34 protein-coding genes and 5 pseudogenes are annotated in these 45,002 nt (G+C 72.1%); 22 read left to right on the forward strand and 17 right to left on the reverse strand.

Annotated elements, in window-relative coordinates:
• The first annotated feature begins 92 nt into the window (after positions 1-92).
• From ABZ340_RS30670 to ABZ340_RS30680, 3 genes are read left to right on the forward strand one after another with little or no spacing between them, the layout of a single operon-like run.
• Positions 93-1,157, forward strand: a complete 1,065-nt coding sequence (locus ABZ340_RS30670; RefSeq protein WP_358785122.1) for an LLM class flavin-dependent oxidoreductase — start codon at positions 93-95, stop codon at positions 1,155-1,157.
• Positions 1,150-1,536, forward strand: a complete 387-nt coding sequence (locus ABZ340_RS30675; RefSeq protein ID WP_358785123.1) for a TIGR03618 family F420-dependent PPOX class oxidoreductase — start codon at positions 1,150-1,152, stop codon at positions 1,534-1,536. The genes ABZ340_RS30670 and ABZ340_RS30675 overlap by 8 nt, the downstream gene beginning before the upstream one ends.
• 11 nt (positions 1,537-1,547) lie before the next feature.
• Positions 1,548-2,414, forward strand: coding sequence for a sulfurtransferase (locus ABZ340_RS30680; protein ID WP_358785124.1), 867 nt, complete (start codon positions 1,548-1,550; stop codon positions 2,412-2,414).
• A 21-nt stretch (positions 2,415-2,435) separates the two neighbouring features.
• Here the strand turns inward: ABZ340_RS30680 and ABZ340_RS30685 are convergent, their stop codons facing one another.
• A complete protein-coding gene (locus tag ABZ340_RS30685) occupies positions 2,436-4,034 on the reverse strand; it encodes an LLM class flavin-dependent oxidoreductase (protein WP_358785125.1) in 1,599 nt (532 codons plus the stop codon).
• Between the two features lie 12 nt (positions 4,035-4,046).
• Positions 4,047-5,516: an MFS transporter gene (locus ABZ340_RS30690; RefSeq protein WP_358785126.1), complete on the reverse strand. Its 1,470-nt coding sequence runs from the start codon at positions 5,514-5,516 to the stop codon at positions 4,047-4,049.
• A gap of 134 nt (positions 5,517-5,650) precedes the next feature.
• Here ABZ340_RS30690 and ABZ340_RS30695 point away from each other — a divergent pair, with 134 nt between their 5' ends.
• The 3 genes from ABZ340_RS30695 to ABZ340_RS30705 all read left to right on the forward strand — a co-directional run bounded on the left by ABZ340_RS30695 (position 5,651) and on the right by ABZ340_RS30705 (position 8,720).
• A complete protein-coding gene (locus ABZ340_RS30695; protein WP_358785127.1) occupies positions 5,651-6,166 on the forward strand; it encodes a MarR family transcriptional regulator in 516 nt (171 codons plus the stop codon).
• A 231-nt stretch (positions 6,167-6,397) separates the two neighbouring features.
• Complete coding sequence (locus ABZ340_RS30700) at positions 6,398-7,213, forward strand: response regulator transcription factor (protein ID WP_358785128.1); 816 nt, start codon at positions 6,398-6,400, stop codon at positions 7,211-7,213.
• Positions 7,214-7,538: 325 nt separating this feature from the next.
• Positions 7,539-8,720: a cytochrome P450 gene (locus ABZ340_RS30705; RefSeq protein ID WP_358785129.1), complete on the forward strand. Its 1,182-nt coding sequence runs from the start codon at positions 7,539-7,541 to the stop codon at positions 8,718-8,720.
• Positions 8,721-8,798: 78 nt separating this feature from the next.
• Here ABZ340_RS30705 and ABZ340_RS30710 read toward each other — a convergent pair whose 3' ends face one another.
• Entirely contained in the window at positions 8,799-9,821 is a 1,023-nt protein-coding gene (locus ABZ340_RS30710) for a Gfo/Idh/MocA family oxidoreductase (RefSeq protein WP_358785130.1), read from the reverse strand.
• 130 nt (positions 9,822-9,951) lie between these two features.
• On the opposite strand from ABZ340_RS30710, the gene ABZ340_RS30715 reads away from it, so the two are divergent.
• The 8 genes from ABZ340_RS30715 to ABZ340_RS30750 all read left to right on the forward strand — a co-directional run bounded on the left by ABZ340_RS30715 (position 9,952) and on the right by ABZ340_RS30750 (position 21,478).
• Entirely contained in the window at positions 9,952-10,689 is a 738-nt protein-coding gene (locus tag ABZ340_RS30715) for a GntR family transcriptional regulator (RefSeq protein WP_358785154.1), read from the forward strand.
• 366 nt (positions 10,690-11,055) lie between these two features.
• Complete coding sequence (locus ABZ340_RS30720; RefSeq protein ID WP_358785131.1) at positions 11,056-12,060, forward strand: sugar ABC transporter substrate-binding protein; 1,005 nt, start codon at positions 11,056-11,058, stop codon at positions 12,058-12,060.
• Complete coding sequence (locus ABZ340_RS30725) at positions 12,057-13,109, forward strand: ABC transporter permease (RefSeq protein ID WP_358785132.1); 1,053 nt, start codon at positions 12,057-12,059, stop codon at positions 13,107-13,109. Before ABZ340_RS30720 ends, ABZ340_RS30725 begins: the two co-directional genes overlap by 4 nt.
• Positions 13,106-13,897, forward strand: a complete 792-nt coding sequence (locus ABZ340_RS30730) for an ATP-binding cassette domain-containing protein (RefSeq protein WP_358785133.1) — start codon at positions 13,106-13,108, stop codon at positions 13,895-13,897. Before ABZ340_RS30725 ends, ABZ340_RS30730 begins: the two co-directional genes overlap by 4 nt.
• 135 nt (positions 13,898-14,032) lie before the next feature.
• Positions 14,033-15,181 (forward strand): ROK family glucokinase, encoded by a 1,149-nt coding sequence (locus ABZ340_RS30735; protein WP_358785134.1) that lies wholly within the window; start codon positions 14,033-14,035, stop codon positions 15,179-15,181.
• Positions 15,178-15,777: a sugar kinase gene (locus ABZ340_RS30740; protein ID WP_358785135.1), complete on the forward strand. Its 600-nt coding sequence runs from the start codon at positions 15,178-15,180 to the stop codon at positions 15,775-15,777. Before ABZ340_RS30735 ends, ABZ340_RS30740 begins: the two co-directional genes overlap by 4 nt.
• Positions 15,778-16,037: 260 nt before the next feature.
• A complete protein-coding gene (locus ABZ340_RS30745; protein WP_358785136.1) occupies positions 16,038-18,899 on the forward strand; it encodes a DEAD/DEAH box helicase in 2,862 nt (953 codons plus the stop codon).
• 299 nt (positions 18,900-19,198) lie between these two features.
• A complete protein-coding gene (locus tag ABZ340_RS30750) occupies positions 19,199-21,478 on the forward strand; it encodes an SWIM zinc finger family protein (RefSeq protein ID WP_358785155.1) in 2,280 nt (759 codons plus the stop codon).
• Between the two features lie 99 nt (positions 21,479-21,577).
• Here ABZ340_RS30750 and ABZ340_RS30755 read toward each other — a convergent pair whose 3' ends face one another.
• Complete coding sequence (locus ABZ340_RS30755; RefSeq protein ID WP_358785137.1) at positions 21,578-23,032, reverse strand: amino acid permease; 1,455 nt, start codon at positions 23,030-23,032, stop codon at positions 21,578-21,580.
• A gap of 147 nt (positions 23,033-23,179) precedes the next feature.
• Here ABZ340_RS30755 and ABZ340_RS30760 point away from each other — a divergent pair, with 147 nt between their 5' ends.
• Entirely contained in the window at positions 23,180-24,034 is an 855-nt protein-coding gene (locus ABZ340_RS30760) for an IclR family transcriptional regulator (protein WP_358785138.1), read from the forward strand.
• A gap of 7 nt (positions 24,035-24,041) precedes the next feature.
• On the opposite strand, the gene hutC is transcribed toward ABZ340_RS30760, so the two are convergent.
• Positions 24,042-24,791, reverse strand: a complete 750-nt coding sequence (hutC, locus tag ABZ340_RS30765) for a histidine utilization repressor (RefSeq protein WP_358785139.1) — start codon at positions 24,789-24,791, stop codon at positions 24,042-24,044.
• 236 nt (positions 24,792-25,027) lie between these two features.
• On the opposite strand from hutC, the gene hutU reads away from it, so the two are divergent.
• Together hutU and hutG are read left to right on the forward strand one after the other, a co-directional pair.
• A complete protein-coding gene (gene hutU, locus ABZ340_RS30770; protein ID WP_358785140.1) occupies positions 25,028-26,713 on the forward strand; it encodes a urocanate hydratase in 1,686 nt (561 codons plus the stop codon).
• Positions 26,710-27,696: a formimidoylglutamase gene (gene hutG, locus ABZ340_RS30775; protein WP_358785141.1), complete on the forward strand. Its 987-nt coding sequence runs from the start codon at positions 26,710-26,712 to the stop codon at positions 27,694-27,696. Before hutU ends, hutG begins: the two co-directional genes overlap by 4 nt.
• Before the next feature lie 255 nt (positions 27,697-27,951).
• Here the strand turns inward: hutG and hutI are convergent, their stop codons facing one another.
• Positions 27,952-29,154, reverse strand: a complete 1,203-nt coding sequence (gene hutI, locus ABZ340_RS30780; RefSeq protein WP_358785142.1) for an imidazolonepropionase — start codon at positions 29,152-29,154, stop codon at positions 27,952-27,954.
• A 160-nt stretch (positions 29,155-29,314) separates the two neighbouring features.
• A complete protein-coding gene (hutH, locus tag ABZ340_RS30785) occupies positions 29,315-30,850 on the reverse strand; it encodes a histidine ammonia-lyase (protein ID WP_358785143.1) in 1,536 nt (511 codons plus the stop codon).
• A 138-nt stretch (positions 30,851-30,988) separates the two neighbouring features.
• Between hutH and ABZ340_RS30790 the strand changes: the two genes are divergently transcribed.
• A complete protein-coding gene (locus ABZ340_RS30790; protein WP_358785144.1) occupies positions 30,989-31,756 on the forward strand; it encodes an IclR family transcriptional regulator in 768 nt (255 codons plus the stop codon).
• A 187-nt stretch (positions 31,757-31,943) separates the two neighbouring features.
• Positions 31,944-32,282: a hypothetical protein gene (locus ABZ340_RS30795; protein WP_358785145.1), complete on the forward strand. Its 339-nt coding sequence runs from the start codon at positions 31,944-31,946 to the stop codon at positions 32,280-32,282.
• Between the two features lie 98 nt (positions 32,283-32,380).
• Here the strand turns inward: ABZ340_RS30795 and ABZ340_RS30800 are convergent, their stop codons facing one another.
• From ABZ340_RS30800 to ABZ340_RS30830, 7 genes and pseudogenes are all read right to left on the reverse strand, one after another.
• Positions 32,381-33,079, reverse strand: coding sequence for a hypothetical protein (locus ABZ340_RS30800; protein ID WP_358785146.1), 699 nt, complete (start codon positions 33,077-33,079; stop codon positions 32,381-32,383).
• Positions 33,079-36,078 carry a hypothetical protein gene (locus tag ABZ340_RS30805; RefSeq protein WP_358785147.1) on the reverse strand — a complete coding sequence of 1,000 codons (3,000 nt, stop codon included), beginning with the start codon at positions 36,076-36,078 and terminating at the stop codon, positions 33,079-33,081. The genes ABZ340_RS30800 and ABZ340_RS30805 overlap by 1 nt, the downstream gene beginning before the upstream one ends.
• Positions 36,079-36,086: 8 nt before the next feature.
• Positions 36,087-36,659, reverse strand: coding sequence for a DUF2690 domain-containing protein (locus tag ABZ340_RS30810; RefSeq protein WP_358785148.1), 573 nt, complete (start codon positions 36,657-36,659; stop codon positions 36,087-36,089).
• A 478-nt stretch (positions 36,660-37,137) separates the two neighbouring features.
• A complete protein-coding gene (locus ABZ340_RS30815; protein ID WP_358785149.1) occupies positions 37,138-38,097 on the reverse strand; it encodes a GMC oxidoreductase in 960 nt (319 codons plus the stop codon).
• A gap of 21 nt (positions 38,098-38,118) precedes the next feature.
• Positions 38,119-38,412: a hypothetical protein gene (locus ABZ340_RS30820; protein ID WP_358785150.1), complete on the reverse strand. Its 294-nt coding sequence runs from the start codon at positions 38,410-38,412 to the stop codon at positions 38,119-38,121.
• A 115-nt stretch (positions 38,413-38,527) separates the two neighbouring features.
• Positions 38,528-39,400: pseudogene (locus tag ABZ340_RS30825) on the reverse strand (sugar phosphate isomerase/epimerase); the annotation flags it as partial.
• Positions 39,380-39,520: pseudogene (locus ABZ340_RS30830) on the reverse strand (IS701 family transposase); the annotation flags it as partial. The pseudogenes ABZ340_RS30825 and ABZ340_RS30830, both read right to left, overlap by 21 nt.
• A gap of 167 nt (positions 39,521-39,687) precedes the next feature.
• Here ABZ340_RS30830 and ABZ340_RS30835 point away from each other — a divergent pair.
• Positions 39,688-39,872: pseudogene (locus ABZ340_RS30835) on the forward strand (IS5/IS1182 family transposase); the annotation flags it as partial.
• Positions 39,873-39,881: 9 nt separating this feature from the next.
• Here the strand turns inward: ABZ340_RS30835 and ABZ340_RS30840 are convergent.
• Positions 39,882-40,019: pseudogene (locus ABZ340_RS30840) on the reverse strand (e9imm peptide); the annotation flags it as partial.
• Positions 40,020-40,459: 440 nt separating this feature from the next.
• On the opposite strand from ABZ340_RS30840, the gene ABZ340_RS30845 reads away from it, so the two are divergent.
• Both ABZ340_RS30845 and ABZ340_RS30850 read left to right on the forward strand, forming a co-directional pair.
• A complete protein-coding gene (locus tag ABZ340_RS30845) occupies positions 40,460-42,406 on the forward strand; it encodes a hypothetical protein (RefSeq protein WP_358785151.1) in 1,947 nt (648 codons plus the stop codon).
• A gap of 79 nt (positions 42,407-42,485) precedes the next feature.
• The gene (locus ABZ340_RS30850) at positions 42,486-43,136 is read left to right on the forward strand and encodes a hypothetical protein (RefSeq protein WP_358785152.1); all 651 of its coding nucleotides are present in this window, start codon (positions 42,486-42,488) and stop codon (positions 43,134-43,136) included.
• 14 nt (positions 43,137-43,150) lie between these two features.
• Here the strand turns inward: ABZ340_RS30850 and ABZ340_RS30855 are convergent.
• Both ABZ340_RS30855 and ABZ340_RS30860 read right to left on the reverse strand, forming a co-directional pair.
• Positions 43,151-44,070, reverse strand: a pseudogene (locus tag ABZ340_RS30855) (IS5 family transposase).
• A gap of 455 nt (positions 44,071-44,525) precedes the next feature.
• Positions 44,526-45,002 (reverse strand): arylamine N-acetyltransferase (locus tag ABZ340_RS30860; RefSeq protein WP_358785153.1); only part of this gene is annotated, 477 nt, incomplete at its 5' end.

Raw genomic sequence — 45,002 nt, forward strand, 5'->3', positions numbered from 1 at the left:
CGGGCGGCCATTCTCCGGGAGCCATCAACGGCAAACACCTCATCAGCCACACCCGGTCCTCCCGGACCGCCCAACATTCTTAAGGACACCTCATGGAGTTAGGTCTCATCACCTTCGGCAGTCTGCTCCCGGACCCGCTCACCGGCACCCGCCTGACACAGCGCCGGCGGCTGCGGGACGTCGTGCGGGCGGCCGCCGAGGCCGAGCGGCTCGGTTTCGCCTGGTACGCCATCGGCGAGCACCACTTCGGGGAACGCGACGTCATCCCGTCGCCGCCGCCGGTGCTGGCCGCGATCGCCGAGCACACCTCCACCATCCGGCTGGCCACCGGCGCCACCCTGCTCGCCAACCGGGACCCGGTGCTGGTCGCCGAGGACTACGCGCTGGTCGACCTGCTCTGTGACGGACGGCTGGAGATGATCCTCGGCGGCTCCTTCTTCCCCGAGCCGTACGCCGTCTTCGGGCAGGCCCCCGAGAGCAAGGCCGCCCGCAAACGCGAGGGCACCGAACTGCTGCTGAAGCTGTGGACGGAGGAACGGGTCAGCTGGCGGGGCGAGTTCCGGCCGCCGCTGGAGAACGTGCTCGTGCAGCCGCGGCCGGTGCAGGCCCGGCCGCCGTTCTGGATCAGCGGCGGCACCGGGCTGGACTCGGTACGGCTCGCCGTCGACCACGGGCTGCCGATGGTCGTGGGCACGACGGCGCGCCGGCCGGCCGAGTTCGTCCCGGTCTTCGACGCCTACCGCCGGCTGTGGAGGGAACACGGGCACCCCGGCCCGCCCGGCCGCCAGGGCGCGGCCAGCCACGTCTTCGTCGCCAGGACCTCGCAGCAGGCGCGGTCCCACTGGTCCGCCTACATCAACGCCTACCTCGACGTGCAGAAGCCGGGCACCACCGGCCCCGCGGTGCCCTTGGACTTCGACGGCTACACCGGCGACGACGGCCCGGCGATCTGCGGCAGCCCCGCCGAGGCCGTCGACCGGCTCGGACGGCTGCGGGAAGCCTGGGGCCACGACCTGCACCTGCTCGCCATCGACGTGGGCGGCATCCCGTACGCGGACGTGCAGGCCGCCACGGAACTGGTGGCGGCCGAGGTGCTGCCCCAGGTACGGGAGTGGGGGCCGGCCGGCGCCGGGAGGGAGGCGGTCGCGGATGCTTGACGACGACGTCCGCGTCCTCGCCACCGCCCGCACCCTGGGCGTCTTCACCACGCTGATGCCCGACGGCCGCCCCCAGACCAGCCTGGTGTGGCCGCACGCCGACGAGGAGCACCTGCTCGTCGGCACCCACACCGCCCGGCAGAAGTACCGCAACGTGATGGCCGACCCGCGCGTCAACCTGCTCCTGCTCGACTCCGCCGACAGCCGCCGCTACATCGAGGTGCGCGCCCGGGTCGTCGGCGTCGAGCGGGGCGAGGCCGCGCTGCGGCTGGCCCGGACCACCTTCGGCAAGTGGACGGGCAGCGAGCGGGTGCGGCGGGCGGAGGGCGAACGCGTGCTGCTGCGGCTGGCCGCCGAGCACATCCACCGCAAGGAGTGACAGGAGCCGACGTGAACGCATCCCCCCTTCCGCTCGCCCCCGTCGTCGACGCCGGGTGGCTCGGCGAACACCGCGCGGAGACCGTCCTGGCCGACGTCCGCTGGTACCCGGACGGCCGCAGCGGCCACGACGCCCATCTCGCCGGCCATCTGCCCGGTGCCGTCTGGGTCGACGTGGACACCGTGCTGTCCGCGCCGCCGGACGGCACCGGCGGACGGCACCCGCTGCCCGGCCCCGCCGCCTTCGCCCGGGCGCTCGGCGCCCTCGGCATCGGCCACGACACCACCGTCGTCGCCTACGACGACAACGGCGGCGCCTACGCGGCCCGCCTGGTCTGGCTGCTGCGCCGGACCGGGCAGCCGGCGGCCCTGCTCGACGGCGGACTCGCCGCCTGGCCGGGAGCCCTGGAGACCGGGCCGGTCACCCGTGACCCCGTGGAGCGCACCCCGGTCGACTGGCCGCGGGACCTGCTGCGGTCGGCCGACGAGGTGGCACGGGCCGCGGCGGGCACCGCCGTCGTCCTGGACGCCCGGGCGCCCGGCCGGTACTCCGGGGCCGACGTCCTGCCCACCGACGTGCGGTCCGGCCACATCCCCGGCGCCCGCAGCGCCCCCTGGTCCGCCAACCTGTCCGCCGACGGCACCTTCGCCCCGCCCGAACAGCTGGCCGCGCACTACGCGGCGCTCGGCGCGCGCCCCGGGACCGAGGTGATCGTCTACTGCGGCAGCGGGGTCACCGCCTGCCACGACCTGCTGGCGCTGGAACTGGCCGGGATGGACACCGCGGCCCTCTACCCGGGGTCCTGGTCCGCCTGGTCGGCGGAGCCCGCACGCCCCGTGGCGACGGGCCCGGACGACGGCCCGCCGCCGGGGCGGTGACCCGGCGGCGGGCCGGCCGGGCTACCAGCCCGTGCCGAACCGGGCCATCGGCTCGATCAGCTCCCGCTCCTCGTAGGACAGGTGGGACAGCAGCGCGTCGGTCAGCAGGTCCACCGCCTCCCGCAGGCCCCGCATCCGTTCGGGGCCGAGGTCCTCACTGCCGACGGAGGCCACCAGTTCCCGGTCGATCCGCTCGATGACCCCGTGGATGGCGTGGTGCTCCTCGGCGAGCCGGTCCAGGACCGGCCCCAGTTCCGGCTGCGCTCTGCGCAGATGCGGGAACAGGTCGTCGTCCTCCCGCAGGTGGTGGAGCGTGGTCACCCGGCAGTACGACGCGCAGTACGCGCCGAGCGTCCAGGAGTTCTGCCGCATGCTCAGCTTCTGCAGCTCCGAGCGCGCCTGCCCCGCGTCCAGGGTCTCGGCCAGCACCTGGCCGACGATCTCCCGCAGCCGGGCCAGGTCCTCGCGGAGCTGGTCGTGCGCGGCGATCAGGTTCCTGGCCGGCTCCTCCTGCCGGGGCGTGTAGCGCCGCCCCGGGTCCGAGGGCGGACCGGTGGGCCGGGACGCCTCGTCCCACAGGCGTACGGCACTGTGCCGCAGCCCGGGGTCCGGCGTGGGCCGTACGGTCAACGGCCGTCCGGCCTCGCGGGCGGCCCCGGCCGCGCCCCGGGACACCGCGTTCCCGGACACCGCGTCCGGCGACGGGGCGCCGGCGGCCGGGACCCGGTCCGTCCGCGCCCCGTCACGCCGGGCCCGGGCCGCGGCGACCAGCTCCCGGGTGGCGGGCGCCACCTCCTGGCCGAAGATCTGGACGAGCTCCGGATGGTGGGCGGGCAGCAGATACGCGCTGGTGCCCGTCTCCAGGGTCAGTTCGGCCAGTTGCTCGGGCCAGTCGGCCGGCCCGCCGCGCGGGAAGCCGCCGTCGCCGGGGGAGAGGTTGTACAGCCGGCGCACCGCCTGCGGCGAGCGGCCCGCCTCGACGGCCGCCTCGTCGACGATGCGCTGGCCCGCGGCGAGCCGGCCCGGCGGCACATGCGGCACGCTGGGCAGCCAGCCGTCCGCGACCGCGCCGGTCAGCCGCAGCATCCGCGGCCCCACCGCCCCGATCCAGACCGAGATGCCGTGCGCCGGCTCGGGACCCGGTGCCGCCCCGTACAGGCCGTAGTGCTTGCCGTCCACATGCGCCCGCCCGCCCCGGGACCACAGGGCCCGGATGACCTCCACGGCCTCGCGGGTGGCGGTGACGGCCTCCCCGGGAGTGCGGTGCGGGCCGCCCTCGGCGGTGATGCGGTCCCAGTAGGCACCGGCGCCCAGGCCGAGTTCGACGCGTCCGCCGCTGAGCCGGTCCAGGCTCGCCGCGGTGCGGGCCAGGGCCGCGGGCGGACGCAGCGGCAGGTTGGCCACGTTGGGGAAGACCCGGACCCGGGAGGTGACGGCGGCGGCCACCGCCAGCACCGTCCAGGCGTCCAGGAAACCCGGCTGGTAGGGGTGGTCGGGGACGCTCAGCAGGTCCAGCCCGGCCCGGTCCGTCGACCGGGCCAGGGCGACGGCGTCCTGCGCCTGCCCGGCGGCGGGCAGCAGGACGGTGCCGAAGAGAACGTCGTGACCGTAGTCGGGCATGGACGGCGCTCCTCAGGCGGTGGTGGAACGGCTCGGCCGGGCCGGGGTCTTGGCCGGGGCCGGAGCCTTGCGCAGCCGGCCGGGACCGGCGAGCGCGGCCAGGGTCGCCACACCCAGCGCGATCGCCGACATCGTGAACGCCGTGGTGTATCCGGACTCGGCCGGGATCGAGGTGCCCGGAACGGTGTCGGACGCGACCAGGGAGGCGGCGATCTGGGCGCCCAGGGAACCGCCGATGGTCCGCATGATCGTGTTGATGCCGGTCGCCTCGCCCGTCTGGCTCGGCTCCACGGCGCTCACCACGAGGTTGGCCAGGGCGGCGAAGGCGAAGCCGACACCGATGCCGAGCACCGCCGAGCCGGTGTACATCGTCCACTTCTCGTCGTGCGCGCCGGCGTAGACCACGAAGCCGAGCACACCGATCAGGCAGGCCAGCACGAGCGGCAGCTTGAAGCCCACGGCGGCACCGATCCGGCCGGCGAGCGGACTGGCGAACAGCATGGTGACGGCCATGGGCACCATGAACAGGCCGGCCTCGGTGACCGAGGCGCCGAAGCCGTAGCCCGCCTGCGGCGGGGTCTGGGCGAGCAGCGGCACCAGGGTGAACGCGCCGTACATGCCGAACCCGATGATGAGCGCGGTCACGTGTGAGGTCGCGACCGCGGGCCGGCGCAGCAGCCGGATGTCGACGAGCGGTTCCCGCAGCCGGCTCTCCACCGCCACGAACACCGCGAGCAGCACCACGGCCGCGACGAACAGGCCGATCACACCGCCCGAGCCCCAGCCCCAGGACTTGCCCTGGCTGATGGCGATGAGCAGCGCCACCACGCCCGCGCTCAGCAGCACCACGCCGGTCCAGTCGATCCGGCCCGGCGAACGGACGGGGGACTCCTTGATGAACGCGGCGACCGCCAGGATGCCCAGCACGATCACGACCAGGCCGGCCCAGAAGATCCAGTGCCAGCCGAGGGCGTCGACGAGGGGGCCGGGGATGACGAGCCCGACGCCGAAGCCGATGCCGAAGGTGGAGCTGATCAAGCCGATGGCGACCGGGACGCGTTCGCGCGGGAACTGGTCGCGGACGATGCCGAAGGCGAGGGGGAAGGCGGCCGATCCGACGCCCTGCACGGCACGTGCGGCGATCAGCATGCCGATCGAGTTCGACACCGCGGCGAGCAGCGTGCCGAGGGCGAAGACCGTCAGGCTGGCGATGAGGACGCGCCGCTTGCCGAACATGTCGCCGACCCGGCCGAGCAGGGCGGTGGCCACGGAGGAGGTCAGCAGGAACGCGCTGAGCACCCAGGAGACCACGGTCGTACTGGTGTCGAACTCCCGCTGCAGGTCGGGCAGGGCGGGCACGACCATCGTCTGCATCAGGGAGAACGAGAGCACCGCGATCAGCAGGGCGGTGAACGGCGCCGCGACACCCGGCGCGGCCGGCGCGGCCGGCGGTGAGCCCTGGGTGGTCTTCGAGTCGGTCATGGTGTGGTCCTTCGAGGTGCGGGCAGCGCGACGCGACGACGGGCGCCGGCTGCACGGCGAATTAATGTCATCACGTAATGGTTGCACGACGTAATCCTTACGTCCAGGTCCACTTTCGGGTTATGCTCCGAGGCATGAAGGAAGCCGACGCCTGCCCTCCCGACGTGCCCGCCGGTGACGCCGGCGGCCGTCCGCCGAGCCTGCTGGCACTGCCCTCGTACCTGGTCAGCCATGTCGCGCGGCTCGGTCACGAGTCGCTCGTCGCCGCCGTCGGCGAGCACGGCCTGAGGCTTCCGCACTTCGCCGCGCTCACCGCCCTCGCCGACTTCGGGCCGCTGCCGCAGCACGAACTGGCCGCGCGGCTCGGCCTGAACCGCAGTCATCTCGTCGGCTACCTCGACACGGTCGAGCAGCGCGGTCTGGTGCAGCGCACCCGTGACCCGGCCGACCGCCGCCGGCAGGTGGTGGCGCTGACCCCGGAAGGGGAGCGGCTCCAGCGCCACCTGCTGGAGGCGGCGCGGCGGGCACAGGACGGCTTCCTGGGAGAGCTGACGACGGCCGAGCGTCATGTGCTGGCGGAGCTCCTGCGCCGGATCCTCGTCGCCGGTGACCGCGCGGACGCGTCGGAGAGTTCCGCCGCGCACGCCTGAGGCGGGGCCGGCCGGAATGAGTTCAAGCCACTCTGCGGGAATTCCGGGACGGCTTACCGGCCGACGGAGTACGCCGGTTTCGCCCCGGCTTCTCGGTATGCCGAAATCTTATGACCGGGCAACTCCGTATAGGCGCAATGCTGCTTCACGAAGGCGCAACATGGTATTCACGGCAAAATTCCTTGTATCGATTACCGTTGGCGGGGTAGGTTTGCGCCGAGTTCGACCTGCATGACGTCCTGGAAGTGGCCGGGGGAAACCATGGTTGATCGCTTACCGGAAGTGCAGTCGGAGCCTGTCATACCTGCCCAGCGCGGTGCTCGTGCCCGTTCGGCCACGGTGGAGGAGCCACCGCCGCCCACCCGTTCGGCGCCGCAGCCGACGACCAGTTGGCGCATTCTCGTCGTCGAGACCGACCCCGCCGAGGCCGAACCGCTCGTCGGTGCCCTGCGGCGGCACGGACACACGGTCGATCACGTGGCGCGGGGCTGCGCCGCGCTCAGCGCCCACGAGGGCGTCGATCTGGTCCTTTTCGATCTCGACCTGCCCGATCTCGACGGCCTGGAGGTCTGCAAGGCGATTCGCGCGGTCAGTTGTGTGCCCATGATCGCGGTCACCGGGCGGGACTCGGAGGTCGACCTGGTTCTGGGGCTGCAGGCAGGCGCCGACGACTACGTCGTCAAGCCCTACGGATTCCGGGAACTGATGGCCCGTATCGAGGCGGTCATGCGCCGGACCCGCGGTGCGTGGAGCCCCGCGGCCCGCGAGATTCAGTACGGCCCGCTGCATATTGACTTGAATTCACGGGAGGTCACCCTCGACGGCCGGGGGGTGGGGCTGACACGTAAAGAATTCGATCTGCTCTGCATTCTTGCCGCGCAACCCGGGTCCGTCATTCCGAGAAAGCGTTTGCTGCAGCAGGTCTGGGGTGATTCCTGGTCCCGTCGCACCGTGGACACCCATGTCAGCAGTTTGCGCAGCAAACTGGGGGGAAGCGACTGGATCATCACCGTACGAGGGGTGGGATTCAAGCTGGGAAACGGCTGAGCGACCTGATGGACGCGGCGTCAGGAACCGGGCCGCCCTCAGCAGTACCTCCATAGTTCCCCACGGCAGGATCCGCGCTGTGCGGCTCTGCCGCCCGCCCGGTGCACGGCGCGCGATCGTGCGGTCGGCTCCACCTGCTTCCTGCCGGTGGCCGGCATCGGCGTCGCGGGCGCGGACACCGCGCCCCAGGACCTCCGGCCGCCGCCGGCACCCGGCGCACCCGCGCGCGAGCGCCTCACGGCACGGACTGACGGGCATGTGAGGGGCGCCGACGGGCACGAACGCGCGCCGTCGTACGTTGGGCGGGACGAGAGGGGGGACCACCATGACGGATGTCATCGATCTGGGTGAGTACGGCGACGCGTTCCGCACCGACCCGCACCGGGTGTACGCCGAACTGCGTGCCCGAGGCCCGGTCCACCGCGTACTGCCGCCCGAGCCCAACCGCTTCGAGACCTGGCTCGTCGTCGGGTACGAGGAGGCACGGGCGGCGCTGGCCGATCCGCGCCTGGCCAAGGACCCCGGCGGGATCGGCGTGCGGCCGCTGGACGAGGAGCTGATAGGGAAGTACCTGCTGGTCGCCGACCCGCCCCAGCACACCCGGCTGCGCGGGCTCGTCTCCCGTGCCTTCACCATGCGCCGGGTGGAGCGGCTGGCGCCGCGGATCCAGCGGATCACCGACGACCTGCTGGACGCGATGCTGCCGCACGGCCGCGCCGACCTCGTGGAGTCCTTCGCCTACCCGCTGCCGATCAGCGTGATCTGCGAACTGCTCGGCGTGCCCGAGATGGACCGCGACGCGTTCCGGAAGATGTCGACGGAGACGGTCGCCCCCACCAGCGCGGAGAGCGAACACGACGCCATCGCGCGGCTCGCCGCCTACCTCACCGACCTGATCGAGGACAAGCGGTGCGCGGGGCCGGGCGACGACCTGCTGAGCGACCTGATCCGGATCACCACCGAGGACGGGGACCGGCTCTCCCCCGGGGAACTGCGCGGCATGGCCTACGTCCTGCTGATCGCGGGCCACGAGACGACGGTCAACCTCATCACGAACACGGTCCTGACCCTGCTGCGGCACCCGGACCGGCTCGCCGCCCTGCGCGCCGACACGAGCCTGACCGACGCGGTCGTCGAGGAAGTGCTGCGCTACGAGGGACCGGTGGAGAACGCGACGTTCCGGTACGCCGCGCAGCCGCTGGAGATAGGCGGCGTGCCCATCGCGCAGGGCGAGGCGGTGATGATCGGCCTCGCCGCCGCCGGCCGTGACCCCGGCCGCTACCCCGGCCCGGACCGCTTCGACCTCCACCGCGAGACCCGCGGCCACCTCGCCTTCGGCCACGGCATCCACTACTGCCTGGGCGCCCCGCTGGCCCGTCTGGAGGCGCGCACGGCGATCCGCACCCTGCTGGAGCGCGCCCCCGACCTGGCCCTCGACGGCCCGCCCGGCGAGTGGCTGCCGGGCATGCTGATACGGGGGGTGCGCAGCCTGCCGGTGCGCTGGTGACGCCCGTTCGGTGAAGAGGTCCCGCGTCTCGCCGCGTCCCGTACGCAGGCGGGGCGCCGACGAGGCCGGCCCGGCCGGTCACCCCGCCACCGACTCCGCCGCCCCCGGGATCTCCGCCAGATGCACCGGCCGGTGCTCCCGCCGGGACAGCTCGCACGCCTCGGCGATCCGCAGGGCCTGCAACGCCTCCCGCCCGTCACAGGGATTGGCCCGCTCACCGCGCACCACCTCGACGAACGCCGACAACTCCGCCTCGTAGGCGGGCCCGAAGCGTTCCACGAACCCCGTCCACGGCTTGTCGGCGGCCGGCGGCCCGGTCGGCTCGGTGGACGCGACCGGCGTCCGGTCGTCCAGGCCGACGACGATCTGGTCCAGCTCCCCGGCCAGCTCCATGCGGACGTCGTAGCCCGCGCCGTTGAGCCGGGTCGCGGTCACCGTGGCGAGCGTGCCGCCGGCGAGGGTCAGCAGCGCCGCGCCGGTGTCGACGTCGCCCGCCGCGCGGAACATCGGCGGACCGGCGTCGGACCCGGCCGCGTACACGTCGACGACCTCCTGCCCGGTGACCCAGCGCAGGATGTCGAAGTCGTGGACCAGCGTGTCCCGGTACAGCCCGCCGGACCCCGGCAGATACGCGGCCGGCGGCGGCTCCCGGTCGCTCGTCAGCGCCCGGACGGTGTGCAGCCGCCCGAGCCGCCCGGACCGTACCGCCTCCCGCGCCCCCGCGTAGCCCGTGTCGAAGCGGCGCTGGAAACCCATGTGCAGGACCGTCCCGGCCGCCTCGACCTCGGCGAGCGCGTGCAGCGTGCCGGGCAGGTCGAGCGCGATGGGCTTCTCGCAGAACACCGGCAGCCCCGCACGCGCCGCCCGGCCGATCAGCCCGGCGTGGGCCGGGGTCGCCGTCGCGATCACCACGGCGTCCACGCCCCACCGGAAGATCTCGTCCACCCCCGGCGCCGCCGTCTCGCCCAGCCGCTGCGCCAGCTCCTGCGCCCGTGCCGCGTCCGTGTCCGTCAGGATCAGCGAGCCGACGTCACGATGGCGGCTGAGCGTGTTCGCGTGGACGGTGCCGATCCGGCCCGTACCGATGACCCCGATGCGCATGCCCTCACGGTGGGCTCGGAGCCCGCCCGCTGTCAACGCCCATGTCCGGACAACCTGACTACACGACTTCCCGTCATCAGCGCACGGAGTTACGCTCGGGCCCGTGCCGAAACCGGAAAGGGCCCCGACCGTGCCGCTCGATCTCACCGTGGACCGCGGCAGCCCCGTGCCGCTGTACTTCCAGCTCTCGCAGCGGCTGGAGGCGGCGATCGAGCGCGGGGACCTGACACCCGGCAGCCTGCTGGGCAATGAGATCGACCTCGCCGCGCGCCTCGGCCTGTCCCGGCCCACCGTCCGCCAGGCCATCCAGTCGCTCGTCGACAAGGGCCTGCTCGTGCGCCGCCGCGGCGTCGGCACCCAGGTCGTGCACAGCAGGGTCAAGCGGCCCCTGGAGCTCAGCAGCCTCTACGACGACCTGGAGGCGGCGGGGCAGCGTCCGGCCACGAAGGTCCTGGTCAACACCGTGGTTCCCGCCGACATGGAGATCGCCGCCGCCCTCGGCGTCCCCGAGGGCGGTGACGTGCACCGGGTGGAGCGGCTGCGGCTGGCGCACGGGGAGCCGATGGCGTACCTGTGCAACTTCCTCCCGCCGGGCCTGCTCGATCTGGGCACCGAGCAGCTGGAGGCCACCGGTCTGTACCGGCTGATGCGCGCCGCCGGGATCACGCTGCACAGCGCCCGCCAGTCCATCGGCGCCCGCGCCGCCACCGCCGTCGAGGCGGAGCGGCTCGGCGAGGCCGAGGGCACCCCGCTGCTGACCATGCAGCGCACCACCTTCGACGACACCGGCCGCGCGGTCGAGTTCGGCACCCACGTCTACCGGCCGTCCCGCTACTCCTTCGAGTTCCAGCTGCTCGTGCGGTCGTGAGCGCACGCCGCTCCCGCGGCCCCGAGCGTCTCGCGCCTGCCCGTTCCGTGAGCGCCCCGTGCCTGCCCGTTCCGTGAGCGCCTCGCACCTGCCCGTTCCGCGAGGGCCTCGTGTCTGCCCGTTCCGCGAGGGCCTCGTGTCTGCCCGTTCCGCGAGGGCCTCGTGTCCGTCTGTCCCGCGAGGTTCCGTGCCTGTCCGCCCCCGAGGCCGACCGACCGACTTCTTCCTAATGTTCGGACAAAATGACTGACGTATGCTCCCCGGAGGCAGGGTGCCGGAGGCCCATGTCCGACAATGGGGCGTTTGGGGCCGGTGGGAGAACCGGCCCCCACGTACGACAGAGCACGGCAAGAAGGGCACGGCCTCGTGGCACGGTTTCGGACCTGGGTAGGCATCGCGGTGGCAGGGGCGCTGTCGCTGTCGCTCGCCGGATGCAGCAGCACCGGCGGCAAGCGCGCCGAGGACGCCCGCAAGGCCGCGGCGGCCCAGGGCAGGGCGGCGGTGGACACACCGCGCTGGACCTTCGCGATGATCACCCACTCGGGCGATGGCGACACCTTCTGGGACATCGTCCAGAGCGGCGCCGAACAGGCCGCCGTCAAGGACAACATCAACTTCCTGTACTCGCACGACGACGAGGCGCAGCAGCAGGCGCAGCTCGTGGACGCGGCCGTCGACAAGAAGGTCGACGGGATCATCGTCACGCTCGCCAAGCCCGACGCGATGAAGGCGGCCGTCGCCCGCGCGCGCAAGGCGGGCATCCCGGTGATCACCGTGAACTCCGGCTCCGCGGAGTCGAAGGAGTTCGGCGCGCTCACCCACATCGGCCAGGACGAGACGATCGCCGGCGAGGCGGTCGGCGAGCAGCTGAACGCGCGCAAGCGGAAGAAGGCGGTCTGCGTCCTGCACGAGCAGGGCAACGTCGGCCACGAGCAGCGCTGCGACGGCGTGGAGAAGACCTTCGACGGCACCGTCCAGCGGCTGTACGTCAACGGCACCAGCATGCCCGACGTGCAGTCCGCCATCGAGGCCAAGCTCCAGACGGACAGGTCCGTCGACGCCGTCGTCACGCTCGGCGCCCCGTACGCCGACACCGCCGTGAAGGCCAAGCAGGGCGCGAACAGCGACGCCGAGATCGACACCTTCGACCTCAACGCCAAGGTGGCCGCCGGCCTGAAGGACGGCACCCTCGGCTTCGCCGTCGACCAGCAGCCCTACCTCCAGGGCTACCAGGCGGTCGACCTGCTGTGGCTGTACAAGTACAACGCCGACGTCCTCGGCGGCGGCCGGCCGGTGCTCACCGGGCCGCAGATCATCACCAAGGACGACGCCGACGCGCTGGCGGACTTCACGAAGCGGGGAACGCGATGAGCGCCACCACCGGCACGAAGACCACGGACGGCGGGGACGAGAGGGTCCTGCGGACCTCGCCGCTGCGCAAGCTGCTGGGCCGCCCCGAGCTCGGCTCGGTCGTCGGCGCCCTCGCGGTCTTCGTCTTCTTCGCTCTGGCCGCCGACAGCTTCCTGCGCGTCTCCAGCCTCGGCACGGTCCTGTACGCCGCCTCCACCATCGGCATCATGGCCGTGCCCGTCGCGCTGCTGATGATCGGCGGGGAGTTCGACCTGTCCGCGGGCGTGATGGTCACCTCCTCGGCGCTGATCTCGTCGATGTTCAGCTACCAGATGACCGCCAACGTCTGGGTCGGCGTCGGCGTGTCCCTGCTGGTCACCCTGGCCATCGGCGCCTTCAACGGCTTCATGCTGACCCGCACGAGGCTGCCCAGCTTCATCATCACGCTCGGCACCTTCCTGATGCTGACCGGCATGAACCTCGGCTTCACCAAGCTGATCGACGGCACCGTCTCCACCAAGACCATCGCCGACATGGAGGGCTTCCCCTCCGCCCGCGACGTCTTCGCCTCGACGCTCACCGTCGGCGGCGCCGACATCAAGATCACCATCGTGTGGTGGCTCGCGATGGTCGCCGTCGCCAGCTGGATCCTGCTGCGCACCCGCGCGGGCAACTGGATCTTCGCGGTCGGCGGCAACCAGGACGCCGCCCGCGCCGTCGGCGTCCCCGTGAACAAGACCAAGATCGGCCTCTACATGGGCGTCGCCTTCGGCGCCTGGGTGGCCGGCCAGCACCTGCTCTTCTCCTACGACGTCGTCCAGTCCGGCGAGGGCGTCGGCAACGAGCTGATCTACATCATCGCCGCCGTCATCGGCGGCTGCCTGATCACCGGCGGCTACGGCAGCGCCATCGGCTCGGCAGTCGGCGCGCTGCTGTTCGGCATGACCAGCAAGGGCATCGTCTTCGCCGAGTGGAACCCCGACTGGTTCAAGTTCTTCCTCGGAGCCATGCTGCTCCTCGCGACCCTGCTCAACGCCTGGGTCCGCAAGCGCGCGGAGGCCACCAAGTGACGCAGACCGCACCGCGTACGGCGCTCGTCGAGCTGTCCGGCGTCGGCAAGCACTACGGAAACGTCCGCGCCCTCGAAGGGGTCTCGCTCCAGGTCCACGCCGGCGAGATCACCTGCGTGCTGGGCGACAACGGAGCCGGCAAGTCCACCCTCATCAAGATCATCGCCGGTCTGCACCAGCACGACGCCGGCACGCTGGCCATCGAGGGCGAGGAGACCCGCCTGTCCTCCCCGCGCGAGGCCCTGGACCGCGGCATCGCGACCGTCTACCAGGACCTGGCCGTCGTCGGCCTGATGCCGGTGTGGCGGAACTTCTTCCTCGGCTCCGAGCCGCGCAAGGGCACCGGCCCCTTCAAGCGCCTGGACGTCGACCTCATGCGCGAGACCACCCGCGCCGAGCTGCTCCGCATGGGCATCGACCTGCGCGACGTGGACCAGCCCATCGGCACCCTCTCCGGCGGCGAGCGCCAGTGCGTGGCGATCGCCCGCGCGGTGTACTTCGGCGCGAAGGTGCTGGTCCTGGACGAGCCCACGGCGGCGCTCGGCGTGAAGCAGTCCGGCGTGGTGCTGAAGTACGTGGCGGCGGCCCGGGACCAGGGTCTGGGCGTCGTGCTGATCACCCACAACCCGCACCACGCGTACCTGGTGGGGGACCGGTTCGTGCTCCTGAAGCGGGGCACGATGGTGGGGAATCACACACGGGAGGAGATCACCCTGGACGAGCTGACCCGTCAGATGGCGGGCGGCAACGAACTGGACGACCTCCGCCACGAGCTGCAACGCCCCTAGGAGGACGGGGAACCGCCCGGCCGGCCACGACGCGCCCACGGGCGGTGCGCACCGGGGTATACCGGGGCAGGCCGGGCGCCATTCCGTCACTCCCCGTACGACACGCAGCGTGAGCGTACGGCAGAATCGGCCCCGATGAGCACCTACCGCGACCTCACCGCCCCCATCGGCTCCCGCCGGGCCACCGTGCTGCGCACGGTGGGCACCCGGGAGCGCCGCTCGCACCTGACGGCGCCCCGCGTGCCCACCGTCGGCATCGACATCGGCGGCACGAAGGTGATGGCGGGCGTCGTCGACGCCGACGGCAACATCCTGGAGAAGCTCCGCACGGAGACCCCGGACAAGTCCAAGAGCCCCCAGGTCGTCGAGGACACCATCGTCGAACTGGTCCTGGACCTGTCCGACCGGCACGACGTGCACGCCGTCGGCATCGGCGCGGCCGGCTGGGTCGACGCCGACCGCAACCGCGTGCTGTTCGCCCCCCACCTGTCCTGGCGCAACGAACCCCTCAGGGACCGCCTCTCCGGCCGGCTCTCCGTGCCCGTCCTGGTCGACAACGACGCCAACACCGCCGCCTGGGCCGAGTGGCGCTTCGGCGCCGGCCGCGGCGAGGACCACCTCGTCATGATCACGCTCGGTACCGGCATCGGCGGCGCGATCCTGGAGGACGGCCAGGTCAAGCGCGGCAAGTACGGCGTCGCCGGCGAGTTCGGACACATGCAGGTCGTCCCCGGCGGCCACCGCTGCCCGTGCGGCAACCGCGGCTGCTGGGAGCAGTACAGCTCCGGCAACGCCCTGGTCCGGGAGGCCCGCGAGCTGGCCGCGGCCGACTCGCCGGTGGCGTACGGGATCATCGAGCACGTCAAGGGCCAGATCTCCGACATCACCGGCCCCATGATCACCGAGCTGGCGCGCGAGGGCGACGCCATGTGCATCGAGCTGCTCCAGGACATCGGGCAGTGGCTCGGCGTCGGCATCGCCAACCTCGCCGCGGCCCTCGACCCGTCCTGCTTCGTCATCGGCGGCGGGGTCAGCGCCGCCGACGACCTGCTGATCGGCCCCGCCCGCGACGCCTTCAAACGCCAGCTCACCGGCCGCGGCTACCGCCCCGAGGCCCGCATCGTCCGCGCCCAGCTCGGCCCCGAGGCCGGCATGGTCGGCGCCGCCGACCTGGCCCGCCTGGTCGCCCGCCGCTTCCGCCGGGCCAAGCGGCGCCGGGTGGAGCGGCACGAGCGCTACGAGAAGTACGCACAGGCCCGCCGCTCGGCCCGGGAGGCGTCGTGACGGAGGCCCCGCCGCAGCGGACCGGAGCCCCGGAGGGCCCCGGGTCCCCGGAGACCTCCGGGAACCCGGCCGGGGACCGCCGCCGCGTGATCCGCCGCAGGGCCCTCACCCTGCTCATCATCGTGCTCCTCATCGGCATCCCGGCCGGTTACCTGGTGATCTCCGCCAACCAGAGCCGGGACAGCGGCCGGGACAAGGAGAAGAAGTACTCGGCGACCGGCCTGACCGAGGGCTGGCCGTCCAAGCTGCAGCGCCGCATCTACCAGGTGCCCGTCCCGCACCCCGCCGCCAAGGTCGCGTACTACGAGACGAACAACTGGAAGACCAGCCGCCTGTACGTCCAGTTCGAGACCACCGCCGCGGGGCTGGACGCCTTCCTCGCGGGCGTGGGCGTCCACCGGGACGACCTCGAACGGGACCGCATCACCATCAGCGGCCGCGACCAGCGGATCACCGGCTGGGAGCTCACCGGCCCCGGTCCCTGGCAGGGCCTCGTCCACGAGCAGGAGAACCCGGCCCCCACGCACGACATCGTCGTCGGCACGGCCGACCCGGACCGTCCGATGGTGTACGTCGTCTCCCGCACGGTTCCCTGACGTCCCGCACGGTTCTCTGACGTCCCGCACGGTTTTCCGGCGAACGGAGCCGGGACGCGGGACTCGGCAGCCGGGGGCGCGGGCCGCAGCAGCCGGGCGCGGGTCTTCCGGCCCGGCGTCCGGCGGTGTTGCCCGGGTCCGGCGGTGTGGCCCGGGGCCATCCGTCGCCGCCCGGCCGGCCGCCGGGGCCGATTGTCAGACCCCGCCCGTAGAGTCGAAGACATCCGATCGGACCCGTGGGCGGGAGGGGGGCAAGACGTATGAGCGACAGGACCGCGCTGCCCGGGCCTGCGCAGGCGGCGCGGGAGTCCGCCCCGGACGTCTCCCGGGACGTCTCCCTCCGGCTCGCCGCCGTCTTCCTGCCCGCGCCCCTCCCGCGCGAGGGCCGGGTCGCCTTCTGGGACCCCGAGGGCGGCGGCCTGCCCGCCCCGGACACCGAGCTCACCGTCGTACGGCGGCACGGCACCGGCGTACGGCGCAGGACCACGCCCGCGCTGTCGCTCCCGCTCGCCGAGGCCCTGCCCCTGCTGGTCCGCGCCCGGCACGCCTCGGCCGCCCACCCCGCCACCGCCTGCTGGGGCGCCGCCGCCCTGCACGCCCTGCGGCTCACCGCGCGCGGCCGGCTGCTGCCCGGACTGACGGCGACGGGCCACGACGCCTGGCGGGCCGGACCGCTGGACCCGGACGACCTCGCGCACCTGCGCGCGGTGGCCGCCGCCCTGCCCCCGGAGGGACACGCGGTGCCGCTGGACGGCCCGGGGCCGATCCGGCTCCCCGAGCCGGAAGCGCTGATGCGCGCCTTCCTGGACGCGGTCGCGGACATCCTGCCCCGCACCCCGGCCGCGCCCCACGCCTCGGGCAGGCCCTTCGCCGCGCGCGAGCCCCGGCACCTGCCCACGGCCCACGACTGGGCGGCGGAGGTCGCCGCGGGCATGGACGCGGGCGTGCGGATCTCGCTCCGCCTGGACCTGTCGGCGTACGACCTGTTCGACCGCGGCGACGACACCGGCGGGGCCCGCGGCGCCGGCGCGGCGATCGTCCAGGTGCACAGCCTCGCCGACCCCACCCTGGTGGCCGACGCCGCCGACCTGTGGGCGGGCACGGCGGACGCCGCCTTCGGACCTCGCGCGCGCGTGGACACCGCCCTCGCGGTGCGCCGCGCGGCCCGCGTCTGGCCGCCGCTCGACCGGCTCGCCCGCCAGGACGTGCCCGACGTCCTGGCCCTGTCCGAGGAAGAGCTCGGCGACCTGCTCGGCGTCGCGGCCACCCGGCTCGCCGCGGCCGGGGTCGCCGTCCACTGGCCCCGCGACCTGGCCCAGGACCTGACCGCGACGGCGGCGGTCACACCCGCCCCCGGCTCGGCGACCGACGGCACCGGCTTCTTCGAGAGCGGGGAGCTGCTGCGGTTCCACTGGCAGCTCGCCCTCGGCGGCGACGCGCTGACCGAGGCCGAGATGGACACGCTCGCCGAGGCCCACCGCCCCGTCGTACGGCTGCGGGACCGCTGGGTCCTGGTCGACCCGGCCCTCGTCCGCCGGGCCCGCAAGCGGGAGCTGGGACTGCTGGACCCGGTCGACGCGCTGTCCGTCGCGCTCACCGGCAGCGCCGAGGCCGACGGCGAGACGGTGGAGGCGGTGCCCGTCGGCGCCCTGGCCGCGCTGCGCGACCGCATCACCGCGGGCGTGGACCCGGCCGAGCCGCCCCCCGGCCTGCACGCCACCCTCCGCGACTACCAGCTCAGGGGCCTGGCCTGGCTGGACCTGATGACCTCCCTCGGCCTCGGCGGCTGCCTCGCCGACGACATGGGCCTGGGCAAGACGGTCACCCTCATCGCCCTGCACCTGAAGCGGGCGCGCAGCGAACCGACGCTCGTGGTCTGCCCGGCCTCGCTGCTCGGCAACTGGCAGCGGGAGATCCACCGGTTCGCCCCCGGCGTCCCCGTCCGCCGCTTCCACGGCCCCGACCGCAGCCTGGACGGACTGAGCGGCGGTTTCGTCCTCACCACGTACGGCACGATGCGGTCGGCGGCACCGGAGCTCGCCGGGCAGCGCTGGGGCATGGTCGTCGCCGACGAGGCGCAGCACGTCAAGAACCCCTACTCGGCCACGGCGAAGGCCCTGCGCACCATCCCGTCCCCGGCCCGCGTGGCCCTGACCGGCACCCCGGTGGAGAACAACCTCTCCGAGCTGTGGGCCCTGCTCGACTGGACCACCCCCGGCCTGCTCGGCCCGCTGAAATCCTTCCGCGCCCGGCACGCGCGCGCGGCGGAGAACGGCGAGGACGACGAGGCGGTGCGGCGCCTGGCCCGCCTCGTCCGCCCCTTCCTCCTGCGCCGCCGCAAGTCCGACCCGGGGATCGTCCCCGAGCTGCCGCCGAAGACCGAGACGGACCACCCCGTCCCGCTCACCCGCGAGCAGGCCGCGCTGTACGAGGCGGTGGTGCGCGAGTCGATGCTGGCCATCGAGTCCTCGCAGGGCATGGCCCGCCGCGGGCTGGTGCTCAAACTGCTCACCTCCCTGAAGCAGATCTGCGACCACCCCGCGCTCTTCCTGAAGGAGGACCACCCGCCCGGAGCCGGTGACCGCCTGGCCGCCCGCTCCGGCAAACTCGCCCTCCTCGACGAGCTGCTGGACACCGTGCTCGCGGAGGACGGCTCGGCGCTCGTCTTCACCCAGTACGTCGGCATGGCCCGCCTCATCACCTCCCACCTGGCCGCCCGCGCGGTCCCCGCGGAGCTGTTGCACGGCGGTACGCCCGTACCGGAGCGGGAGCGCATGGTGGACCGCTTCCAGGCCGGCGCGACCCCCGTCCTCGTGCTCTCCCTGAAGGCGGCCGGCACCGGCCTGAACCTCACCCGCGCCGGTCACGTCGTCCACTTCGACCGCTGGTGGAACCCGGCCGTCGAGGAGCAGGCCACCGACCGCGCCTACCGCATCGGCCAGACCCAGCCCGTCCAGGTCCACCGCCTGATCACCGAGGGCACGGTCGAGGACCGCATCGCCGAGATGCTGGAGGCCAAGCGGGCCCTGGCCGACGCGATCCTCGGCTCCGGCGAGACCGCCCTCAGCGAACTGACGGACCGCGAACTGTCCGACCTGGTGTCCCTGCGGAGGCCGACATGACGCCCGGACCCGCCGACGAGGCCCGCCGCGCCCTGCGGGCCGCACGGAAGCGGCAGGAGGAGACGCCGGACCGGCGCCCGGCCGGCGCCGCGTCCCCGCCGCGCACCGCCGAGACGGACCCGGCGCCGGAGACCGCCGGTGCCGGTGAGACCACGGAACGCGCGGACGCTGCCGCGCGGGTCGCGGAAGGCGCGGCCCTCACGGATGCCGAGGCGGCCGTGGCCGACGCGCGGCGTGCGGAAGCCGATGACGACGCGGAGGCGGGAGGCTCCGCCGGCCTCGGCGCACCCGCCGGGGCGGTGACACCTCCGGCGGACGGTGACGGGCGCCCCGGCCCTCGTCCGGCCGATGAGGCCCGGGCGGCGCTGCGGCGGGCGGTGTCCGCACGGCGCACCGCACCGCGCGGTACCGACGACTCGGCCGCCGGGGCCGGGCCGGCCGGGGTCGGATCGGCCGGGGCCGGGCCGGCCGGAGTCGGGAAGGGATTGGCCGGAGACGGACCGGCCCGGGACGGGCTGGCCGGGGCCGGGAATGGATGGGACGGGAACGGACAGACCGGAGACGGACAGACCGGAGACGGACAGACCGGAGACGGACCGGCTGGGGACGGACCGGCCGGAAATGGGCCGGCCGGAAATGGGCCGGCCGGAAATGGGCCGGCCGGAAATGGGCCGGCCGGAAATGGGCCGTCTGGGGACGGGCCGGCTCCGGGCTCGTCCGCGCGTGCTCGTGAGGTGAAGCCGGACGGTCTCCCGCTCCGGGAGCCGCGCCGGCCCGTCGGCGCATCCCGCACCGACCGCACCGACAGCCCTGTCCCGCCAGCCCGGCGCACCGCGGGCGACCGGCCCGGCGCCCGCCCCGGGGACGCCGCGCGTGAGGCCCTGCGAGCGGCCCTCCGGGAAGCGCGGCAGACCCGCGCCGGTGACACGGCCGGGGAGACCGGAAGCACGTCCCGCCCGTCCCGCCCCGGGCCTTCCGCGCCTCTCTCGCCTTCCGTGCCTTCCGTGCCTTCCGCCCCTCGCGCCCGGAATACCTCGCGTACCGAGGACGCCGTCCGGGCCCGTGCCGTACGGGAGTTGCTCAAGGACGCGTTCCGGATGCCGCCCGAGACCGACCACGCCGGGGAGGCACCCGCCCCTGCCGGGGAGGCACCCGCCCCCGCCGCCGGGTCTCCCGGTCTTCCCGGGCTCCCCGAGCCGCCCGCGGGCTCCCCGGCCGGCGCGTCGCGGCAGCCGGAACCGTCCGGTCCGTCCGGTCCGCCGCCCGGCTGTACCTCCTCCGCGCCACCCGCCCCACCCCAGGTTCCCCCCTCCATGGCCGCCCCGGGGCGCGACGGCGAGCACCGGCGCACCTTTCCCGCCTTCCCCGCCCGTACGACGGCCGACGGCGGGTTCGCCGAGACGTGGTGGGGCAACGCATGGGTCACCGCGCTGGAGGAGGCCGCGCCGGACCCCGAGCGGCTGGCACGCGGGCGCGGTTACGCGGAGCGGGGGCACGTCGACGCGATCACCGTGACGCCCGGGCTCGTGCTCGCGTACGTCCGGGGCAGCCGTCCGCGCCCTTACCGGGTGCAGCTGCGGCTGCGCACGCTCGACGACGCCGCGTGGGAGCGGTTCCTGGACACCGCCGCCGAGCGGCCGGGACACATCGCCGCCCTCCTCGACAAGGAACTGCCCCCCTCGCTCGCGGACTGCGGCGTCCCCCTGCTCCCCGGCCCCGGCGACCTCGCCCCGCACTGCAACTGCCCCGACTCCGGCCACCCCTGCAAGCACGCCGCCGCCCTCTGTTACCAGACGGCACGACTGCTGGACGCCGATCCCTTCGTCCTGCTCCTGCTGCGCGGACGCGGCGAACGCGAGCTGATCGACGCCCTGTCCCGGCTCAGCGCCGCCCGAGCGGCCCGCGCCGCCCGGTCCGGGCAACCGGCGCCCCTGCCCGGCGTACGGGCGAGCGAGGTCCTGACGCCACGCCGGCTCCCTCCGCTCCCGGCCCCGTTGCCCGCGCCTCCGCACCCGGAGCAGCTCCCCGTCTACCCGGCGGCGCCCGGCGGCCCGGACCCCTTCGCGCTGGACCAGCTGGCCACCGACGCCGCCGCCCGGGCGCACGCGCTGCTCACCACGGGCCGCGACCCGGTCGGCGGCCTGACGCTGTGGCAGGACGCCGTCCGCCTCGCCGCCGCCCGCCCCGGCTCCGGTCTCACCGCCGCCACCCGGGCCCTGTACGCCTCCCTCGCCGCCGCCACCGGCCGCACCACGGCCGACCTGGCGCGCGCGGTCGCCGCCTGGCGCCAGGGCGGCCTGGAAGGACTCACCGTCCTCGAAGAGCCCTGGGACCCGCCGGCCGGCCGCTTCGACCGCGCGCGGCCTCTCCTCCTCGCCGCCGACCTCCCCGCCTTCCGCCCCTGGCGCAACCGCCTCACCCACCCCCTCGGCCACGTCCAGCTCCGCCTGGGCCGGGACGGACTGTGGTACGCCTACGAGTCGGAACCCGGCCGCGAGGACTGGTGGCCCCGCGGCACCCCCGACCTCGACCCGGTGGGCGCCCTGACGGGCCTGGGCGCCCCCGGCGGCCCCTCCTGACGCCCCGCCCCGCCGCCGGCGGTCACGCTCTCGGCGACCTCGTCGCCCAGCCCGGCGGCCTTTGCCCGCGAGCAGGACGAGGGCGGTTGCGGGCGGCGGTCATCGCGGTGTGCCGGCCGGCCCCTCCAGATCCGCCAGGGCTCCGTCCGGCCTCTGGTCCCCCCGCGTCTCCGCGGCGGCCACGGGCTGCGGGCCGGGACGCCGCGGCCGGACCCAGAGGGCGTGGACACCCGCGAGGAGTGCCAGCCACACCGCGCCGACGACCAGGGCGATCCGGGTGCTCTCGTAGAAGCCGAGCAGCACCATGACCGCGGTCATGAAGACGATGGCGGCGATCTGGCCGTAGGGCCAGAAGGGAGCGGGGAACTTCAGGGCCGCCGCCTCCTCGGCGGACATCGACCTCCGTGCCTTCACGTGGGTGAGCAGGATCATCAGCCACACCCAGACGGTGGCGAACGTCGCGATCGAGGAGATGATCAGGAAGATCCTGTCGGGCATGAGGACGTTCAGCAGCACGCCGAGCAGCAGGGCCCCGATCATGATGAGGGTGGTCACCCACGGCACGCCGTTGCGGGTGAGCCGCAGCATGACCGCGGGGCCCTGCCGCCGCTCCGCCAGGCCGTACATCGTGCGGCCCGCGGCGAAGATGTCGCTGTTGATCGCCGACAGAGCGGCGGTGAGGACGACGAGGTTCAGCACGGCGGCCGCGGACTTGAGCCCGACACCGGTGAAGATCTCGACGAAGGGGCTGCCCGAGGAGTCGATGTCCTGCCAGGGGGTGATCGACATGATCACGGCGAGGGTCAGGACGTAGAAGAGGATGATCCGCAGCGGGATGGAGTTGACCGCGCTCGGGATGGTCTTCTCCGGGGACTCCGCCTCACCCGCCGTGACACCGATGATCTCCGTGCCGCCGAAGGCGAACATCACGACGGCGAAGGAGATGACGAAACCGTCGATGCCGTTCGCGAAGAAGCCCCCGTGGCCCCACAGGTTCGACAGGCCGACGTGGCCGTCGCCGCTGCCCAGACCGAAGGCGATCACGGCGATGCCGACGAGGATCATCGCGACGATGGCGACGATCTTCACCAGGGAGAGCCAGAACTCCAGCTCGCCGAAGACCTTGACGCTGACGAGGTTGAGCATGCCGATGAGGAGGACGGCGGCCAGCACCCAGATCCAGCGCGGCACGTCGGGGAACCAGAAACCCATGTAGACACCGACCGCGGTGATGTCCGCCACGCAGACGATGACCATCTCGAAGGCGTACGTCCAGCCCGTGGTGAATCCGGCGAGCGGGCCGAGGTGCCTGGTCGCGTACTCGCCGAAGGAGCCGGCGCTCGGGGAGGCCACGGCCATCTCGCCGAGGGACCGCAGCACGAGGAAGACGGCGGCTCCGCCGATCAGATAGGCCAGCAGGACTGCGGGCCCGCCGGCCTTGATCGACTCGGAGGAGCCGTAGAAGAGCCCCGTGCCGATCGCGGAGCCGAGGGCGATGAAGCGGATGTGCCGGGAACGGAGCCCTCTGCTCAGGCCGGTGGTGTCGGTACGCAAAACGAGTGTCTCCCTCTTCGGGGTGTGCGCCGGAAGGCAGGGCGGGGCGATGTCTGGCGCGCCCGCGCCGGTTCGTCGTCCGAACTCCCGGCGGCGGACGGCTGCCTGTATATTCCTGCCTATACAGGAGCGTCAAGGGGTGGCCCGATGAGTGAACGCGCGTCGACGCCGGACACGCCGTCGTCGTCGAGGGCGTCGTCGAGCGCGTCACCGGCCGTCGGCCGGGCGCTGGACATGCTGGTGTACCTCGCCGGGCGCCCCGGGCTGGTGCAGGCCGCGACGCTCGCCCGCGACCTGGGCATCCCGAGGTCGTCGGCGTACCACATCCTCACCGTCCTGGCCGACCGCGGCTTCGTCACCTACGTGCCGGCGGAGCAGGCGTACGGGCTGGGCGTCACTTCTTTCGAGGTGGGCTCCGCCTATCTGCGCCATGAGCCCCTGGAACGGCTCGCCCGGCCCATTCTACGTGGCCTCGCGAGCCGCCTCGGCCAGACGGTGCACCTGGGGGTCCTGCACGGCGCGGAGACGGTCTACCTGCTCAAGGAGCGACCGCCCGCAGGCCGGGCCGGCGACGTCGACATCGCCCTCGTCACCGACATCGGCGTGCGTCTGCCGGCCCACCTCACGGCCAACGGGCGCGCCATCCTCGCTCACACCTCCGAGGCGCAGCTGCGGGCGCTCTTCCCCCGGCCCGGCGACCTGACCACCCGCACGGGCAAGGGGCCGCGGACGCTGCCGGAGCTGGTGGGCGAGCTGTCCCGGGAACGCGAGCGCGGCTGGTCGCAGGAGGTCGAACTGGTCACCCAGGGGTTCTGCTCGATGGGGGTGGCGGCGTTCGACCACAACGAGCGGCCCGTCGCGGCGATCAGCACCACCTGGCGCCGCCACCACGGCCTGCACGACGTGGAGCGGGTACGGGACGTCCTGCGGCAGGGCGCCGCACGGCTGACCGCGGCCGTCTCGGGCCATGCGCCGGCGACGGGGACGGCGTCCGCCGCCTGAGCGGGCGTCAGTGCGTGGCGAACGAGCCCTCCAGGCGGTAGCGGGAGCCGGGGTGCAGCAGCCGCGCGATGCTGACGAGCGCGTCCCGCGACCAGGTGCGGCGGAAGATCAGCAGGCACGGCTCGGACGGCGCGATGCCGAGGATCGCGCACTCCTCCGGCGACGCCGGCACCGCTTCCACGATGTGCTCGCCCCTGCCCAGCGGCGCGACCTTGGAGAGGAACGCGAACGGCGTCTGCCGGGTGAAGTCCTGCTCCAGGTAGCCGGGTGCGAAGGCCGGGTTGACGTAGCGGTCCTCGAGCTGGAGCGCCACCCCGTCCTCGTAGTGCACCACTCGCGAGTGGAAGACCGGCTGCCCCTCGCCCAGACCGAGGTGTGCGCCGGTCTTCTCGTCGGCCCGCTCCTCGCGCAGGGACAGCACCCGGGCCTCGTACCGGTGGCCTCGCCCGCGCACCTCGTCGGCGATGTCGTGCACCTCCAGCAGCGCGGAGGTGGCCTTCCTCGGGGCGACGAAGCTGCCCACCCCCATGACCCGCCGGATGAGGCCCTCGGTGGCCAGTTCGCGCAGAGCGCGGTTGACCGTCATACGGGACAGGCCGAGCGCCTCGACGAACTGGCTCTCCGACGGCAGGGCGTCGTCCTCACGCCAGTGGCCGTCCGCGATCTGCCGGGCGACGAGGTCCTTGACGCGCTGGTACGCGGGGGAGGAGCCGGCCGTGTGCTGCTCGTACAGCCGGCCGAGCTCTGCTGGATCCACGACCAAGCCGCCCATCGTCCTCGTCATCCGCTCCGCTGCCGCCGCCTCGTACCCGACTCGCATCCTAAAGGAGAGGCTCTCCCCGGGAGAGGCCGATCTCCCGGGGAGCGGGCAACGGAACGGGCCGGAAGGAAGGGTCTCGGATCCGAGAATCCCCGGCGGCGCCGCTGGTTCCGCGTCCGCCGCTGCCGTGTCATGGCGGGGCAACGGCTCGATCCCTCTGGTGAGGAGTGCACATGACCAGCGTTTCCCCCGAAGCACCGGGCGTCGTCCGGGCCCCGCGCGGCACCGAACTGAACTGCCTGGGCTGGCAGCAGGAAGCCGCCCTGCGGATGCTCATGAACAACCTCGACCCCGAGGTCGCCGAGCACCCCGAGGACCTCGTCGTCTACGGCGGCACCGGCAAGGCCGCCCGCAACCGGGAGGCGTACGAGGCCATCGTCCGTACGCTGAAGACGCTGAAGGACGACGAGACGCTGCTGGTGCAGTCCGGCAAGCCCGTCGGCGTGATGCGCACCAACGAGTGGGCGCCGCGCGTGCTGCTGGCCAACTCCAACCTGGTCGGCGACTGGGCCAACTGGGAGGAGTTCCGGTCGCTGGAGGCCCGCGGGCTCATGATGTACGGCCAGATGACGGCCGGTTCGTGGATCTACATCGGCAGCCAGGGCATCCTCCAGGGCACGTACGAGACCTTCGGCGCCGTCGCCCGCAAGAAGTTCGGCGGCAGCCTGGCCGGCACCATCACCCTCACCGCCGGCCTCGGCGGCATGGGCGGCGCCCAGCCGCTGGCCGTCACCATGAACGACGGCGTGGCCCTCTGCGTCGACGTCGACCCGACGCGCATCGAGCGCCGCATCGCCCACCGTTACCTCGACGTCGCCGCCGACGACCTCGACCACGCCCTCCGCCTGGCCGTCGAGGCCCGCGACGCCCGCAGGCCGCTCTCCATCGGCCTGCTCGGCAACGCCGCCGAGGTCTTCCCCGAGCTGCTGCGGCGGGGCGCGCCCATTGACATCGTCACCGACCAGACCAGCGCCCACGACCCGCTGTCCTACCTCCCCGTCGGCGTGAGCGTGGAGGAGTGGCACGAGCAGGCCCGCAAGGACCCGGCCGGCTTCACCGAGCGCTCCCGCGCCTCCATGGCCCAGCACGTCGAGGCCATGGTCGGCTTCCTCGACGCCGGCGCCGAGGTCTTCGACTACGGCAACTCCATCCGCGACGAGGCCCGCAAGGCCGGCTACCAGCGGGCGTTCGACTTCCCCGGCTTCGTGCCGGCCCACATCCGGCCGCTGTTCGAGGAGGGCCTCGGCCCCTTCCGCTGGGCCGCCCTCTCCGGTGACCCGAAGGACATCGAGGCCACCGACAAGGCCATCATGGAGCTCTTCCCGGACAACGAGCACCTGCACCGCTGGCTGAAGATGGCCGGCGAGCGCGTGGCGTTCGAGGGCCTGCCCGCCCGCATCTGCTGGCTGGGCTACGGCGAGCGGCACCGCGCCGGTCTGCGCTTCAACGAGATGGTCGCCTCCGGCGAGCTGTCCGCCCCCATCGTCATCGGCCGCGACCACCTCGACTCCGGCTCCGTGGCCTCGCCCTACCGCGAGACCGAGGCGATGCTCGACGGCTCCGACGCCATCGCCGACTGGCCGCTGCTCAACGCCCTGGTGAACACCGCCTCCGGCGCCTCCTGGGTCTCCATCCACCACGGCGGCGGCGTCGGCATGGGCCGCTCCATCCACGCCGGCCAGGTCTGCGTGGCCGACGGTACCGAACTCGCGGCCCGCAAGCTCGCCCGCGTCCTGACCAACGACCCGGGCATGGGCGTCATCCGGCACGTCGACGCCGGTTACGAGCACGCCGCCGCGGTGGCCGAGGAGCGCGGCGTGCGCATCCCGATGGCGGAGACCGAGGGCGGCGCCGCGTGAGTGCCGTGACGCACCAGGAAGCCCCGCACCCGCGCCCGGACGTCCCGGCCGCGCCGTGGACCGGACGGGACGACGGCCCCGGCGAGGAGAACCTGCGCTGGCACCACGCCGTCCACCCCGACCCGGAGCGGGCGGCACCGGGGGACGTCGCCTTCGTCGGCTTCCGCAGCGACGAGGGCGTACGCCGCAACAAGGGCCGGCAGGGCGCCGCGAACGGCCCGGGCGCCCTGCGCCGCGCCCTCGCGTCGATGGCACTGCCGAAGCCGCTGCGCGCGCTCGACGCCGGCGACATCGAGGTCGCCGGGGACGGCGAGGACGTCCTCGAAGAGGGGCAGCAGCGCCTGGGCCGCATGGTGGCCGCGCTCGTCGACCGCGGCCACCCGGTGATGGTGCTGGGCGGCGGCCACGAGGTCGCGTACGGCAGCTACAGCGGGCTGGCCGCGACGCGGGCGCTGCGGGAGGGCGGCCGTCTCGGGGTGCTGAACCTCGACGCGCACTTCGACCTGCGCGACGACGTCCGGCCCAGCTCCGGCACGCCCTTCCTGCAGATGGCGCGGAGCGAGGAGCGGCACGGCCGGGAGTTCAACTACTGGGTGCTGGGCGTCAGTCAGCCCAGCAACACGCAGCGGTTGTTCCGCACCGCGGACGCGCTCGGCGTGCGCTGTCTGCCGGACACCGAGTGCGGCCCGCTGGACCTGGCGCGCACCGAGGGGTTCGTCGACGAGTTCCTCGCGAGCTGCGACGTCGTGCACCTGAGCATCGACCTCGACGTGCTCCCCGCCGCGGTCGCGCCGGGCGTCAGCGCCCCCGCCGCCTACGGGGTGCCGATGGAGGTCGTCGAGCGCGTCTGCCACCGGGTGGCGGCCAGCGGCAAGCTCGCGGTCTGCGACATCGCCGAGCTGAACCCGGAGTTCGACGTGGACCAGCGCACGGCCCGCGCCGGCGCCCGCCTGATCCACCGCATGGCGACCGCCCGGGTGTGACATCCCCGCGGGCCCGCACCCGGCCCGCCCCCGAACCGGCCGCCAGGCCGTGCGAGCGACGAAAGCCGCGGCCTGGCGGCCACGGCTTTCCAGGGGACAGCGGCTTTCACGGGGAACAGCCGAAAACGCGCCGCCTCCCCCTGCCCGCCGAGGCACAGGGGGAGGCGGCGTCACATCCGGACGCGCTCCGCCGGTGAGCTCCAGGCCCCGGCGCGCACTTGCCCGACGCCGTGGTGCGCACCGGCGGCCGGCAGGTCACGCGCCGGGACGGACCCCTGCGCACGCGCGGCCCGCCCGCCAGACCGCCGACACCAGCGGCACCCCCGGGCGGTAGGCCAGGTGCACGGGGGAGGGGGCGTCCAGGACGACGAGGTCGGCCCGCGCTCCCGGGGAGAGGCGGCCGACGTCGGTACGGCGCAGGGCGCGCGCACCCCCGGCCGTCGCCGCCCACAGCGCCTCGTCGGGCGTCATGCGCATCTCCCGGACGGCCAGCGCGATGCAGAAGGCCATGGAACTCGTGTAGGACGAGCCGGGGTTGCAGTTGGGGGAGAGGGCCACCGTGGCGCCCGCGTCGAGGAGGCGGCGGGCGTCGGGGTAGGGCGAGCGGGTGGAGAAGTCCGATCCCGGCAGCAGGGTGGCGACGGTCTCCCCCTGCGCGAGGGCGTCCACGTCGGCGTCGGTGAGGTAGGTGCAGTGGTCGGCCGAGGCGGCCCCGAGCTCGACGGCGAGCTGGACGCCCGGCCCGTAGGTGAGCTGGTTGGCGTGGACCCGGGGCACCAGGCCCCGGGCCGCCGCCGCGGTGAGGACCGCCCGCGCCTGGTCGCCGTCGAAGGCGCCCTGCTCGCAGAAGACGTCCGCCCAGCGGGCGTGCGGCGCGCACGCGTCCAGCATGGGACCGGTGACGAGGTCGACGTAGCCGCCGGGGTCGTCGGCGAACTCCGGTGGCACGAGGTGGGCGCCGAGGTAGGTGACCTCGTCGGTGTGGGCGGCGGCGACGGCCACGGCGCGTGCCTCGTCGTGCACCGTCAGACCGTAACCGGACTTGGTCTCCAGGGTGGTGGTGCCCTGCCGGAGCGCCTCGCGCACATGGCGTGCGACCACCACGTGCAGGTGGTCGTCGCCGGCGGCGCGGGTGGCGTCGACGGTGGTCTGGATGCCGCCGGCCGAGTACGGGCGCCCCGACATGCGGGCGTTGAACTCGGCCGTGCGGTCCCCGGCGAAGACGAGGTGGGAGTGGGAGTCGACGAAGCCGGGGATCACGGCCCGGCCGCCGGCGTCCACCCGCTCGTCGGCCGCCGGGGCGTGGGCGGCGGGGCCGGCCCAGGCGATACGGGGGCCGTCGATGAGGAGCGCGGCGTCGGTGAGGAGCCCGAGCGGGCCCTCGCCGAGGGCGGGGTCGTTGGTGATCAGCGAGCCGATGTTGGTGACGAGGGTGCTCGGCGGGTGCTGCGGATCCATGCGGATAACTCCTGGGTGGGCGTGGGTCGGCCGGCGCGGGGCGGGAGGCGCGGTCCGGCCCGCCGCGACGGGGAGGACCGCGCCCGGACCCGCCCGGGGCGCAACGGCCGCACCTCCCGGGCCCGTGCGGGCCCGGGAGGTGCGGGGGACGGCGGTCGGGTCAGACCAGCGGGCCGGTGACCGACTCCGCGGCGGCCAGGGCGCGGCCGGAGGTGACGTACTGGACGGTCGCCTCGATCTCGGGGGCGAGCCAGCGGTCCGTGCCGGGGCCGTCGACCGTCTCGCGCAGCCCGTCGCGTACCGCCGCCGTGGCCGGCCCCGGGGTCAGCGGGGCCCGCAGGTCCAGGGCGCGGGCGGCGGTGTGGAGCTCCACGGCGAGGACGCGGCCGAGTCCGTCGAGGGCGCGGCGCAGCTTGCGGGCGGCGGACCAGCCCATGGAGACGTGGTCCTCCTGCATGGCGCTGGAGGGGATCGAGTCGACGGAGGCCGGCGCGGCGAGCCGCTTGAGCTCGGAGACGATCGCGGCCTGCGTGTACTGCGCGATCATGTGGCCGGAGTCGACACCGGGGTCGTCGGCGAGGAAGGCGTTGAGGCCGCGGTTGCGGGCGGGGTCGAGGAACCGGTCCGTGCGGCGCTCGGCGATCGAGGCGACGTCGGCGACCGAGATGGCCAGGAAGTCGAGCACGGCGGCGACCGGGGCGCCGTGGAAGTTGCCGTTGCTCTCCACCCGCCCGTCGAGGGTGACCACGGGGTTGTCGACGGCGGCGGCCAGCTCGCGGGAGGCCACCAGCTCGGCGTGGGCGAGGGTGTCGCGGGCCGTGCCGTGGACCTGCGGCGTGCAGCGCAGGGAGTACGCGTCCTGGACGTACGTGCACTCCGGGCCCGCGTGGCTGGCGATGATCGCCGAGTCGGCGAGCAGGGAGCGCAGGTTGGCGGCGCTGTCGGCCTGGCCCGGGTGCGGGCGCAGCGCCTGCAGGTCGGCGGCGAACACGGCGTCGGTGCCGAGCTGGCCCTCGACGCTCATCGCGGCGGCGATGTCGGCCGTGCGCAGCAGGCGGCGCAGGTCGTGGGCGGCGAGGACGAGCATGCCGAGCATGCCGTCGGTGCCGTTGATGAGGGCGAGGCCCTCCTTCTCCTCCAGGACGACCGGGGTGATGCCCGCCTCGGCGAGCGCCTCGGCGGCGGGCTTGCGCACGCCGTCGGCGGTGCGGACCTCGCCCTCGCCCATGACGGCCAGCGCGCAGTGCGCGAGGGGGGCGAGGTCGCCGGAGCAGCCGAGCGAACCGTACTCGTGGACGACCGGGGTGATGCCGGCGTTCAGCAGCGCGGCGTAGGCCTCCGCGGTCTGCGTCCGTACGCCCGTACGGCCCGTGGCGAGGGTGGACAGGCGCAGGAGCATCAGCGCGCGGACGACCTCGCGCTCGACCTCGGGACCCGAGCCCGCGGCGTGCGAACGCACCAGGCTGCGCTGGAGCTGGGCGCGCAGCTCGGTGGGGATGTGCCGGGTGGCCAGGGCCCCGAAACCGGTGGAGACGCCGTAGTGGGGCTTGGCGTCGTCGGCGAGGGCCTGGACGACCTCGCGGCTGCGGGCGATTTCCTTCAGCGCCTCCGGGGCGAGGGCCACGGGGGTTCCGAGGCGGGCGACGGAGACGACTTCGTCGGCGGAGAGCGGGCCGACACCAACAACAACGGTCATGTTCCTATGAAGCCGCAGGCCGGCGGGGTCCGCGAGGGCGTCCGGACCGGTAGTGTCTGATATCCCAGACACTTCAGGGCTGTACTGTCTGGAATCCCAGACAGTTGGTTTACGCACCCTCTGGTTTACGCTCGGCCCATGAGTATCGTCCCGGCCGCCGCGCAGGTGCTGGCCGTGCTGCGCTACCTGGCGCGGCAGGCCGCTCCCGTGCCCGCGGCCGCCATCAGCCGCGATGTGGGCCTGCCCCGCTCCACGACGTACCACCTGCTCGACACCCTCGCCGCGGACGGCTTCGTCGTCCACCTGCCGGAGGAACGGCGCTACGGCCTCGGCGTCAGCGCCTTCGAACTGGCCTCCGGTTACCAGCGCCAGGCGCCGCTCCAGCGGCTGGCGCGGGCGCCGCTGGCCGCGCTGGTGGACCGTACCGGGCACAACGCGAACCTCGCCGTGCTGCACGGCCGCGAGGTCGTCTACGTCATCGAGGAGCGCGCCCCGGGCCGGCCGCCGCTCGTCAGCGAGGTGGGGGTGCGGCTGCCGGCCCACCTGACCGCCAGCGGCCGGGCGGTGCTGGCGCTGCTGCCGCCCGCGCAGGTGCGGGCGATCTTCCCGGACCGGTCGGCCTTCGTGCAGCGGCACGGCGTCGGTCCCGCGTCGCTGACGGCACTGCGCGGCCTGCTGGCCCAGGTACGGCGCCGCGGCTACGCGACCGAGGAGGGCGAGGTGACGGTCGGCCTGTCCTCCGTCGCCGCGCCCGTGCTGGACCACCACGCCCACCCGATCGCCGGGGTCTCCGTCACCTTCCCCGGCGAGTCGGCCGACGAGGCGGAACGCCACCGGATCGCGGGTCACGTGGCCCAGACGGCGCGGGAGCTGACCCGCCGGGTGGGGGGCGTCACCGCGGCGTGACGCCGAGGGCCCGAGGGCTCCGGCGGGAGCGGTTCGATGCCGGAACGGACCGGAGCGCGCGCCGGAGAACGCGCATCCGGACCCCCCGAGGGCCCCGGTGGCGGGGCGGATTCAAGGGGCCTCCCTTCGGGTGATTGGTGTGTACATGCAGTACGATGCGCCCCTGGCGATCTATGCAGAAGAGGGCATGGTGAAGAAAGCGCGCATATATCTCGTGGTGGTGGCGTGCACTCTCATGGCCGCCTCTTGCAGGGGAAGCGACACGTCCGTCGACACGTCCCGCCTGACGGACCGGGAAAAGGAATGGGTCGAGTTCTCCTACGCGCACGAGAAGGACGACGAGACCAAGCGGACGTGGGAACAGCTGACCGCCGAAGGCGTCGAGTCCTACCTCGACCGGCAGCGTCCCCGCCTGTGCGGCGACACGGCGGCACTGATGCAGAGCCTGAAGGAAGCGGGCTACACGGCGGACGAAATGCAGGAGTACAAGGCCAAGACCGAAGAACTCATCTGCTCGCCCCTGTAGGGCGGACTGCCCGGCAAGGCGCTCCGCGGGCGGAACGCACGCTTGCAGAGCGGAGGTCCCTGCCGGTGACGGCAGGGACCTCCGCGTCTGGAAGCCGGCTACTTGCTCTGTGCCACCGCGCCTCCGAGGATCCTCAGCGAGTACTTGTCATACGCCCGGTGCAGAACCATCGTCACCGGTCCCGAGGTGAACACCCCGCTGACGACGTACTCCTTCTTGTTTCCCGTCTCGGCGACCTTCTTCTCGTACAGGGAATCGGTCTCCTTCTTTGCCTGCTCGAGCCACGAAGATGCCTTGCCGTGGTCGACTCCTGCCACGTCGAGCCCGGTGCAGGACGCGAGGAAGCCGAAACCGTCGGATCGATTCGTGCTGGTTCTGCACAGAAGAGACGACATGTTCTTGTGGTCGGCGTATCCGGCTGAAACCGTCATCCCGTTTGCGCCGCGCCCGTGGACGTAAGTCCTCTTCTTCCCGTCGGGCATCTCCTGCTCAACGGGCTCGTCCAGCTTCAGCTTCCAGTCTTTCGAGAGCCTGGTGAGGAAGTCCTTCCCGGTGTATCCGGTGGCCATCGTGTCCGCCGTGCCGAAGCTGGGCCGCTCGTCGCCGGCCACCGCATGCGTCGGCAGATCGGTGGCACGCGGCGCAGTCCGCGTCTTGGAGGGCTCGGGACGGGGCGCCGCGGTCTTCGGACGGTCGGACGCTGCCGTTTCGGGGGCGTCCTGGCTGCAGGAGGCGGCTCCCGCCGCGCCGATGACGACAATCATCAGCACGGCGGGAACGCGGAGGGCGGCGCGCATCACAGGCCACCGTCGTTGAGGTTGCACGCGCCGGGATCGGCGTAGTTGAACGGGACGAAGGCGATCGCGTCGAACACCACGTTGCTGTCTCCGGTGCCGGCGTCGTGGAGGTTGTCCGCCTCGATCCGGCCGCCCTTCCAGAAGGTGAAGGTGCCCATCTCGAACCAGGTGTCCTTGCCCGCGCTGCGGGTTCCCTGGTTGACCCGGCAGTAGTCGGGCTTGGCGCCGCTCGTGTTGTCGCCCGGGATGAAGTTGTACCGGACGATCGCTTCCGCGCCGTGGCTGGGCAGGTGGACGTAGACCTTGTAGCGCTGGCCAGGCTGGTCTCCGGAGGGGAGCTTGGCCTGGTTGACCTCCCACCGGCCGGTGATCTTGTGGAAGTAGTCGGTGTCTCCGTAGCTGTGCGTGAAGTAGACGTGGTGGTCGTACCCGGCGCCGAGCTGGTGAAGGTCGATGGGGGCGATGTAGGGGGTCGCGCGGAAAGTGCCGTCGTCCCTCAGCGTGGTGATGCTGTCACCGGCCTGGAGGGTGAACTTGCCGTCGTCGGCCGCCTCGAAGTCCCCGCATCCGTAGGTGTCCTCGTGCTGGCCGAGGTCATCGACGATGATGGCGTTGGCGTAGACGCTCGGATGGTCGATGCACGGGCCGTGCCCGTACTTGCTCTGGAGCTCGGGCTCTCCCGAGCCGAGCGAGTAGCTGAGCTTCTCGGTGCTGGAGTTACTGGTGTTCTGCGGGCCCATCCAGTCCACGCTGCCGTCCCAGTAGCACTTCGCGTCCCAGCTCGGGCACGGGTCGGCCGCGTCCGGGTCGCACGCGTTGATGGACGGGTCGCAGAACAGGGTGCGCGGGGCGACCTTGATGACGCCGTACGGCATGTCGGGCTCGGAGTACGACTCCTCTCCGTTCCAGGTCATCTGCGGGACTTCCGCCCAGCCGAAGATCTTTTCCGGGTAGTTCCAGTCGCCGGGGTGGGAGGCGTCGTCATAGCTGTAGCGCAGGAACGGCTGCCGGTCGGCCGGGTAGCGCGGGTTGATCGGGTTGTTGAAGAAGCCCACGCCGACGGAGCCGGAGGTGTAGACGCCGGAGTTGTAGCCCCACAGCGCCATGTACCAGTTCTCGATGTAGGCCGGGCTGCCGTTGTTGGTGTTCATGCCCAGCGCCTTGAGCTGGTTCCACTTCTCGGCCAGGATGCCCAGACCGGCGGCGATGTTCGCCGCGTAGTCCGTGGTGACGGCGCCGGCGCGCAGGGTGTCGAACTGCTGGGCGTGCGCCTCGGACATGCCGGTCGTCACCTGGGCGATGCCGTAGCCGCAGTCGGCCTTGCTCCGGTCGGGGTAGCCGTGGATGCCGTTCTCGTTGCCGAACCAGTCGGACTTGGTGACGTTGCCCGAGTCGCCGTTCATGGAGTGCCAGGACGCCTGCTTGAAGTTGGACTCCTGGGCGAGGATGCCCAGCATGACCTGTGCGGGGATCTCACCTCCGCCGGTCAGCGACGGCTTGGGGAACAGGCCCTGCGGGGTGTAGGCGTCGAGACCGGTGTCGTGCCAGTTCTTCGGGCGGGAGACCGTCAGGGTGCCGTGGACAGCCTGGTCGACCGCCCACTCGACCATGTTCGCGCTGGGCTGGAGCGCCTGGCGCTTGGGGTCGTTGCGCTTGACGATGCAGGGGGTTTCCATCTCCCCGACCTTGCCGTAGACGGCCGCACCGGATCCGGACAGGCACTGCGATTCCGGCATGCCCTCACCGCAGGCGGCAGGGTCCACGTCATCGGGTCCGGCCATGGTGAACGCGGCCGGGTCCATCGACAGCGAGGAGACCGGCTTCGGCCGCTTGCGGTCGGCGTCCACGAGCGCGGTGGCCTTCGCGCCGGTCCTGAGCGCGGTCGCCTTGACGGTCAGCGTTCCGGCGCCCTTGTCCGAGGGCGAGCCGATGCGGGTGGTGATGCCCTTCATCTGCTCGGAGAACACCGAGTTGGTCACCAGGTGACCGTGGCGGGAGATCCCGGCCACGCGGCCGTCCACCGCGTGCTTGGAAAGCCCGGGGGCGTTGCTGGTGTCGATTCCCTTCACGTCGCCGACGACCGCGTCGCCGTCGGCCACGGGGAGGAGTTTGACCTTCCCCTTCGGGGCGCGGCCCAGTTCGGTGAAGTGCTCGCCGTCGAAGCGGGAGATGACGCTGCTCTCGCCGTCGACCGTGCCGACGTCCACGGCGCCGTTCTCCGAGGCGGTCAGCGCGAACATCGGACCGGGCACCGCGGCGAGCTTGCGGGCGGACAGCTTCTTGCCGTTGCCCTTCAGGTCGACGAGGTTGCCGCCGAGCACGCCGATGGTGCCCTTCTGCGTGGGCGTGACGTGCGTCAGGTAGCCGTTGACCGTGCGGCGGGAGGACACCGATCCCGTGGCCGCGTCGACCGATATCACCGTCGTCGAGCCGGCCGACCTGTCGGTGGCCGAACTGGAGGTGAACGCCACCTCGTCGCCCGTTCCGCAGCCCGGCGTGAAGTACGCCAGCTGTACCCGGTCGGGAACCTCGGTGACCTTGCCGTCGGAGAGACGGATCACCGCGGCGAACGCGCCGTTCTCGTACGCGCCGGGCTCGTTGGACCAGGCCGACGGGGCGTAGACCGCAGCCGCGTAGTTCCCTGATCCCGTGGTGCAGACGTAGCCCGTCCATGGGCCTACACCGGACAGTTCCCTGCGGTCGAGGCGGGCGATCTCATAGAAGGAGAACCCGTCACTCTCCCTGGCCGCGAGGATGTGCAGTCCCTCGGCGTCGCCGGTGGCCTGCACGATCGCATCCGTCGACGAGGCGTAGTTCGAACCCAGGTCCTTGCCGGGTGCGGAGAACAGGCGGGGCGTCGTGCCGTCCGCGGCGGCAGGGGCCGACTGCACCGGGGTGTCCGGGGAAGCCTGCGGGACCAGGGCGGCGGATGCCGCCACCACGCTCATGGCTATCAGCGGGTTCGTGGAGAAAAATCTCCTGAGACCTCTTCTGCGCATCGTCTTCCTCACAGCCAGTCCGTGCACAGGCCGTGCACGAGCGGGAGGCTCGCGTCGTTGTTGTCCTTGATGTACTTCAGCGGTGCGGGGTCGTACTGGGCGTGGACGTCGTTCCAGCACGCCTTCGCGGTCGTGGTCTTCCAGTTCTGCATCTCGGTGTAGGCGCCTGCCACACCGTCGGTGAGAAGACCCGTCGTGTCGTACTCCTCGATGCCGCCGTCGGGATCACGTGTCGTCCACAGCGTCCCGTACACGTAGTCGGGGGAGGTGTCGAGATCGCGTGAGATCTTCGCCCACACCCCCTGACATGCCGGCGACCACATCAGCCGCACCGCGACCGACTCATCCGGCTCGATCACCTGCTGAAGGATCTCGGCGTCGTCGTCACACCCCATCTGAACGGGGTCCTTGCCCGAACAAGTGGCCCGCCAGCAGCCGGCCGCGGCTGCCGGGGACGCCTGAATTCCCTGAAAGGCTCCGGCCAGCAGGGTCAGGGCAGCGGCAGCCGGCCCCCATCTACGTATGCCGCGCACACGCACCACCTCAGAACTTTCTCCTCCGTGCCGCACCAAGTGCAGCACGTATGACCGTGTTCACCCCTGTTGCCCGTATATAACTTCGGCGTCAGAAGGGCACGCGCAGCCTACGCGAACACATGTACAACGCAAGGAAGTTGCACTGCTCTTTACCTGCGCAGATGTCGAATCCGGGAGCGTCGTGACCGCGCATCTCATAGGGGGTGCGCGGTCACAGAGCGGGATGTGTCAGGCGGCGCTCCCGCGGCGGGCGCAGGGTGCGGGGAGCCCGCCGCTACGGCATCTCCCGGTGCCTGCGGACGGGCAATCCCGTTCGGCTCGGCCGGACGCCGGTCCGGGTGTGCCATCGGCCGGCGCGCACCGGGCGCGGATCGAGCCGCTCCTCCCGGACCGGACGCCGAAGCGAGGCGGCCGACGGCGGGGATCACCGCGAGGCGATCGACGCCCCCGCCTTCGAGTTCCGGACCGGAACGCAGTGGGCCAGCCTCCCGTACCAGTACGGGAATCGGCTTCGGAACACGACCTACCGCGCACGAGGCAGCTTGTCCGCCCGAGCGGCCGGCGCGCTCCGCCCGGCCGTCGGGTCCAGGTGGTCCAGGAGCGCGCGGGCGCCCCGGACGGCGAGGGCGACGGACGTCAGGGTGGGGTTGCAGGCGGTGGCGGTGGGGATGACGTTGTTGCCGGCGACCCACAGGCCGCGGGTGTTCCAGACGCGGCTGTGACTGTCGCAGACACTGGTGCCGTCGTCGGCGGGGCCCATGCGCGTGGTGCCCTGGTAGTGCAGTGAACTGCCCGCGGGCAGCAGGTGGGGGCTGTCGTCCAGGGGGACGCCCACGGCGGCCCCCGCTTCGGCGACGGCCTTCCTGGCCTGTTCGATGGCGGCCAGGTCACGGTCGCTGTAGTGGTAGTGGATGCGCAGGGCGGGCAATCCGCAGGCGTCGGCCGCGGTGTCGTCGAACTCGACGCGGTCGTCGGGGGAGATGTCCTTGGCGCAGAACCAGCCCAGTCCGACGACGGCCCCGGGCTCGACGCCGGTGCCGTCGGCGAGCGGGACGGGGGAGGCGTCGAGCTGCATCACCTGGCCGTGGAAGGGGTGCGCGTCGGTGTACGGCACCCAGCTGACGCCGCTCTGGGGGACGATGGCGCCGTCCCCGGGGCGGGGGCAGGCGCCGGTCCAGTGCGCGCCCATGCCGCCGACGTTGGTGGACAGGGCGGCGGCGGGCAGTTCGGGCGAGCCGAGCAGCCGGGTGCCGGGGCGGCCCGCCGGGCCGGAGCCCTCCGAGGCCCGCTGGGCGCGGGCGCGGCCGTCCGGATCGGGGATGTTCTTGACGTGGGTGCCAGGTTGCCCGGTCAGGCGCGGACCGGCGTCGAGCAGCAGGATCGTCGCGGTGGGGTGCTGTTCGTACACCTCGCGGACGTAGGCGCTGCCGGTGGGGCCGCCGCCGACGACGAGGTCGTAGGCGGTTGCCGAAGGGAGGGACATGGAGGGCTCCGGGGTGAGGGGTCAGGCCACGACGAGGGGGCGCAGGGTGTGGTGGGCGATGGCCAGGCCCTGGCAGACCTTCTCCGGGGTGCCGCCCCACAGCGGGTCCTCGTGCTCGACGGAGAGGGTGCCGGTGAACCCGGCCTCGTAGAGCCGGTCGACGACGCGGGTCCAGCCGACCCGGCCCCGGCCGGGGACCCGGTAGCGCCACCAGCCGGTGGCCCACGGGTCGCCGTTCTTGGCGGTCGTGCCGAAGAACCCGTAGCGGTTGCGGGCGACCGGGTCCAGTTCGATGTCCTTGGCCTGGGCGTGCACGATCCGGTCGGCGTACGGCGTACGGCGTGAGGGTGGCCGGCGGGTCGATGCCCAGCCGCATCAGGTGGGAGGGGTCCCAGTCGAGGTACAGGCCGAGGGAGAACATCCACTCCCACAGTTCGGGGGAGTAGGCGATGTTTCCGGGGTGGCCGTCGGGGTGCCAGCCCTCCATCACGCAGTTCTCGATGATCAGCTTCACGCCGCGCTCGCCGGCGTACTCGACGAGTCCGGGCAGGACGCGCTCGGCCTCGCGCTGGTTGCCGGGCACGCTGCGGGACGGGTCACGTCCGATGAACGTCTCCACGTACGGCACGCCGAGCGCCTGTGCGGCGTCGATCGCGTGCCTGAGGTGGGCACGGATCTCCGCGCGCCGCCCGGGGTCGGGGTGGAGGTTGTTCTCGTAGTAGGCCAGGGCCGAAACACCGAGCCCGGTCTCCTCCAGCAGCCGCTGCACGCGCTCGCGTTCCCTCGCGCCGAAGTGCGCGACGTCGATGTGCGCCGCCTCGAAGTCGCGGTCGCCGGTGCCGGGCCAGACGGCGACCTCCAGGCGCTCGTAGCGGGTCTTCGCGGCCCAGGCGGCGACGCGTTCCAGCGGCCAGGCGGGCAGGCAGGCGGTGAGCATGCCGAGCTTCATGCGGGGATCTCCGTCCAGGAGGCGCTGGCGGCGGCCGAGTCGAGCACGGCCCGGGTCAGGCGGGCGGCACGCAGTCCGGCGTCGAAGGTGGGCAGGCCGTCGGGGATCTCGCCCCGTACGGCGGCGTAGGTGTCGGCGACGAAGTCGGCGAAGCACTCGTGGTAGCCCTGGGGGTGCCCGGCGGGCAGCGCGTCCGGCCGGCCTCCGGCGCGGGCGGGGTCGCGCGTCAGCGTGCGGTTGGCGTCCCGGCCGCCGACCCAGAGGCTTTCGGGCTTCTCCTGATCGAAGGCGTAACTGGCGTCGGGACCGTCGAAGGAGAACCACAGCCGGTTCTTGCGCCCGGCCGTCCAGCATCAGGCCCCGCAGACAACACTCGCCCCACCGCCGCTGATCCCGGCGCGGCACCGAGGCGAACACATCGGCAACGAACCCCGCCAACTTGCCCCGGAGCCGCTCCACCTCCCCCAGCTTCACTTTGGGAGACTGCCCACCACCAGAGGAGATCGCTCAACGTAACGAAGCGTTACTAGGAGTTGCCCGGGCGATCGTGTGATCGTCCCGTGCCTGGGACGTTGTGGTGGACATGGGGCGGGGCGATCTGGCAGATGTCGAAGACCGGCAGCCAGACCGCCCGCCTGCGCAGAGGCTCACTCGGCGGACGGCCCCCCGGCTTCGACGAAGAGCGCTACAAGAAACGCAACACAGTCGAACGAGCGATCAACAGGCTGAAGCAGTCCCGGGCCGTGGCCACTCGCTATGACAGCGCGGCTACGTCTTGCTCGGCACCGCAACCACCGCGGCCCTGCTCATCTGGCTACGGAGTTGAGCCGCCACCTCACAAAGGGATCGGCCGGTATGCCAGAGCCTGGTCGACTACCTCATCAGCCGAAAGCTCCCGCTCCGGCAGTCAGAAGATCAAGCCACTGACATGACCGGACGGGCGTGCCGGGACTCTGTCCAGCCTGCCCAGCCAGCTGCCCGGTATGTACGCAGGTACCGCACTCTCAGTTCCTCACTTCAGGCATGGCGCTTCGGCAGCTGCCGGGTCCACGGCTTGCGCCTCCGACTCGTCTGGACCTACCGGGCGATCACTTCCGGTTCGGGGGATTCGACACACCTGCTCACAGGACTCTCACCTCCTCTCGCACAACCGTGATCAGGGTCACGCCCGATATGGGTAGATAGGAACGATCTTCCTGGTTGGAACTCTTGTTCGGTTACCTCGGGTCGCATAGACAGTCCGGTGTCGCAACTGACTGACCAACAACGCTGCACGCCCCGGGACTTGCACCGAAGGCGGCGGCGCGAGAGGACGACATGCGCGTGTCCCGTAATAGAACAAGGAGACCCTCAGCGGCCTATCGCCGCTTAGCCTCGGTCTTAGCCGTCGGCGCTCTACTCTTGAGCCCAGGAGTGGCTTCCGCGACCGACGGCAGCCTGACGACCAAACCGAACCCGGATACGCCTCCGTCTGCGACGCCGGCCGCCGGGCCCGAATCACTCGCCCGAGCCGGCAACCGCCCGGTTTCGGGCAAGAACCTCGCCGCAGGTCCGCAATGGACGCAGGATGCAAACAAGGTGTGGCAGGTTGACCGGACCATGGCAATCCTGAAAAACACCGTCACCGACGCGGACGGAGACAAGGCCAACCTGACCTTCAAGATCCACAACGTCAACGCTGACGGCACAGTGGGCACACAGCTCATGATCCCAGGGGAGGACTACGGCGTACTGGTCTCGCCCATGGTCGCCTCTGGCGGGACCGCCCAAGTCACCGTTCCGGCAAAGGTCCTGGTACCCGGCAAGACCTATGCCTTCGCGACCTCTGGCTACGACGCGACCGGGCTGTACGAGACCACATGGTCGGCGTACTCGAAGTTCCACGTCCGCAACCGCATAGTGGATATCAAGCTTCCCGCCCCGAACAAGGATGCTCCGAACCCGCAGCACGACGCCACCTGGCAGCCGGTCCCCGGCTGGGAGTCGTACGAGAAGCAGACGAGCCAGGCACGGTCCGCCGCAACCGGGGACAGCGAGCGGCGCTGCCAGCCCGCCGGCGCCGAGAGCACCAAGCAGGTGTGCATCGGTTCCCGGCCAGTCGTCGAGGCGGACTTGGCGAGGGTCGAGCAGGCCCGATCCGCGCAGCGCACGACGCGAGCCGCGGGGCCTCTGAACCCCAGCTGCGAGGCCGACGGCAAATACCTCTCGGCCTTCACGCGTGATGCAGCATGCATGTACCACATCTGGAGTGTCGAGGTCACCGACCAGACCGGCCAGGAGTCGTCCGGCTACCAGGAGTTCTTCACGGCATACCACATGAAGACATCCATGACCGGTGACGAAATACAGCTGTGGTCGAGGATTACGCCGCTCCCGGTGGAGGCGGGGAAGGTCCCGTTCCCGGCCATCCCCGGCGCGATCAAGCTGACACTCGTTCCGCAGTGCTCCACCGGTTGTTCGGAGAAGCCGTACTACTCATGGGACGGCAACCTGATGTGGAACGGCAGCGGGGACATCGATCCACACGAGGAGACCGGCACAACCACGGTGAAGTGGGACGGCAAGGTTTCAGGCATCGAGAAGTGGGACTCGGAACACTCAAAGAAGATGGCATTCGCACCGTATGCAACCTTCTCCACGAGCGTCCCCGAAGCCATGCCCACCGGCAACAGCCAAGGCCTGATCGGCGACCCGATCTGGGTCCGCTGCGACAACGTATACTCCGCCGCCGGCTGCGTCTTCCCTGACTATCTGCCCGGGTACGCGTTCAACACCGCCAAGACGCCGGCAGCCGCAGCGAACGCTTGGCTGATCAACACCAAGATCCGTAAGGGTGAGCCGCTACAGTTCCTGGCGGACCGCTACGCAGACGGCATGCACGGTGAGCGGAACAAGTGGTCCCGGGACCCGGATTCCAACCGTAAGGTGATCTGCCCGGACGGCTGGGCGGCCAAGTACGGCCATCCGGACACGACGAAGATCCCCGAGCTCGCCACCGGTGATACGGCGAGCTGTGACGAGTTCCCCTTCGCCTCCACTTACCAGAGCGGCGGCATGCCGGAACGTATGGACGGCACCAATCAGGTCCTCTCGGGGGACGAGTGTGTGCAGACGTACGCCACTAAGTACTCCGACGGCGTCTGGCGATTCTGGGACGACGAGCGCATCTCCGGTCCGGACTGGAGCGAGGTGTGCGGCCGTTCGGCCATGTCGAACTGGGTGAACACGACCGCAGGAAGCCGGATTTCCAGCTTCGCCAGCAAGTTTCGTCTCCTCGACAAGGACAAGTACTGGGTGAAGGTGACTGGTTTCGAGAAGTGCGACGCCACCCAGACCGTCATCAAGTGCGACATCCGATGACACGGCACTGACATGATCGGGCTGCGGCCGGGGGCGCTGCCGCCGGCCGCAGCCCGATCACAAGGGATGGAGAGCCGAGTTGAACACAGACGGAATCAGATGGCTGGCCGACAAGACTCCCACCTGGTATGGCTATTGCATCCACCTGGCACGCGGACTAGAGGCCGTTCAGCTGGTCAATCGCATCGCACGAGGCCCTGCTCCGGTGTTCATCGGCGAATACACGGCCGAGGGCATTGAGACGTACATCAACTCCCAGGACCGGGAAATGGCTGCCGTCCGCTACGGCACCCACGGCGACCTCGCGTTCACGGTTGCCCATGGCTACTGGCCGGGCGAACTCGGCCCCGGCTATAGCAACCACCTCTCCCGCAACAGCGGCGAGGAGGTCTTCGAGCTCTACTACGAGACCCAGAACCCGAAGGCGCCGCCGCCTCAGTTCACCTTCTACCGCGACGGCGAGTACGCATGCGGCTTCCACATGTACATGCACACGTGGTCGCACGAGGTCACCGGCCCGGACGCCACTCTCATCCAAGCTGACATCGAGGCGGCAGGAATCCACAACGAAGACAGACGCGAAACTGCCCATCTCAAGTCTCTGGATGTCATTCAAAACCGGTTCGCACTTACCCTGCCCATGGGCCAGATTCTGCACGGCTCACTGTCCGCGGCGTTGGTACACGGGCACCACGTCGACCTGGATTCGTCAGCGGGGGCGGGCGGCTAGGACTTGTCCGGCGATCATGTGCGGAGCCGGATGGCGAGGGCTGCGGCTGTCGCGGTGCCGAGGTAGACGTAGCCGCGCTTGTTGTAGCGGGTGGCCACGGCTCTGGCGTGCTTGGGCCGGTTGATCGTCTGCTCGACGGTGTTGCGTTTCTTGTAGCGCTCTTCGTCGAAGCCGGGTGGCCGTCCGCTGCGTGAGCCTTTGCGCAGGCGGGCGGCCTGGCTGTCGGTCTTCTCCGGGATGGTGTGCCGGATGCCCCGGCGCCGCGGGTGGTCGCGGCACGGGCCGTTGCTGTAAGCCCTGTCCGCCGCGAGGCTGTCAGGCTTCGTGCGCGGTCTGCCGGGCTTGATCCGCAGGACGCGAATGTGCTCCAGCACGGGCTTGAACTGTGTGCAGTCCGCTCGCTGTCTCGGTGTGACGATCAGGGACAGCGGGCGGCAGCGGCCGTCCGCGCTCAGGTGGAGCTTGGTGGTGAACCCGCCCGGGCCCTCACCTCCCGCCCCACCTCCACCAGCCGGCCGACGAGGCTTTGCCACGGGGCTTCGCCCTGGTGTTCTGCCGCGGGATCCCCCTTTGCGGCGGGTGTCGGCGGTGGTTCGGTGCGGGCGCCGGCGGCGTGCTGATGTGCCCGCACGATGGTGGAGCCGACCGAGATGCCCCAGTCGGTCTTCCCGGCTGCGTCGGCCTCGGCCTGGGCCTGCTGGAGGAGGCGTTCCCGGGTTCCGTCCGCCGGCCACAGACGGTGGCGTTCATAGACCGTCTTCCACGGACCGAACCGTTCGGGCAGGTCACGCCGTTGCACGCCGGTCCGCACCCGGTGCAGGATCCCGTCGATCGCCTGCCGGTGATCCCGCCACCTGCCGCAACGCCTGTTGCTGACCGGCAGGAACGGCCGCAGCCGCTCCCACTCGGTAACCGTCAGATCACCCCGCCTCATGTCCACATCAACGACACGACTGCGGAGCAGTCACATGATCGGCCGGACAAGTCCTGAAAGGGACACACCGACAGGGCCTCGTTCGAACCGCACTCCGCGGCCCGCCGGCGTGAACCGATCTCCCATGACGGGCGATCATGCCAGCCTCCGACAAGGTCATACAGCCCTCGACCAAAATCACCCGGCGTCCAGGATCAAAAGCATTCACTCGACTTGTTCTTCAACCTCTGCCCCTGCCTGGTGCTCCCCTTTGAAGGGGGAGCACGGTGGTCTGATCAGACACACTGGTTCGGTACAGCACGATGAAGAACAGCCGTTGTCCGGCGGCAACGTCAGCGATGGTGTCGTACGAGTCGGAGATACCGTCCGCCGTCCGACCGGACCGGGATCCATGAACCGGACGGTGGAAGGCCGCCCGGCCGCAGCGGGCGGGAACCGGCGAGCCGACCGTCCCGTCAGAGTGCTGTTGCACGCTGCCTCTCGGCCTCCCACTCCTGGTGCGCGGTGTGAACGCGGTGCCACAGCGCCGCCCGCGCGGGGGCGTCGACGTCGGCCAGGTTCAGGTGGAACACGTCGGCCAGGACGTCGTACCAGTCGCCGGCCGAGTCGATGGTCCGCTCGTACGTGCCGTCGGCGTCGATCCGGCGCAGCACACAGCCGCGCAGCATGTCCACGCCCTTGGCGTCGCAGAGCTGGGCTTGGAGGACCCGGACGAACCCGGACTCGGGGGAGGTGGACAGCCGGTGGTGCTCCGCGGCGAAGGAGGACAGCTCCACGGGCTCCGGCGCGAAGACCATCGCCGTGAAGGCGCCACGGGGGTCATGGGTGAACCGCCAGCCGCCGGGCACCACCACCGACGGGGCCATCGCGTAGGTGAACGGCCCCTGGGTATAGGTGCCTTCGCGCAGCGGCAGTGGCTCATATATTCCGCC

Origin of the sequence: Streptomyces sp. NPDC006134 (genome assembly GCF_040628835.1) — a bacterium.
In the GTDB taxonomy this organism is placed as follows: domain Bacteria; phylum Actinomycetota; class Actinomycetes; order Streptomycetales; family Streptomycetaceae; genus Streptomyces.

Coding starts and splice junctions, on each gene's coding strand:
- hutH (WP_358785143.1), bottom strand. CDS start 30,850: ATGACCGTTGTTGTTGGTGTCGGCCCGCTCTCCGCCGACGAAGTCGTC.
- ABZ340_RS30695 (WP_358785127.1), top strand. CDS start 5,651: ATGAAGGAAGCCGACGCCTGCCCTCCCGACGTGCCCGCCGGTGACGCC.
- ABZ340_RS30800 (WP_358785146.1), bottom strand. CDS start 33,079: ATGCGCGCCGCCCTCCGCGTTCCCGCCGTGCTGATGATTGTCGTCATC.
- ABZ340_RS30790 (WP_358785144.1), top strand. CDS start 30,989: ATGAGTATCGTCCCGGCCGCCGCGCAGGTGCTGGCCGTGCTGCGCTAC.
- ABZ340_RS30690 (WP_358785126.1), bottom strand. CDS start 5,516: ATGACCGACTCGAAGACCACCCAGGGCTCACCGCCGGCCGCGCCGGCC.
- ABZ340_RS30795 (WP_358785145.1), top strand. CDS start 31,944: ATGGTGAAGAAAGCGCGCATATATCTCGTGGTGGTGGCGTGCACTCTC.
- ABZ340_RS30675 (WP_358785123.1), top strand. CDS start 1,150: ATGCTTGACGACGACGTCCGCGTCCTCGCCACCGCCCGCACCCTGGGC.
- ABZ340_RS30685 (WP_358785125.1), bottom strand. CDS start 4,034: ATGCCCGACTACGGTCACGACGTTCTCTTCGGCACCGTCCTGCTGCCC.
- ABZ340_RS30735 (WP_358785134.1), top strand. CDS start 14,033: ATGAGCACCTACCGCGACCTCACCGCCCCCATCGGCTCCCGCCGGGCC.
- ABZ340_RS30815 (WP_358785149.1), bottom strand. CDS start 38,097: ATGTCCCTCCCTTCGGCAACCGCCTACGACCTCGTCGTCGGCGGCGGC.
- hutI (WP_358785142.1), bottom strand. CDS start 29,154: ATGGATCCGCAGCACCCGCCGAGCACCCTCGTCACCAACATCGGCTCG.
- ABZ340_RS30670 (WP_358785122.1), top strand. CDS start 93: ATGGAGTTAGGTCTCATCACCTTCGGCAGTCTGCTCCCGGACCCGCTC.
- hutU (WP_358785140.1), top strand. CDS start 25,028: ATGACCAGCGTTTCCCCCGAAGCACCGGGCGTCGTCCGGGCCCCGCGC.
- ABZ340_RS30760 (WP_358785138.1), top strand. CDS start 23,180: ATGAGTGAACGCGCGTCGACGCCGGACACGCCGTCGTCGTCGAGGGCG.
- ABZ340_RS30710 (WP_358785130.1), bottom strand. CDS start 9,821: ATGCGCATCGGGGTCATCGGTACGGGCCGGATCGGCACCGTCCACGCG.
- ABZ340_RS30705 (WP_358785129.1), top strand. CDS start 7,539: ATGACGGATGTCATCGATCTGGGTGAGTACGGCGACGCGTTCCGCACC.
- ABZ340_RS30805 (WP_358785147.1), bottom strand. CDS start 36,078: ATGCGCAGAAGAGGTCTCAGGAGATTTTTCTCCACGAACCCGCTGATA.
- ABZ340_RS30725 (WP_358785132.1), top strand. CDS start 12,057: ATGAGCGCCACCACCGGCACGAAGACCACGGACGGCGGGGACGAGAGG.
- ABZ340_RS30700 (WP_358785128.1), top strand. CDS start 6,398: ATGACGTCCTGGAAGTGGCCGGGGGAAACCATGGTTGATCGCTTACCG.
- ABZ340_RS30745 (WP_358785136.1), top strand. CDS start 16,038: ATGAGCGACAGGACCGCGCTGCCCGGGCCTGCGCAGGCGGCGCGGGAG.